Genomic DNA, 57,671 nt, shown 5'->3' on the forward strand with positions numbered 1-57,671 from the left:
CCAGCGATGGCGGGGTATCAGACAAACCGCCATCGCTGGCCTCGTAACCTCGGTGAGCTCCTACAGGACTGGGTTCAATCTGGCAGGCTGCCTATCAACCGCGATTCCGATCAACCGCAAAGCCTGCCCAGGTCTGACTGACCGGCATCAATTCCAGGCTATTGATATTCACGTGTGCCGGGGTGTTCATGATCCAGAAGATGGTCTCTGCGATGTCCTGCGGCTGGATCGCTTCCGCGCCTGCATAGGTCGCGTCGTATTTGCTCTGATCACCACCGAAGCGCACCAGCGAGAACTCGCTTTCGCACAGACCCGGCTCAAGGTTGGTGACGCGCACGCCGGTGCCGATCAGATCGTTACGCAGGTTGAGCGAGAACTGACCGACGAATGCTTTGGTGCCGCCGTAAACGTTGCCGCCCGGGTACGGATAGTTACCGGCCACCGAACCCACGTTAACGATACTGGCACCGCGACCGTGAGCGATCAGGCGCGAGAGCAGCAGGCGCGTGCTGTAGACCAGACCTTTAATGTTGGTGTCGATCATGGTGTCCCAGTCATCCAGGCTGCACTGGGGTGCTGGATCAATGCCCAGAGCCAGGCCGGCGTTGTTGATCAAACCCTGAATGGTCGCGAACTCGGCGGGCAGGCTTTCAATAGCTGCTTCCATGGCCGCGCGGTCACGCACGTCGAGCACCAGCGTGTGCACTTTGGTCTGCTTGGACAATTCGGCGCTGAGGGCATTGAGACGCTCTTCACGGCGACCGGTCAGCACAAGCGACCAGCCCGCTTGTGCGAAGCGGCGGGCACAGGCTTCGCCAAAACCTGAAGTAGCGCCAGTAATGAACACAGTGGAAGTCATTTCATTCTCCTGAAGTACCGCACTTGAGTGCAGCCCGGTTGATAACAATCGATAAACAAGGCCAGCAGAATGCCCGCCCAGACAGGTCACGAGCAAGTCTGTGGATAAAACATTGCATGCACTGTACAAAAAACAACCAGAAATCTCCGGGCCAGGCGTAGCATGGCTCAAACGGGGTTTTACCCACGTTATCCACAGCCAGGCCCACAATATCCGTGGGCAACTGTTTTTTGTGCAGGCCGCGGTTTACGGGGGCTGAAGGACCGCGACAAAGGTTTTTTGCTTGACGCCATCATCGCCTCGTGTAAAGCGCCTGAAACATAGGTAACGGGAAAATTCTCCGGCATTGCCTTCAGCCTATGTCCACTACCGGTTTGCGAACTATTTCCAACGCTTGCCCACAGACTTATCCACAGGGTGGAGGCGCAGAATAACTGTATGAAAAACCAGCCCCCAAGTCGTTGACAAAAGGGCCAGAAGCAGACTGAAAAATCGCTGATCAAAATTTAACCACTAGCCTGCAGGCCAAGTAGAACAAGGCCTGCAGCCAAATGCTCCCACGTTATTCACAGGCAGTTCCACAGTAAACCTGAACAAGTCAAAAGCGTGACAAAACAAGCATTTGCAGCGGCTTTATGTCGCGGTTTGGCGGCCCGTCAAAATTGTTTTCCACAATTGGCCAAGCACTGTTCTGCGAAGGACATCAGATCAACAGCAGGCCGTCAGATTTGACCTCGTTCAACACAAAAAACGTTCGCACCTGACGCACTCCGGGCAGCGCAATAATCTTCGTATTGTGCAGGTGATTGAATGCCGGCAGATCACGGACTCTGATCTTCATGAAGTAATCCACATCGCCCGCGACCAGCCAGCACTCCAGCACCTGCTGCAACTCACGGGCCGCCGCCTCGAAGGTTGCGAAGCTCTCAGGGGTCGACCGATCCAGGACCACGCCGATAAGCACAACAGTGCCTTGCTGCACTGCGTTGGGGTCGATCTGGGCACGCACGCTTTTGATGATGCCGTTTTCGTACAGGCGCTTGGTGTGGTTCCAGCATGCAGTAGTACTGAGCCCGACCTTCCTGGCGAGATCAGCATTGCTGATTCGTCCATCAATCTGCAACGCACGCAGGATCTTGCGCTCTTGCACCGTCATTTCCGGCGTTTGCAGCTGATCTTTCATCGTCCGCTGACCTCCCTTGGCACACTTGAAATAGACGGAGTGAGCAACGCTCATGCGCAAATCGTGCCGGGGCATGAACAAACACCCATCCAAGGGCGCAAATGATGAATGTTCATCCGCCGAGCCTTTTCAACAGGTACGACGTTCCGATCAGGAGGCCTAAATACGTAGGAAACCCCGTCAGACTTTGAGTAGTTTAGGACTGAGAAAACGTGCCTACTCAAGCCGCCAGGAGCGCTGTCATGCTTGGAATATCGGAGTCTGCAGTCTGGGTGAAAGCGCCCTCCCCGGAAGTCGGGGTGGTGATAGTCACGCGCGCCGGACTACCCGGTTACATCAGCGAACGCCTGCGCAGTGCGATAGATGATTGGGATCAGGTCGCCTACCTGCACGTCAAACAAGCTCATGAGTTTCTTGAGGACTGGCTTCGGGCAGAATCGACCCAGCCCGCACCAAACCTGGACACTCAGTGCCATGCCAGTCAACTGCTGCGCTCGGTATCCAAAGGTTGTTATTTACTGGATATAGAAGAAAGTCTCTCACCCCAACTCACGTGGCTGGGCTCTGTGTACGGCCACAAATTGCATGTGGTAAGGCTTGGGGAGTCGGAGTTATCAACAGCCGCGATGGATCAGCAGGTTGAAGAGATTCTGGCGAAGGTCAGCACGTTGGCAAAGAGCATTCTGGAGGAGCGGTTTATTGGGGTCTGATACCAGGCCCCCAAGCGCCACACACCTGCTGGCGCCTATCAAACAAATGCAATTTCCGAGTTGACACAAGTCCTGTAGGAGCTTACCGAGGTTACGAGGCGAGCGATGGCGGAGTGGCAGACAAACCGCCATCGCTGGCCTCGTAACCTCGGTGAGCTCCTACAGGTCAAGTATCGACCGCTACAGACTAATCAACCATTACGGAAGATGAAGCTGTAAGCACTCAACGCAGGCACACCACCCAAGTGGGCGTAGAGTACTTTCGAGCCTTCCGGGAATTCGCCGTTGCGGACCATTTCGATCATGCCGTGCATCGACTTGCCTTCATACACAGGGTCAGTCAGTACGCCTTCGGTTCGAGCGCACAGGCGGATTGCTTCAAGGGTACCTTCGTTCGGCAGACCATATTCCGGATAAGCGAAACGCGTATCGAGGATGACGTCCTCTTCGGTAATGTCCTGCCCCAGTTCCACGAGCTTCGCGGTGTTTTGTGCGATGCGCAGAACCTGCGCCTTGGTCTTTTCCGGCTTGGCTGACGCATCGATACCAATCACCCGGCGTGCGCGACCATCCGCAGCGAAGCCCACCAGCATGCCCGCGTGGGTGCTGCCGGTTACCGAGCAGACCACGATGTAGTCGAACTTGAAGCCCAGCTCTTTCTCCTGCTCGCGGACTTCTTCGGCGAAGCCAACAAAGCCCAGTCCGCCGTAAGGATGTTCGGAACAACCAGCAGGAATCGGGAAAGGCTTGCCGCCGCTTTCCTCAACGTCCGACATGGCTTTTTCCCAACTCGGACGAATGCCAATGTCGAATCCGGCCGCGTCCAGGCGCACATCAGCGCCCATGATTCGCGACATCTCGATGTTGCCGACCCGGTCATACACCGCATCGGAATAGTTGACCCAGTTCTCCTGAACCAGCACGCACTTCATGCCCAAGTGAGCCGCTACGGCAGCCACCTGGCGCGTCTGGTTGGATTGAATACCGCCGATGGACACCAGCGTGTCGCAGCCCTGCTCCAGCGCTTCTGGAATGAGGTACTCAAGCTTGCGGGTTTTGTTACCACCGAAGGCCAGACCGCTGTTGCAGTCTTCACGCTTGGCATACAGATCGACCTTGCCACCCAGGTGCGCACTGAGTCGCTTGAGAGGCGTGATGGGCGAAGGACCAAACGTCAAAGGGTAGCGCTTGAATTTGCTCAGATTCATAACAGGGCTCCTTGATATTGAGAGTATCCAGGCACGTTCTGCAGTGCTTGCGATGAACTCAATGTTAAGGAAACAAGCAAAAAAACGGGTTGCAAACTTAAGGCTATTTTCGGCTATTTATTAATCCGCTGGAGATTTAACTTAATTAAATTGTTAGGATTATCTTAATAACGCAATAAAAGATCACTACCAAAATGACTATCAGCGCAGACGCCAGCAGTACCGACCGAATTGACCGGGCCATCCTCAAAGCCCTGCAAAAAGACGCCTCGATCTCTAACGTCGCGCTGGCGGAAAAGGTCAAGCTCAGTGCCCCGGCTTGCTTGCGACGAGTCGAACGCCTGAAGCAGGCAGGGCTGATCAAGAAGATTGTGGCGGTGCTGGATTACGAAGCGCTGGATGCGGGGATGGTGGTGATCATTGGGGTAGTGCTGGATCGCTCGACGCCGGAGTCATTCTCGGCCTTCGAGACCGCTGCGCAGAAAATCTCGGGCTGTATGGAGCTGCATGTGGTGACGGGGGAATTCGACTACTTGATGATGCTGCGTACTCGCGACAGCCAGAGTTTCAACCGACTGCACGCCGAGCAGTTGCTGTATCTGCCCGGCGTGCGCCAGATTCGCTCGTTTATGGGGCTGCGTTCGGTGCTGTCTACGACGATGATTCCGTTGTAACGGGGGCTTGAGAGCCACCCCTGCTCCGCAGAAATACACCGGTGTCTATGGCTCCACACTGTCTCCCGGCAAACATAGGACCTGTAGGAGCCGCCGAAGGCTGCGATCGCGGTGTACCAGAAGAATTGCTTCGCAGCCTTCGGCAGCTCCTACAGGAATTGCATTTCAATCCAGTAGTTTGCATGTTGTTTGATGAGAGCAATCATCATCGCATCTGGTTAATGCCCGCCCAGATACGCATTACGCACCTCTTCATTCACCAGCAACTCCTGCCCTGTGCCGCTCAGGCGAATCTCGCCGTTGACCATCACATACGCCCGGTCCGACAGCTTCAGCGCGTGGTTGGCGTTTTGCTCGACGAGGAAGATGGTCATGCCGGTGGCCGCCAGTTCGCGCAGAGTGGCGAAGATCTGTTTGACGATGATGGGTGCCAGGCCCAGGCTCGGCTCATCGAGCAACAGCAACTTCGGGCGACTCATCAAGGCTCGTGCAATAGCGAGCATTTGCTGCTCGCCCCCGGACATGGTCATGGCCCGCTGATTACGTCGTTCCTTGAGACGCGGAAACAGTTCGAACATGCGCTGCATGTCTTCAGCCGAATGTTTATCGCCAATCGGGATGGTGCCCATCATCAGGTTCTCCTCGACTGACATGTCGGGGAAAACCCGGCGTCCTTCAGGCGATTGCGCGATGCCGTTGGACGCAATGTAGTGGGACGACTTCTGAGTGATGTCGGTGCCCTGATAAATAATCTGCCCGGCTGCCGCCCGTGGCTGCCCAAAAATCGACATCAGCAGCGTGGATTTGCCCGCACCGTTGGAGCCGATCAAGCTGACGGTCTCGCCTTCATTGATGTGCAACGAGACTTTTTTCAGGGCCTGAATCGGCCCGTAAAACACATCGATCTCTTTCATTTCGAGGATCGGCGTACTCATACCAGTTCCTCTTCATCAGCGCCCAGATACGCCGCGATCACTTTCGGATCGTTGCGAATCTGTTCAGGCCCACCGGTGGCAATCACGTTGCCATGGTCGAGCACCACAATATCGTCGGAAATACCCATGACCATGCCCATGTCGTGTTCGATCAACACAATCGTCATGTCATGCTCGTCACGCAGCAGGCGGATCATGCCGCTCAGCGCCTCGGTTTCCTGCGGGTTGAGGCCCGCTGCGGGTTCGTCCAGGCAAATCACCTGCGGCCGGGTGCACATAGCGCGGGCGATCTCCAGACGGCGTTGTTGACCGTAGGAAAGCTCACCCGCCAGGCGATTCGCACAATCAACCAGGTCGACCACTTCCAGCCAATAGAACGCCGTATTGATAGCGACTTCTTCAGCCTCGCGATAACCCTTGGTATTGAGGATGCCTGCCAACAGATTACGGTTGACCCACATGTGCTGAGCGACCAGCAGGTTTTCCAGTACCGACATTTCCTTGAACAGGCGAATGTTCTGGAACGTCCGCGCCAGCCCTGCCCGATTCACCAGATGCGTGCCGCCAAACATTTTGTAGTAGAGGCGACTGAGGAAGCTTTTCGGCGAGACAAAATCTGTGCCCTTGAACGGTTCACCCAGCAGCTTGATCACGTTGGTGGTCGTGCCGCGGGTGTGTAATTCAATGCGCCCGCCAGTGGCTTTATAGAAACCGGTCAGGCAGTTGAAGACCGTGGTTTTGCCCGCGCCGTTAGGGCCGATCAGGGCGAAAATCGAATTGCGTCGCACTTGAATGCTGACGTCGCTGAGCGCCTTGATGCCGCCGAAGTGCATCATCAGGTGCTCAACCGAAAGAACGATGTCGTTGCTCATGGCGCAACCCCCTTGCGTGGAGTAACCCCGGTACGTGAGACGCGAATCAGGCCGCGTGGTCGCCAGATCATCATCAGCACCATCAGGATCCCCAGCAGCAGTACCCGGTACTCGGCGAAGCTGCGCAGTAATTCAGGAGTGATCGTGAGCACAAACGCGGCAATCACCACGCCAATGGTCGACCCCATGCCGCCGAGCACGACAATGGCCAGAATCAAAGCCGATTCAATAAAGGTGAACGAAGTCGGGTTGATGAAGCTCTGCTGACTGGCGAAGAAAACACCTGCCAGCCCCGCAGTCGAGGCACCGATGGTGAAGGCAGAGAGCTTGACCAAAACATGATTCAGCCCCATGGAGCGACAAGCAATTTCGTCTTCCCGCAGCGCTTCCCATGCACGCCCGATTGGCATGCGGGTCAAGCGATGCTTGATGTACAGCACCGCCAGCACGACCAATACCAACACCGCGTAGATGAAGATGAATTTGAGATTGCCGTTGTACTCAAACCCGAAGTACTCATGGATAGGTATCCCGCCATCTTTGGCTCGACGACCAAACTCAAGCCCAAAGATCGTTGGAGAAGGCACCGCGACGCCATTAGGGCCACCGGTGAAGGAAAGCCAGTTGGTCAGGACCAGGCGAATGATCTCGCCAAAGCCCAAGGTCACGATAGCCAGGTAATCACCGTGCATGCGCAACACCGGGAACCCGAGTATGCAACCCGCCAACGCTGCCGCGATGGCTGCCAGCGGCAACGCTGACCAGAACCCCAGGCCCAGATACTGGTAGCCCAGCGCCAGACCATAAGCACCGATGGCGTAGAACGCCACATAACCCAGATCAAGCAGACCCGCCAGACCAACCACGATGTTCAGGCCCAGGCCCAATAACACGTAGATAAGCCCAAGGATGATGATCCCGAGAATGTAATTGTTGGCAAATACCGGAAAGATCACGGCAATCAGCGCCATTAGCGGAATCACCCAGATCAGCTTGCTGCGGTGATCAGGTGACTGCACGTGTACGCCGGAGCCGGCACTTTCAAAGCTTTCGCCAATGGCGATACCTTTAGGCGTTTGCAGCAACAAACTCAAGATGAAGCGCCCGACCATCACAATCGCTACCAGCCACGCCACGCGAGTCGGGTGAAGGTTGAAGCTGTAGCCGTCGAGTACGACGCCGACAACGGGTCCGAACACAACCAAAGCCAGCAAACCGGCAAATACTGCGTCGATCAGGCTTTTCTTGATACTGATGGGTTTTGTAGGAGCAGACATATTTATACCTTCGCCACGAGTGGGCGACCCAGCAGGCCTTGAGGACGGAAAATCAGGATCAGTACCAACAGGCCGAAACTGAACACGTCTTTGTAATCAGAATTGATCAGACCGGCGAATTGCGACTCCGCAACACCCAGGATCAACCCGCCCAGCATCGCCCCCGGCAGCGAACCGATGCCGCCCAGCACCGCAGCCGTGAACGCCTTGATACCAATGACGAAGCCCGCATAAAAGTCGAAAGTGCCGTAGTTCATGGTGATCAGCACACCGGCCAATGCGGCCATGGCTGCGCCGATGATGAACACGTAGGAAATCACCCGATCGGTATTGATGCCCAGAATGGATGCCATTTTGCGATCCTGTTGGGTCGCGCGGCACATCCGGCCCAGCTTGGTGTACTTGATGATGTAGGTCAGTACGCCCATGCCGACAAACGCAGCAATCAGGATGAATAACTTGGTGTAGGTGATCTGCACAAAGCCGCTGCCGACCTCAAAGCGCCAAGCGCCTTCGAGTAGTGTGGGCACACCTTGCTGTTTCGCTCCCTGACTGATTTGCGCATAGTTCTGCAGCACAAACGAAATGCCGATGGCGCTGATCAGGGGAGCAAGGCGTGTCGAGTTACGCAGTGGTTTGTAAGCCACACGCTCGATCACGAAGCCATAAACGCCGGTCACCACAATGGTGAAGATCAGCGTGCCGAGAATGAGGAAAGGGAAAGACTCCAGACCAAAAAATGAAAGGACGGCCAGGCCGATGGCGGCCAGGTACGCGGAGATCATATACACGTCGCCGTGGGCGAAGTTGATCATGCCGATGATGCCGTAGACCATCGTGTAACCGATGGCGATCAAACCGTAGACCGACCCGAGGGTCAGACCGTTGATCATTTGCTGCAGGAAAATACCGTCCATCACGCACGCTCACGAACTTGAAAGGCTGCTGATGCCGGCCTACGGTTCCCTTGTGAGGAGCAGCAGGCCGTCACCCAGTAGCTGACAGAAGAACTTCGGGGTTCGCGACCTTGCGCCCCCATTACCAAGACGCGCGAGTACCGTGAAGGCACACGCGCGGCTATGCGTTTTGCTTACTTCTGTTTTTCAAGCTGGTGGTATTTACCGTCTTTGTCCCACTGGTAAACCACGTAGTCGGAAACCTTGAGGTCACCTTTGGAATCCCAGGCTTTCTCGCCCATTACGGTTTTAACGGGGTGAGCTTTGAGCCACTTGCTGGCGTCTTCGCCCTTGTTGGATTTGGCGCCATTGAAGCCAGCGGCCAGGGCCTGAACCGAAGCGTAGGCATACAGGGTGTAGCCTTCGGGCTCGTAGCCGGACTTGCGGAACTCATCCACGACAGCCTTGCTGTCTGGCAGTACGCGTGGGTCAGCGCCGAAGGTCATGTACACGCCATCAACGTATTGCGCGCCGCCAGCGGTGGTAACCAGTTCGTCGGTCACGATGCCGTCATCGGACATGAACTTGACGTCTTTCAGACCTTGCTCACGCATCTGACGAACCAGAGGACCGGCTTCCGGGTGCAGGCCGCCGAAGTAGACGACGTCTGCGCCGACAGAGCGGATTTTGGTAACCAGGGCGCTGAAGTCTTTCTCGCCACGCGTCAGGCCTTCTTCAAGAACCGGCTTCACGCCGCGAGCGGTGAGCTGCTTGGCGGTCGCATCAGCCAGGCCTTTGCCGTAAGTGTCTTTGTCGTTGATGACGGCGATTTTCTTGCCTTTCAGGACATCGACAATGTAGTCGCCCGCCACGATACCTTGCTGGTCATCGCGACCGCACATGCGGAACATGGCGGTCAGGCCGCGCTCGGTAACAGTAGGGTTGGTTGAACCTGGAGTAATCGCGATGATGCCTGCTTCGTCATAAACTTCCGATGCCGGGATCGTCGAGGAGGAGCAGAAGTGACCAACAACGCCAGCAACTTTGTCTGAAGCCGCTTTGTTAGCGACCGCAACGGCTTGCTTAGGCTCGCAAGCATCGTCATAAGCGGTCAATACGATCTTTTCCCCGTTAACGCCACCAGCCTTGTTGATCGCGTCGGCAGCTGCTTGAGCGCCTTTCATGTATTGCTGACCAAACGATGCGTTGGCGCCAGTCATTGGCCCCGCGACGCCGATTTTTACATCAGCCTGAGCAAACGAAGACACGCCGAATGCAGTAGCGACTGCAAGTGCAAGAAAGCCTTTTCTGTAAAACGTCTGCGACATGAGTGGTGCTCCTGAGATTTTTTTGATTAGCACTGCAACTACGCAGTTGCTCTGAGCAAGTGGCGTGCCATTCGTTTTTTATTCTGATGAAACTCATGGATTTGTTGCGTTAGGCCCGGCTAGAGCCTTGCACTACGGCGCATGCAACCCTCTACATCAAGCAATGTGCAACCTTTGAATAAAAAGGTGCAACCACCGCCAAAATAGGTAGCAACCTACGCATCAAGCCACGTACAACCTTGCTGTAACAGCATGCGTCACCTAACTGCACACCGGCGGTGCGCTGGCGCTACGGGACGCACCAATTGAGGTTAGTGGAGGATATGAGCTACTGCGGAAAATCGCATCTCTTGGCTGCCCCTATCCTGTAGGAGCTCACCGAGATTACGAGGCCAGCGATGGCGATGTGTCAGAAATATCGCCATCGCTGGCCTCGTAATCTCGGTGAGCTCCTATAGGGATTGCGTTGTGCGAAGCCAGGCCTCAGTCGAACGTAATGCCCTGCGCCAGCGGCAGTTCCAGCGAGTAGTTCACGGTCGCTGTCTGGCGACGCATGTAGGCGCGCCACGAATCGGAGCCGGACTCACGACCGCCACCGGTTTCTTTCTCACCCCCGAATGCGCCGCCGATTTCAGCACCGCTCGGGCCGATGTTGACGTTGGCGATACCGCAATCGCTGCCCAGCGCCGACATGAACTGCTCAGCCTCGCGCACATCCGTGGTGAAAATGCACGACGACAGACCTTGCGGCACGGCGTTGTTCAAACGCAGCGCTTCGTTGAAATCTTCGTAGCCAACAACGTACAGAATCGGCGCAAAGGTTTCGTCGCGAACGACATCGCTCTGCTCTGGCATCTCAACGATGGCTGGAGACACGTAATAGGCATTGGGGAATTTATCTTCCAGCTGACGCTTGCCGCCAAACACCTTGCCGCCTTCGCTCGTTGCCTGCTCCAGCGCGTCCTGCATGGCCTGATAGCTGTGCTTGTCGATCAGCGGACCTATCAGATTGCCTTCCAGCGGGTGACCAATCCGGATTTTCTCGTAAGCGGTTTTCAGACGCGAAACGATCTCGGCCTTCACCGACTCATGGGCGATCAAACGACGCAGGCTTGTGCAGCGCTGTCCGGCAGTCCCTACAGCGCTGAACAGGATGGCGCGTACGGCGAGATCCAGGTCGGCTGTCGGGCTGAGAATCATGGCGTTGTTACCGCCCAGTTCGAGGATGCTGCGAGCGAAACGCGCGGCGACTTTTGGAGCCACTTCACGCCCCATTCGGGTGCTGCCCGTTGCACTGATCAGAGCCACACGCGGATCATCGACCAGCGCCTCACCCGCATCACGACCACCTATGACCACCTGTGCCAGATACTTCGGCGCATCGGCGAAGTTAGCCGCAACTTTGTCGAACAGCGCCTGACACGCCAGACCGGTCAACGGCGTTTTCTCCGACGGCTTCCATATCACCGAGTTGCCGCACACCAGCGCCAACGCGGTATTCCACGACCAGACCGCAACCGGGAAGTTGAACGCACTGATCACGCCAACCACGCCCAGCGGATGCCAGGTTTCACGCATGTGGTGGCCTGGACGCTCGGAGGCGATAGTCAAGCCGTACAACTGGCGAGACAGGCCGACGGCGAAGTCGCAGATATCGATCATTTCCTGCACTTCACCCAGACCTTCCTGAGTGATCTTGCCAGCCTCCCAGGAAACCAGCTCCCCCAGATCAGCCTTGTGCTTGCGCAGCGCTTCACCGAACAGGCGAATCAGCTCACCGCGACGCGGGGCCGGTACTTTGCGCCACGCCTGGAACGCAGCGTCGGCACGTGTGACCTGCTGCTCGACTTCGGCAGCACCTTCCCAACTCACTGCGCCAATTCGGCTGCCGTCGATGGGGGTGTGAACAGGCTGGTCGCCCTTCTGGTACAGCGCGGGGTCGACACCGAGGCGGGTTAGCAGGTCGGTAAGCATGTTCTCTCCTGATTTCGGGAATGCTGAAATAACGGTAAATCTTCAGGCTCTAGTAATAACTGGCCTTAACGCCATCAACAAACGACCATTAGGCGAGATATCATTCCTTTTATTCATGCTCGCAGTATCAAGATCGGAAAAGGCTAGAACATGCTCAACAGACGCCACCTGCCGTCCATCACAGCGTTGCAATGCTTCGAAGCGGTCACCCGGCATTTGAGCTTCACGCGCGCTGCCGAGGAACTGAACCTCACGCAAAGTGCGGTCAGCAAGCAAGTGGCGCAGCTTGAGGAATTAGTCCAGCACTTACTGTTCCGCCGCGTGCGTCGCCGTTTGCAGTTGACCCCGGCGGGCGCGCTGTATCTGGGCGAAGTGCGCAAGATTCTGAGCCAGATGGAGATGTCCACCCACTTCCTGCGCTCCTATGGCGGCGAGACCGAAGTGCTGCGGGTCTCTACACCCTCGACCTTCGGCGCACGCTGGCTGGTGCCGCGCTTGAAAGGCTGGCGTCTGCGCCACCCGCATATCCATCTGGATGTGGTCAACGAGCAGGAAAACGACGACCTGATTCAAAGCCGCTGCGATTTCACGTTTTACTTCGGCCAGGGCGCACGGCCGGGAGCGGAGAGTATTCGCTTGTTTGGGGAAGAACTGGTGCCCGTCTGCGCACCGAGCGCCCTACCCGCGACGCCGTTTACCGATCCGACGCAATTGGCCGATCTGGTCCTGCTGCAAAACGCCAATCGTCCGCAAGGCTGGCATGACTGGTTCGACAGTCAGGGCTATCACACCGAACACAGCTACCACGGGCCGCGCTTCGAAACGTTCTACATGTGCATTCGGGCTGCACAAGTCGGCTGCGGCGTCGCCTTGCTGCCGCGCTTTCTGGTGGAAGAAGAACTGGCCGACGGCAAGCTGGTCATCCCTTGGCAACACGCTTTGCCGAGCAGCGACGCGTACTACATGGCCTACCCGGAGCATGCGGCTGAAGTGCCGAAGATCAGGGATTTTGCCAAGTGGATGCTGGAGCAGTTGGGGGAAAAGTAAACGCAATCTCCGTAGGAGCGCACAAGCACCGCGAGGCCGCGATAGCGTTGTATCAAGCAGGACGCCATCGCGGCCTCGCGGTGCTCGTGCGCTCCTACAGAAAAGGTTCAGATATTCATTCCATATTTGAAGAGCCGCCCCGGTGTTCATGAGATTGCGCTGTCTCGCGGCAACCAGCACCCCACCAAATCCTGACGCCAGCATTACGGCTGCTTCCACCCACCAAATAGTTTTTTATGGCTGTGTGCTGCTCCGGCGTTGAACCTATATTCCAGCAACCTTGGGTAGAAGCTTTCGCGTCTGCATGTCGATCGCTCCGTAGTTTCCTGACTTGATCTCCTGACAGGTGACGCTATGGCGACAACTCATATTGCAGAGGCAAACTCCCAGACCTGGCTCAATGACAGGCATCTGACGGTTATCCTGCTCGTGCTGCCAGTGATGCTGATGACGCTGGCGATCCTGATCAACAACCACGGGATGTTCATCTACACGCTGGACGATCCCTACATTCACCTCGCGCTGGCCAAACAAATGTTCAGCGGCCATTACGGTATCAATCCAGGCGAGTTTTCGGCGCCGTCCTCAAGCATTCTCTGGCCATTCCTGCTCGCACCTTTTGCCGTTTTTGGTAGCGGGATGGTCTTCGCGCCGTTCTTCCTGAATGTGATTTTTGCGCTCCTGACTATCGGTCCGCTTATCAAGTTGCTCGACGGTTTGCACCCGATCAGCAAAGTTTTCATTCTCGGCGGTTTCTTCCTTGCCACTAATCTCTATGGTCTGATTTTCGCAGGGATGGAGCACACGCTGCAGGTCTATCTTGTGACCTTGATAGCCTGCGCGGTGGTGAAAAGGGAGTTTGGCCAGATAGCCATAACTCCCCTGACCGTCTACGTCGCGCTGATTTTATTGCCACTGGTGCGCTATGAAGGACTGGCCGTTTCGCTGCCTGTGCTGGCTTATCTGTTCTGGCATGGCGAACGACGCGCGACAGTCGTCAGCGCAGCCCTCATCGGTGCGCTGGTCATCGCGTTCTCACTGTTTCTCAGTCATCTGGGGCTGGGCTATATACCTTCTTCCGTGCAGGCAAAAACCGGTACTGGGCTGGCCGCACTGTTCTTCAACGTCACCAATCAGCTCGACGCCTATGGCTGGGTCTTGCTCGCCCAGTTGTTCGTGTGCGTGCTGTTCTTCGACAGAAAGCCGCTGATTCTTATGCTGCTTACAGTGGCCGCACTGCACACGCTGTTTGGTCGGTCCGGGCAAGGCCGTTATGAAGCCTATTGGCTAACCTTTGTTGGCGTGTTCGTGATTTACGCCTGTGTCACGCGCATGAGTGAGCGTTACATGACTGCGCTGTTCGCCATGCTACCGGTTGCCTTTGCGATTCCCGTGTACACGACGCTGCGGGTGCCTCTTTCCTCGGCAGCGATTTATAACCAGCAGTATTCCAGCGCAGAGATTGTCCGGGCATTGGGCGAACCGGTTGCCGTCAATGACTTGGGCCTGGTGGCACTCAATGGCAATCAATACATCCTGGATTTGTGGGGACTGGGCAGCATCCAGGCGCTGCACTATCGGAAGACGCGCAACGACGTTGACTGGATGACAACCCTGATGGACGAGAAACACGTGCATTACGCGTTTGTTTACAACGAGTGGTTCCCCGAAAGGCCGAAGAACTGGATTGAAGTGGCAGAGATGCGCCTGACCATCCCTCGCGCCTCGGCCGCAGCATCCAGCGTTTTTTACTACGCCACGGACGAAGAATCAGCGAAAAAGCTCAAGGCCGTAATGGAGCGATTTCGTGATGAAACACCCAACGGGAAATTCACTCTGAGTTTTCCGGTGGTTGCGGCGGCGCGCTGAGACCGCATTTACAGATCGCACTTCCATTCAGGTACTTCGGATTCCTGATGCTGCCGCGCGACGAACGATGGATCTGTAGGAGCGCACGAGCACCGCGAGGCCGCGATAGCGTACTCCCTGATACACCGCCATCGCGGCCTCGCGGTGCTCGTGCGCTCCTACAGGTCAGCTAGCCATTTCATGCTTGATAAGGGCTGTCGAAGGCTGCGAAATCAATACATCTGAAACACATCAATCGCGGCCTTCGGCAGTTCCACGAACTCCCCCGCCAAAGAAAACTGCCCCTATTCCGCCTCGGCTGGCATTATGTCGGGCATTATCAACAACAAGCTCAATGAGCGCTCGATGGCTCTGCCACGGGACGCCCGTGACCACTTGATTCATTTTTGTTTGGCCGCGTCTGGCGGCCGGTCCTGCTGGAGCGACCCAATGAGCGAAAGCGCTTTCTCCAATCGCATCGTGCAAAACCTGCTCGACACCGATCTGTACAAACTGAGCATGATGCAGGCGGTATTGCACAACTACCCCAACGTCGACGTTGAGTGGGAGTTCCGCTGCCGTAATGGTGAGGAATTGCGCCCTTACCTGGGTGAAATCCAGCAACAAATCCAGAAACTGTGCGAACTGTCACTGGCGGCTCCGGAGCTGAACTTCCTGGAACGCATCAACTTCATGAAGCCAGACTTCCTGAGGTTTCTTGGCTTGTTCCGCTTCAACACCCGCTACGTCAAAACCACTATTGAAAATGATGAGCTGTGCATTCGCCTGCAGGGGCCATGGCTGCATGTGATCCTCTTCGAGGTACCCGTGCTCGCGATCGTCAGCGAGGTGCGCAACCGCCATCGTCATCCTGAGATTCTGCTCAGCCAGGCGCGAGATCAGCTTTATCGCAAGTTCGACTGGCTCGCCGCCAACGCTGATGCTGACGAATTGGCCCAACTCAAGGTCGCGGACTTCGGCACCCGTCGGCGTTTTTCCTACCGCGTTCAGGAAGAAGTCGTCGACGTGCTCAAGCGTGACTTCCCTGGCCAGTTCGTCGGCACCAGTAATGTGCAACTGGCACGCAAGTTTGACCTGAAACCGTTGGGCACCATGGCCCACGAATGGATCATGGCTCATCAACAGCTCGGGCCGCGCCTGATCGACAGTCAGAGCGCCGCGCTTGACTGTTGGGTGCATGAATACCGGGGTTTGCTGGGGATTGCCCTGACAGACTGCATCACCACCGATGCCTTCCTGCGGGACTTCGATCTGTATTTCGCCAAACTCTTCGACGGTCTGCGCCATGACTCCGGCGATCCGGTGAAGTGGGCCGAAAAATGCATCTCGCACTATCAGAAGCTGGGCATTGACCCTATGAGCAAGACGCTGGTGTTCTCTGACGGCCTGACTTTACCCAAGGCGTTGGAAATATTTCGTGCGTTGCGCGGTCGCATCAATGTCAGTTTCGGAATAGGCACTAACCTGACCGCAGACATACCGGGCGTTGAACCCATGAGTATCGTCCTGAAAATGACCGCCTGCGCCGGACAGCCCGTCGCGAAAATTTCCGACGAGCCCGGCAAGACGCAATGCAAGGACCCCAATTTCGTCTCGTACCTGCGACATGTGTTCAAAGTGGCGGATTAATCCGCAAACAGAATCCGTCGCCTCCATCCTTACCAAGGAGTGAATCATGCAAGCCGTACAGCTCCAGATTGCTGAGCAGCTCAAGGTCCAACCACCTTTCGCCGACGAAAACGCACTTCAGGCCGAGGTCGCCCGGCGTATCGTTTTCATTCAGGACTGCCTGACCAACGCCCGACTCAAAACCCTTGTATTGGGCATCAGCGGCGGGGTGGACTCATTGACCGCGGGGTTGCTGGCTCAGCGCGCCGTTGAAGAACTGCGGTCCACAACCGGTGACGAAAGCTACCAATTTATCGCTGTACGCTTGCCTTACCTCGTCCAGCATGACGAACACGAAGCTCAGGCGTCGGTGGACTTCATCAATCCGGACATACGCCACACGGTGAACATCGGCGGCGCGGTAAAAGCGATGGCGAGCGAGATCAAGGCGTTCGAAGGTCAGCATGCCAGCGCTGTGGATTTCGTACTCGGCAACACCAAAGCGCGCATGCGCATGGTCGCGCAGTACACCATCGCTGGCGCTCATCAGGGCCTGGTGATCGGGACCGATCATGCAGCGGAAGCCGTGATGGGATTCTTCACCAAATTTGGCGACGGCGCTTGTGACCTCGCACCACTGAGCGGGCTGGTAAAAAACCAGGTTCGCGCTATTGCCCGCCACTTCGGTGCGCCGGAGTCGCTGGTTGAGAAAGTGCCGACAGCAGACCTGGAAGACCTGATGCCAGGCAAGCCGGACGAAGCGTCACACGGCGTGACTTACGCTGAGATCGACGCCTTCCTGCATGGTGAGCCAGTGCGTGAAGAAGCGTTCAAGATCATTTGCGACACCTACGCCAAAACCCAGCACAAGCGGGAATTGCCGTACGCGCCTTGATGCGGGCGAGGCCCCTGCAGGAGTGAACTTGTTCGCGAGGCGTGTTACCTGACACACCGCCTCGCAAACAAGTTATCAAACAACATGCAATCCAGTGGACTGAAATGCATTTTCTGTAGGAGCTGCCGAAGGCTGCGAAGCATTTCTCCTGATACTCCGCGATCGCAGCCTTCGGCAGCTCCTATAGGTCCAATCCTTGCCGCAAGACAGCGCGGCACCATGGACCGGGGTGCTCTTGAGGGAACGCTTACTTCAGCGTCACAGTGCCCTTCATCATGCTGATGTGGCCTGGGAACGAGCAGAAGAAGCCATACTTTTCAGCCGGATCCAGCTTCGACACATCGAAGGTCACCGAATCCGTCTCGCCAGCGCCAATCACTTTGGTGTGCGCGATGATGCGAGCGTCGCCTTCTTTCAGGTACTGCTTGTCGATACCTGCACCCAGGCCATCAGTAGCGATAGCCTGCATGTCTGCTTCTTTGCTCAGCACCCAGTTATGGCCCATGACGTTCTTTGGCAGGCTGCCGGAATGCGTGAGGTTGACCGTGAAGGTCTTGCAGCTTTTATCGATTTCAACGGCCTTGGTCTTGAAGGACATCTGATCGGTGGAGTCGACAGTCGTACTGCACTCTGCCGCCAGCAAATGCCCGCTGGCCAATGTCAGCAGGGATACAGCAACAAGCTTGCGAATCATGGGGAATCTCCAAGGCTGGGTATTTTGTTAATTACAGCAAGACTGCCTGATAAGTCGCCAGGTTCCAATGACCTGCGTCAACAAGGCTCAGTGGCAATCAGCTATCGGAGCCATCGAAACAATCTACGAGCGCTATGTCGGTCGCCCGCGCAAGATGCCTCATCGCCACTTTTCAGGAAGATCATCATGCAGCTCAACAGTCTTTTCCGTAGTTTGCTCGCGGCTTACGCTTGCGGTGCCACCGGCAGCTATGCAGAGGAATCAAACCGGGTTTAATGACGACTTAAAGACGAAAAGCCGCACTTGGGAATTAAGGCTTTGGACCGGAGGACATACAACGCCGTGTGCCCGACGCCTTTCTCAGGCAGAATGACGCCATTAATCGCCTTAAAAGAGGATCGCCCATGGCTAAACCTAACTACTCCTTCGCGAAACGTCAGCGAGATCTGGCTAAAGAGCAGAAGAAAGAGGAAAAGCTACAGCGCAAAAATGCTGCCCTGGCCGAAACCAGTACTGAAGGCGAGACCGAGGCATCTGACGCGACCGATGAAGCTGCGCCAGTGGAACAGACCAGCACTGACGACAAGCCAGCTAGCTGAAATACTTTCTTGTTGGCGAAGCGGCGTGTCAGTTCCACCGCGTCGCCAACACGTTAGCTCCTACCGGTGGATAGCCATCGACACCTCACCCTTCGATCGGCATCACCGTCACCCGCACTTCAGGGTCGTGACTGCCACCGCCAAGAATCACGCCGCGTAATGGCGATACATCTGAAAAATCCCGTCCCCATGCCAGACTGATGTGCTCCAGCGCCGGCTGCACGTTATTGGTTGGATCGAAGTCTACCCACCCCAGCACCGGACAAAACACCGACACCCACGCATGGGAAGCATCCGCGCCGATCAGTCTCGGCTGGCCAGGTGGTGGCTGAGTCAGCAAATAACCACTGATGTATCGTGCCGACAAGCCACGTGAGCGCAAGCAGGCCAGCATCAAGTGGGCAAAGTCCTGGCAGACGCCACGGCGTGTTTCCAACACTTCAACCAAGGGTGTTGCGACCTGTGTGGCTTCGCCGTCAAACGTGAACTCGGTGAAGATCTTCTCCATCAATGCCTGTACGCACCACATCAGCGGCTGACTCGGCACGAAGCAATCCGCCGAGAACTCGATGAACGATTGCTTCAAATGCACATAGGGCGACTCGAAACGATAGCGACAGGCTTCCATGATGTCCGCCGACATCGGCCGAGCGTTGTAGGTCATGATGCTGCGCGTCATTTCCCACGCGGGCGAATGATTGAAGTTAAGCGGCGCACGCTCAAGGACTTCGACCTGCAGGCGCGCATTGACCTCCAACTCATCATGAGGCCGCTCAAAAGCCAGACGCGTCAGCGGGTTGCCGAACACGTCGAACTCATCACGGCGAATCGTCGGAATCGGGCTGACCAGCAACTGCTGCTCAGTACAGCGCTGCCAGGGATTGGGTCGCGGCCACAGGTGTGCCAACTGCTGGGCCAGCGAAACCGGGCTGTCGTATTTGTAATGCGTGTCGTGAAAAATCTGGTAACGGGCGCTCATCAGACAGACACCGTACGTTGGCTGATATCGTCGACGTGGGCAAAGTGACGCAAAGCCAATCGATCCGAAACTTGTGCGCTGGCATCGCCAATGCTTTGCAACATGTCTGCAAGGCCCTCTAATACCGCCTTGATACTGCTGTCACCAAACAAGGGGTTCTCCAGACAACCCAGGTCGAAACTCGACAGGCGTCGAACCAGCGTCCCCAGGCTCGCATCGCGAGGCGCGCCGAACTCTTCGTTCAGACGATTCAGCGACTTGGATACCAGTTTGAGCTGGAACAGCACAGCGTGAGGGTTCTGATCATCGAGCAACAGCAAGTCCAGCACCGGAATCAACTGCGGTACGGCCAGGTATCGCGAGCGGTAGGTAATGCTGCTGTTGCCCAGTTCGAGTAGCCATTCCAGACCAGCCTGATCGGTCACGGCAGCGCTGCGCAGGAACGCCGCCAGGCTATTGCTGAGAAACTTCAGACGCTCGATACGCCGACCGATCATCAAAAAGCGCCAGCCTTCGTCCCGGGTCATGTCATCCAGAGCAAACCCGGATAACGCTGCCAGCGACATGACCAGTCGGTTGAGGAAGTCCAACAGTTCGCCAAAATCCGGATCCTTGCTGTCCAGGCTAGTGGCTTCGCGCTGTAATTCGACCAGCGCCTGCCAGTTCTCCCGAGACAGCTTGCCGCGTACTTGCGAGGCTGCCCACTGCAAGCGCTGCAGGTTAGCGCGCAGGCTGAACGGCCACTCTTCGCCGAGAAGAGCCGCAAGCAGCCGCTCAGGCAACGTACCGCCCTCCTCCTCTTGAGGCAGCAGGTTCAGACGCTCACCCAGCGCCACGGCGGCCTCAAGCGCTTCAGGATCGTCGCCATCCACATAACGGGTCAGCATGATGCGCAGCAAACGCGCACTGTTATCGCAACGCTCGCAATAACGGCCAAACCAGAACAGGTTTTCTACTACGCGAGAGGGCAAATACGGGTCACGGCGGATCAAGTCATGCACGCCCAATGTGCGCTGGCTTTTCCAGGGCTCACCGGTTTGCGAAAGTTCGCCCAGCACCCATGTGTCTTTACTGGCACCGCCGCGCTGCATCGAGACCACGTCGGCATCGGCTTCAGCAGCAACGCGAGTCAATCCGCCCGGCAAGACTCGGTAGCCTTCAGAACTGGCCACGGCATAAACACGCATGCCAATGGCACGAGGCTGTAATTGTTCGCCATCGGCCTGCCAGATCGGCGCGTGAGACAGCTGCGCCAATTCCTGAGCTACATAAGCGTAGGGCCTGGCCTGCATGCGCAGTGCGAGGGCTTCGCGCTGGGCTTTGTTCAAATCTCGACCGAATACCGGCGAGAAACTCTGGGAAGGGAAAGCGGGTTTGATCAACAAATCCGGCAGCTTCTCTAACGCCTGAGCCAATACGGGCGGCTCACCACACCACCAGGTCGCAACGGACGGCAGGATCAAGTCTTCGCCAAACAGGTGCTGGCAAATCTTCGGTAAAAATCCCAGCAGACCCGGTGACTCCAGCACGCCGCTGCCCAACGCATTGGCAACCAGCACTTTGCCCTGACGCACCGCTTCCAGCAGGCCCGGCACGCCGAGCGCGGAATCGGTGCGCAGCTCCAGCGGATCGCAGAAGTCATCATCCAGACGACGCATGATGGCGTGCACTCGACGCAGACCGCTGAGGGTCTTCAGATACACCGCTGCATCACGAACCGTGAGGTCGCCGCCTTCAACCAGTGGATAACCCAGCTGGCGCGCCAGATACAGATGCTCGAAATAGCTTTCGTTGAAGCGGCCCGGCGTCAACAACACGATTAACGGTGTTTCGTTATTGGCTGGCGCCTGGCGTGCCAGGGTTTCCTGCAACGCGCGGAAAAAACCGGACAGGTGCTGAACCTGCAAGTCCCGATAGGTTTCCGGAAAAGCACGGGACACGATCTGACGGTTCTCCAGAGCGTAACCCGCACCGGACGGCGCTTGCGTACGATCTGCCGTCACCCACCAGCGGCCATCAGGGGTGCGTGCCAGATCCACCGCGTACATGTGCAGGAACGCACCCTCCGGCGGGGTGATACCTTGGCAAGGCCAGAGGAAGTTGTTGTGACCGAACACCAGTTCGGCGGGCAGCAGGCCTTTTGCGATAAGCGTTTGCGGGCCATACAGATCAGCCAATACCGCGTTGAGCACTTTCGCCCGTTGCGCAATACCGGCGGCAACCTGTTGCCATTCTTCGGCGGGAATCAGGTGCGGCAGAAGGTCCAGCTCCCACGGCCGGTCAGCGCCCTTGGGATCGGCATAGACGTTGTACGTCACGCCATTTTCCTGAATTTGCCGGGCCAACAGCGCCTGCCGCTGAATCAATTGCGCGGGAGTGCTGCGCTGAAGGTGCTCATACATGCGCTGCCAATGGGGGCGAACAGCGCCATCGGCATCAAGCATTTCGTGATAGGTACCCGCGAACAACGGATATTGGTCAAGCAAGTCGCGCATGGAAAGCTCGGCAGAGACTAAAAATTTCAGAGTAGCGCAGTCGGATGTCAGCTGATGGTTAGCTGCTTGCGACTGACGGAATCTCTTATACAAAACCGGATTCCCTGTAGGAGCGCACGAGCACCGCGAGGCCGCGATGACGGTGTATCAGGCAGACCAACATCGCTGCCTCGTGGTGCTCGTGAGCGCCTATAAGGTTCGTACTTCCTGAACGATGCCGGTTTGTTATCTATGCAAACGCATATCCAGCGTCATCGGCAGTTCATCGTTGATGCTCAGCAAAGGCACTTCCAGTTTGCCGGGGGTGTGACCGATCCTGAAGAACCGTGCCAGACGACGGCTTTCCGCTTCGTTGGCGTTGACCGGCAGGGTCTCGTAGTTGCGACCGCCAGGATGCGCGACATGATACTCGCAGCCGCCCAGAGAACGCTGCATCCAGGTATCGACAAGGTCGAATACCAGCGGCGCATGTACTGGAATAGTCGGTTGCAGGCAGTTGGCAGGCTGCCAGGCGCGATAACGCACACCGGCGACAAACTCGCCAACTCGTCCGGTGGGCTGCAAAGGTATCGCAATGCCATTACAGGTCAATACATACCGTTTCGGCGGCAAGCCATTAATCTTGACCTGCAGGCGCTCCAGAGAGGAGTCCACGTAACGCACCGCACCACCGGCCGAACCTTCCTCACCCAGCACATGCCAAGGCTCTAGCGCCTGACGCAATTCCAGCTCGATGCCACTGACCGCGTAATCACCAACTTTAGGGAAGCGGAACTCCAGATGCGCCGCGAACCACTCGGCACGTACCGGATAACCAGCACCGTTCAACTCTTCGATAACGTCCGCAAAGTCTTGCTCAATGAAGTGCGGCAACATGAAGCGGTCATGCAGCTCTGTGCCCCAACGAGCCAGCTTGGCTGGCGCATACGGCTCGCGCCAGAACCGCGCAACCAATGCACGCAGCAACAACTGCTGAGCCAGACTCATCCGCGCATGGGGCGGCATTTCGAAGGCGCGCAGCTCCAACAGGCCCAGTCGGCCAGTAGCGCCGTCAGGGGAATAGAGCTTGTCGATACAGAACTCAGCCCGGTGAGTATTGCCAGTGACGTCGATCAGCAAATTACGCAGCAACCGGTCAACGACCCAGGGCGCAACTTCTTCGCCGGGTTTGGGCATTTGCGCAAACGCAATTTCCAGCTCGTACAGAGAGTCGTTACGCGCCTCATCAACCCGCGGAGCCTGTGAAGTCGGGCCAATGAACAGCCCGGAAAACAGATACGACAGCGATGGATGGTTATGCCAGTAACTGAGCAGGCTGCGCAGCACGTCAGGACGGCGCAGGAAAGGTGAATCACCCGGCGTCGCGCCCCCCAGAACAAAGTGGTTGCCACCGCCGGTGCCGGTATGACGGCCATCGATCATGAATTTCTCGGTGGTCAGCCGCGTCAGACGCGCCTGCTCGTAGAGAAATTCGGTGCGCTCTACCAGTTCATCCCAGGACGCGGACGGCTGCACGTTAACTTCGATAACACCCGGATCAGGCGTGATACGGAAATTCGCCAGACGCGGATCGCTCGGCGGCTCGTAGCCTTCGAGCAAGACCGGGCAGTTAAGCTCTTCAGCGCTGGCCTCAATGGCCGCCACCAACTCCAGATAATGCTCAAGCTTTTCCAGCGGTGGCATGAACAGGTACAAACGCCCTTCCCGCGCTTCGGCACATAAGGCCGTGCGGGTCAGCCAGTCAGCCGACTCGTCGATCTTCGGCATACGCTCAGCATTGGCGTCTGGCTGCTCGGTGAGCCCGGTGAGTTGCGCCTGAACTTGCCCGTCATCTGGCAGCTCGGGGAAATCCTGATTGAAGTCGGTGGGGTGAATGAACGGATATTCCGCCGCTTTGACCCAAGGTTGCGATGCCAGCGGCAAGCGATAGCCCAGCGCCGAATCACCGGGCACCAAGCGGCAATGGGTGTCCCGCAGATACCAGCGACCGCTCTGCCAGCGATCACCATCAACGGAGCGCGCCAGAGGAAGGACTTGACCGATAACCTTGTCCAGACCTTGAGCGAACACTTTGCGCAGCCGTGCACGCTCAAGTTCGTCACTGAGGCGTGAGTCTTCGGCGCTGACGTTGGCAGGCAGTGCGCCCTCACGCCACAGGTAATAGAAATTGTCTTCGTAGGCCGGGAACACAAAACGCGTAGGCACTTTCAGTCGTTCGGCCACGCTGGCCAAAAACCTTCCCGCCAGCTCACCTGTCGCGCCGTAGTTTTCGGTTTCTTCAGCGATCAACGCATTGTTGTGCCAGACCGGCTGCCCGTCTTGGCGCCAGAAGCAGTTAAGCGACCAACGCGGCAGTTGCTCGCCCGGATACCACTTGCCCTGACCAAAATGCACGATACCCAGCGGCGCATAGTGCTTGCGCATGCGCTGGAACAGCTCGGCCGACAAGGCACGCTTTTTCGGCCCCAGTGCAGCAGTGTTCCACTCGGCACCGTCGCGATCATCAATGGAGACGAAGGTTGGTTCGCCGCCCATCGTCAGGCGCACATCGTTGTCAGTCAGATCGCGATCGATCTGATGGCCCAGCGCTTGAATCTCGGCCCATTGTTCTTCGGTGTAAGGTTTGGTGACGCGAGGTGCTTCCCAGATACGCTCCACCGACATTTCATGGCTGAACTCGGTTTCGCAAGGCTCGACCAAGCCACTGATCGGCGCCGCCGATGACGGTTCAGGACTACAAGCCAAGGGGATGTGCCCCTCACCTGCGAACAAACCGGAAGTGGCGTCAAGACCCACCCAACCTGCGCCGGGCAGATAAACCTCACACCAGGCGTGCAGGTCGGTGAAATCGACATCCGTGCCCGAAGGCCCGTCGAGGGCTTCAACATCGGCCTTGAGCTGAATCAGGTAGCCGGACACGAAACGCGCAGCCATGCCCAAGTGACGCAGCAACTGCACCAGCAGCCACGCCGAGTCTCGGCATGAGCCGGACGCGTTTTCCAGCGTGAATTCCGGGGTTTGTACACCGGGCTCCATGCGGATCAGGTAATCGATGTCCTGACTCAGGCGCTGGTTGAGCCCCACCAGAAAGTCGATGGCTGGCAACGGGGTGCGGTCGATGCTGGCCAGATAGTCAGCAAACTTCGGCGTCAGTGGCAGTTTTTCAAGATACGGCGCCAGCTCGCGCTGCTCTTCGCTGGCATAGTAGAACGGGATCTTCTCGGCATAGGGCTCAAGGAAGAAGTCGAACGGATTGAAGACCGCCATTTCGGCGACCAGATCGACTTCAACACGCAGCTCATTGGTCTTTTCCGGGAAGACCAGCCGCGCCAGATAATTGCCCTGGGGATCCTGCTGCCAGTTGATGAAGTGGTTTTCCGGCAGGACTTTCAGTGAATACGACAGCACTCGGGTACGGCTGTGAGCCGCCGGACGCAAACGAACAATTTGCGGACCTAGCTCAACCGCTCTCTCGTAGCGGTAATGCGTGACATGGTGCAAGGCAATATGAATCGACACGGCGTGCCTCCTGCGAGCCTGGACGGTATCGGAACCGCGCAAGACTTATGCCATCCGGGCAAATACGGCGGTTCCTCGGTGGCGAGGCAGAACCAGGCACTATTAAAGCGCCCACTGTGCCCCGCGGTGCAAGCGTTGCACAGAAATAAGGCGTGGGGAGGGGAAATTTTTCGGAGCTAGATTGCCCTGAGCCACTGAGACTGATTGACTTGCAGCAAACGCAGCCCTTGTAGGAGCCAACTTGTTGGCTCCTACAAGGATGTGCGCTTTAGTCCACACCTCTTTCGCAGCCTTCGGCAGCTGCTACAGAAAAGCTGGTAAGCGGGTTTAGCGCGGAACTACAGGCTTACGCTTTGGCGGCTTGGGACCTTTGCCTTTCGCAGCATCCATACGCTCTTTGGCAGCCTGCCTGTTACGCGCCTCGGCGGCAGCCTTGGCTTGCTCGCGTTTGTCCCAAGGTTTGCTGCCGTCGCTGGCGCGAGGTGGCAAGCCGGTGTGCTGGGTGAGGATCCGTGTGGTTCCCTTGGCTACCTTATGGCTACCGGCGGGGGTCGAGTTTTTACGTCGGGCGCTCTGGTAACTGTCGGTTGCAGGCTGATGTTGCGGGATCAACTGATCCTTGCCCGAGCCAATCAAGTCGGCGCGACCCATACGGATCAACGCTTCGCGCAACATTGGCCAGCCTTTCGGGTCGTGATAGCGAAGGAACGCCTTGTGCAGACGACGCTGCTCTTCGCTTTTCACGATGGTCACCGCATCGCTCTTGTAGGTGACCTTGCGCAGCGGGTTTTTGCCCGAGTGATACATGGCGGTCGCCGAGGCCATAGGCGACGGATAGAAAGCCTGCACCTGATCAGCACGGAAACCGTTACCCTTGAGCCACAGCGCCAGATTCATCATGTCTTCATCGGTGGTACCCGGGTGGGCTGCGATGAAGTAAGGAATCAGGTACTGCTCCTTGCCTGCTTCCTTCGAATACTTCTCGAACATGCGCTTGAATTTCTCATAGCTACCAATGCCCGGTTTCATCATCTGGTTGAGCGGACCTTCCTCGGTGTGTTCCGGGGCGATCTTCAGGTAACCACCCACGTGGTGAGTCACCAACTCTTTAACGTACTCCGGCGACTCGACCGCGAGGTCATAGCGCAGGCCGGAAGCGATCAGAATTTTCTTCACGCCCGGCAAAGCACGAGCGCTGCGATACAGCTGAATCAGCGACGAATGGTCAGTATTCAGGTTCGGGCAGATACCAGGGAATACGCACGACGGCTTGCGGCAAGCGGACTCGATTTCCGGGCTCTTGCAGGCAATGCGGTACATGTTCGCAGTCGGGCCGCCAAGGTCGGAAATGACCCCGGTGAACCCTGGAACCTTGTCACGAATTTCTTCGATCTCGCGAATGATCGACTCTTCAGAGCGGTTCTGAATGATCCGGCCTTCGTGCTCGGTGATCGAGCAGAAGGTACAGCCGCCGAAACAGCCACGCATGATGTTCACAGAGAAACGAATCATGTCGTAGGCAGGAATCTTTTCCTTGCCGTACGCAGGATGCGGGACACGTGCGTACGGCATGCCGAACACGTAGTCCATTTCTTCAGTGGTCATCGGAATCGGAGGCGGATTGAACCAGACGTCCACTTCGCCATGCTTCTGCACCAGCGCACGAGCGTTACCCGGGTTTGTTTCAAGGTGCAGTACGCGGTTGGCGTGAGCGTAGAGAACGGCATCGCCACGTACTTTTTCCACGGACGGCAAACGGATAACCGTTTTGTCGCGGGTCATGCGTGGGCTGGCCAGAATCTGTACGACCTTGGCCTCGTTCGGGTCTTCAACCGGGCCTTTTTCCTGCTCGATGGCGCAGGCCTGGGTGTCCTGGGTGTTCACATACGGGTTGATGATCTTGTCGATCTTGCCTGGACGGTCGATACGGGTGGAGTCCACTTCGTACCAGTCTTTAGGCGTATCACGGCGAATGAACGCGGTGCCGCGCACATCGGTGATGTCTTCAATCTTGTGGCCGTAGGACAGACGCTGAGCAACTTCGACGATTGCCCGCTCGGCGTTGCCGTACAGCAGAATATCGGCGCAGGCGTCGATCAGAATCGAGTTACGGACTTTGTCCTGCCAGTAATCGTAATGTGCAATACGACGCAGCGAAGCTTCGATGCCGCCCAGCACGATAGGCACATGCTTGTAGGCTTCCTTGCAACGCTGGCTATAAACGAGACTGGCGCGATCCGGACGCTTGCCCGCCATGCCGCCTGGGGTATAGGCGTCATCGGAGCGGATTTTCTTGTCCGCGGTGTAGCGGTTGATCATCGAGTCCATGTTGCCGGCAGCGACACCGAAGAACAGGTTCGGCTCACCGAGCTTCATGAAGTCGTCTTTGGACTGCCAGTTAGGCTGGGCAATGATCCCGACGCGGAAGCCCTGAGACTCCAACAGCCGGCCAATGATTGCCATGCCAAACGACGGGTGATCGACGTACGCATCACCGGTGACGATGATGATGTCGCAGGAATCCCAGCCAAGCTGATCCATTTCTTCCCGGCTCATGGGCAGGAAAGGCGCAGGCCCGAAACATTCGGCCCAGTACTTCGGATAGTCAAATAACGGCTTGGCTGCTTGCATGTCGGAACCTACGTTTGCACGTTGGAAAAATCGCGGGCGCGGAATATAGCACAAATTTTGATCAAGTCCGACGGTAGTGGTCGGAATTGAGTGACAGGTGTGGCGACCCAATAGGGCTTAACCGTAACCGTAGGACCGGCTTTAGCCGGGAGGGCGCTGGTAATCCGATAATTTTCCTTAGCCAGAAATACCGCTCTCCCGGCTAAAGCCGGTCCTACGGGCGGTCGTCAGACACATCCCACACATCACTCATCTTCGAAGTTGTAACTGCCCGGCGCGAGGTTTTCAAAGCGGGTGTATTTGCCGATGAACGCCAGCCGCGTTGTACCGATTGGACCGTTACGCTGCTTACCGATGATGATCTCAGCAATGCCTTTATGCTCAGTCTCCGGGTGATACACCTCGTCCCGGTAAACGAACATGATGACGTCGGCGTCCTGCTCGATCGCTCCGGATTCCCGCAAGTCGGAGTTGATCGGGCGCTTGTTCGGACGTTGCTCCAGGGAGCGGTTGAGCTGCGACAGAGCAACGACCGGGCAGTTGAATTCCTTGGCGAGGGCTTTCAACGAGCGGGAAATCTCGGAAATCTCGTTGGTCCGGTTGTCACCACCGGAACCCGGAATCTGCATCAGCTGCAGGTAGTCGATCATGATCAGGGCGATATCACCGTGCTCACGCACCAGACGCCGGGTCCGGGCACGCATCTCCGAGGGGCTGATGCCCGCGGTATCGTCGATGAACAACTTGCGTTCGTTGAGCAGGTTGACCGCAGACGTCAGACGCGGCCAGTCGTCATCTTCCAGGCGACCGGCACGGACCTTGGTCTGATCGATACGCCCCAGCGAAGACAGCATACGCATGATCAGCGATTCACCTGGCATCTCCAGCGAGTAAACCAGTACCGCCTTGTCGCTGCGCAATACGGCGTTTTCCACCAGGTTCATGGCAAACGTGGTTTTACCCATGGACGGACGACCCGCGACGATGATCAAGTCGGCCGGTTGCAGGCCGCTGGTCTTCTCGTCCAGGTCGGTATAACCGGTGGAAAGTCCGGTAATAGCGTTATCAGTGTTGAATAGCGTATCAATACGATCGATGGCCATCGTAAGTAGATCGGTCACAGCGACTGGACCGCCCGTTTTCGGACGCGCTTCAGCGATCTGGAAGATCTGCCGTTCGGCCTCATCGAGAATCTCTTCGGCGTTACGCCCTTCCGGGTTGAACGCGCTGTCAGCAATTTCGGTGCTGATGCTGATCAACTGCCGCAAGGTCGCCCGCTCCCGGACGATTTGCGCGTAGGCCTTGATGTTAGCCACCGACGGGATGTTTTTTGCCAACTCACTGAGGTAGCCCAGACCGCCCACTTGCGAAGTCTGACCTTCCTTTTCCAGCTGTTCGGCCAGGGTTACCACGTCGATCGGCTGGTTCTGATCAGCCAGACGTGCGATGGCGCGGAAGATCAGGCGATGGTCATGTCGATAGAAGTCACCGTCCGACACCTGATCGAGCACGCGTTCCCAGGCGTTGTTGTCCAGCATCAGACCGCCGAGTACTGCCTGTTCGGCCTCGATGGAATGCGGCGGCACCTTCAGGGCAGCAGTTTGCAGATCATATTGCTCGGGGGCGGAGATATCGTTCATGTCGACTCGAAATCAGGGATGGTAAAAACCATCGGTACAGAAAGACAAAGGGCACGACCTGTAAACAGGATCGTGCCCGATGTTAACCCTCTGACGAACAAGTCGCCAGACGATTACGTACTGCTTAAGCAGCCACCACGACAACGCGAACGGTTGCTTCTACGTCGCTGTGCAGGTGCACGGCTACGTCGAATTCGCCAACGTTACGGATGGTGCCGTTCGGCAGACGAACTTCGCTTTTTGCAACTTCAACGCCAGAGGCGGTCAGTGCATCAGCGATGTCGTGAGTGCCGATCGAACCGAACAGCTTGCCTTCGTCACCAGCGGTGGCAGTGATAGTCACTTCCAGCTCAGCCAGTTGGGCAGCGCGAGTTTCGGCAGAAGCTTTTTTGTCTGCAGCCAGTTTTTCCAGCTCGGCACGACGCTCTTCGAACGCAGCAATGTTAGCAGCGGTCGCAGCGGTAGCTTTGCCGTAAGGCAGCAGGTAGTTACGACCGTAACCGGCCTTAACATTTACTTTGTCGCCCAGGTTGCCCAGGTTAGCGACTTTTTCCAGAAGGATCAGTTGCATGTGAAAATCCTCTTAACTTTTAACCTTCACCGTTCGCGCTATCGGAGTCTTTCGATCCCAGACGACCGCGAAAATCAATCAGGCTGTCGACAATGGCAATAACCACAAGCAACGGACCTATCAGGTGCATGAATGGCACCAGCGTGACGTACATCCCCACCAACCAGAAATTGGCCAGTTTTTTTTGCGCCACCAGCCCATGAATCAAGGCTAGCCCGGCGAAGGCCAACGGTACGCTCAGCAACGGCAACAGAACCAACATTTGTACGCCAAGCATCGGCCCTACAAACATCGCTGCCAGCAGCGATAACGCCAGCCCTTTAGGGATTCTGATCTGACGAAATTCGCGACCAAAACCACCGGGGTTGTACAACAGCGCCTGCCAATAGCGCCCAAGAATCAGGCACAACACACTGAAAACCTGCAACGTAACCGCTATTGAACCGATGATCAGAGGCGGAATCAGTGAAGCGAAGGTAACTCGCTGGTCTGCCGAGAGTTTCTCGTAGACCTCACCGAAAGCCTGAGGCATGAGTTTCTCGAACTCCTGACTCAAACTGTCAACCATGGAGCTGAACACCGTTCCAAGGCTCACTGCACACAACAACCCGACTACCACGCTGACCAGCAGCACGCGATTCCAGGTGTGGCCTGCGCGTAAAACCAGCGCCAGACCACAAGCCCCCAGCAACACTAACAGTGCACTGGGATCCTTCTGGAAGTACCAGCAAACCAACGCTGAAAGCACTCCCACACCAATGACGCCAATGGCGTCCGAACCGCGCCGCAGTAGCACAAGACTAGCTGCGGCGGCACTCACACAGTACAACAGCGGCAATGCCGCAAATCCGGCCACAACCAGCATGGCCTGCAAACGTCCCCGCATGATGAATTCAGCCAAGGCGCGCATGCATTAGATCCCTTACTACTTTGTCGACTGCCCGGTCTCAGCGGCCGTGGCTGTCGGTGTAGGCCAGCAGGGCCAGGAAGCGGGCACGCTTGATAGCGGTGGCCAGCTGACGCTGATAACGTGCTTTGGTACCAGTGATACGGCTTGGAACGATTTTGCCGGTCTCGGATACGTATGCTTTCAGAGTGTTGAGATCTTTGTAATCGATCTCTTTCACGTCTTCAGCGGTGAAGCGGCAGAATTTACGACGACGGAAGAAACGTGCCATGTGATTGGCTCCTTAAAAGGTCCGTGGATTACTCGTCAGCGTTATCGCTGTTGTCGCTGTCATCACCATCAACGCCATCGGCGCTGTCGGAGTGCTCAGGACGGTCGCGACGCTCACGGCGCTCACTGCGGTTTTCTTCAGCCTTGAGCATCTCGGACTGGCCAGTTACGGCTTCGTCACGACGGATGACCAGGTTACGGATCACTGCATCGTTGTAGCGGAAGTTGTCTTCCAGCTCGGCCAGAGCCTTGCCAGTGCACTCAACGTTCAGCATCACGTAGTGAGCCTTGTGAACATTGTTGATTGCGTAAGCCAGTTGACGACGGCCCCAATCTTCCAGACGGTGGATTTTGCCGCCGTCTTCTTCGATCAGCTTGGTGTAACGCTCTACCATGCCGCCGACTTGCTCGCTTTGATCCGGGTGGACCAAAAAGATGATTTCGTAATGACGCATGAATGCTCCTTACGGGTTGTAGCCTGCCGCCAATAAGCGGTCAGACAAGGAGTGAATGACACTGTTAGTCTTGCTCAGGGACAGGCACATGAGCGCCTGCCGTGACAGCAAGGGGCGCAATTGTAGAGAAGGGGATGCAGAGGTGCAAGGCAATTGGTGAATATTTGAACAATTGCAGTAAAGCCTCTGCGGGAGCTGTCGCAGGCTGTGAAGATCCGAAGGACCGTCGTCGCGATTGAAGGCCAATCGCAGCCTGCGTCAGCTCCTACAGGGATATTACTTCTTGGTGCCGGCCGCTTTCACATTACGCTGACGCAACGCTTCAAACAGGCAAACACCGGTTGCAACCGATACGTTGAGGCTGCTGACGCTGCCTGCCATCGGCAGACGCACCAGGTAATCGCAATGTTCACGGGTCAGGCGACGCATGCCCTTACCTTCGGCACCCATGATCAGAATGGTCGGACCGGTGAGGTCTTGCTGATACAACTCCTGCTCAGCCTCCCCCGCCGTACCGACAACCCAAAGGCCACGCTGCTGAAGCTTTTCCAGAGTGCGTGCCAGGTTCGTCACAGCAACCAACGGGATGACTTCAGCCGCACCGCAAGCCACTTTACGCACTGCAGGCGTCAGAGTTGCGGACTTGTCCTTGGGGACAACCACTGCCAGCGCTCCGGCAGCATCGGCAGTGCGCAGGCAAGCGCCAAGGTTGTGCGGGTCGGTTACACCGTCGAGCACCAGAATCAGCGGAGCGCCTTCGGTACGATCCAGTAGTTCATCGAGCATTGCCTCGCCCCAGACCTGACTAGGGCTGACTTCAGCAACAACACCCTGATGCACGCCATCGACCCACGCATCCATTTCACGACGCTCGGCCTGGCCGATCGAAACGCGATTCTCACCGGCCAGCGCAACCAGCACTTGAACACGAGGATCGCTACGTCCCTCGGCCAGCCAGATTTGCTTGACCCGCTTTGGGTGGTGACGCAACAACGCTTCTACAGCATGCACGCCGTAGATTTTTTCCAACGAACTCATGACTTGGCCTTAGGCTTGCGCGCCCCGCCGCTTTTCGCGGCTGGGGCCGAACCCGCTTTCGGCGGGCCTTTACGGTGTTTACTGGGTTTAGCAGGTCTGTCCGATGATGGCGCAGAACCGGCTTTACCGGACTTTCCCGACAATGCCTTGCTACCACCCTTCGCTTCAGCCAGCAGAGCCTGTTTCAATTCTCGACTTTTACGCACTTCAGCGTTTTTCGCTGCTGCATCACTAGGCCGATAGGCTTCAGGCTCCGCGCTGGCCTTGGCTTTAGCCTTGGCCGGACGCTTGCTCGGCGCACGCTCTGGAGCGGCGGCTTTTTCGACAGGCTGCGGTTCGGCGCCACGACGTTTGCGACCAATCGGTGCACTGATGGTTTTTTCGGCCATCTCGAAGTCGATCTTGCGCTCATCGAGATCCACACGCATAACGCGCACTTCAACCGTGTCGCCCAAGCGGAAGCTACGACCGGTGCGCTCGCCCGCCAGGCGGTGATGCACAGGATCGAAGTGGTAGTAGTCGCCCGGCAATGCAGTGACGTGCACCAGACCTTCGACGTAGATATCAGTCAGTTCAACGAACAGACCAAAGCCGGTTACGGCGGTGATCACACCCGGGAAGGACTCGCCAACGCGGTCTTTCATGAACTCACACTTGAGCCAGTTCACCACGTCGCGGGTGGCTTCATCGGCACGGCGCTCGCTCATTGAGCATTGTTCGCCCAACTGCTCGAGGATCGCCTCGTCGTACGGGTAGATACGCGCTTTCGGAATCGTCGCCCCGCCAGCACGACGCACATGCGGCGTGTCCTGCTTGGAGCGAATCACGCTGCGGATTGCACGGTGAGTCAGCAAGTCAGGATAACGACGAATCGGCGAGGTGAAGTGGGTATACGCTTCGTAATTCAGACCGAAGTGGCCGTTATTGTCAGAGCTGTACACCGCCTGACTCAACGAACGCAGCATTACCGTCTGGATCAGGTGATAGTCCGGACGATCACGTACAGTTTCCAGCAACGCCTGATAATCCTTCGGCGTCGGACCGTCTTTACCTTTGTGCAGGGATAGACCCAGCTCACCCAGGAACGCCCGGAGTTTTTCCAGACGCTCAGGCGGAGGACCATCGTGCACGCGGTAAAGCGCAGGAATCTCGTGCTTCTTGAGGAACTCGGCAGTGGCCACGTTAGCGGCCAGCATGCATTCTTCAATCAGCTTGTGAGCATCGTTGCGAGTGGTCGGACGAATTTCCGCGATCTTGCGCTCGGTCCCGAAGATGATGCGGGTTTCTTGCGTTTCAAAATCGATAGCGCCGCGAGTATGACGAGCGCCCAACAGCACCTTGTAAAGCGCATAGAGCTGTTTAAGGTGCGGCAACACTTCCGGGTATTCGCCCCGCAACTGGCGGGCGTCGCTGCTTTTAGGCTGTTCCAGCATTGTGCTGACCTTGTTGTAGGTCAGACGTGCGTGAGAATGGATCACCGCTTCGTAGAACACGTAGTCAGTCATCTCGCCAGACTTGGAGATGGTCATCTCACAAACCATGGCCAGACGATCAACGTGCGGGTTCAACGAACACAGGCCGTTGGAAAGCTGCTCAGGAAGCATCGGCACAACGCGCTCGGGGAAGTACACCGAGTTGCCACGCACTTGCGACTCAGCATCCAGTGCCGAGCCGATCTTCACGTAGCTCGATACGTCAGCGATGGCTACGTAGAGCTTCCAGCCGCCCGAGAACAAACGCAATTTGCCGGGTTTGGCTTCGCAATAAACCGCGTCGTCGAAGTCGCGAGCATCTTCACCGTCGATGGTAACGAACGGCAGATGACGCAAGTCGACGCGATTTTCTTTGTCTTTTTCTTCAACTTCCGGCTTGAGCTTGGCGGCTTCTTTCAGCACGGCCTCAGGCCAGACGTGAGGAATATCATAGGTGCGCAACGCGACATCGATTTCCATGCCGGGCGCCATGTAGTTGCCAACGACTTCGACGATATCGCCCTGAGGCTGGAAGCGCGGAGTCGGCCAGTGGGTGATTTTCACCTCGACGAACTGACCGATCTTCGCGTTGTTATTACGCCCCGGAGTGACCAGCACTTCCTGCTGGATTTTTGGATTGTCTGGAATGACAAAACCAATACCGCTCTCTTCGAAGTAACGACCGACCACCGTTTCATGGGCGCGAGAAATCACTTCGACGATAACGCCTTCACGACGACCGCGACGGTCCAGGCCGGAAACGCGCGCCAGAGCACGGTCACCATCGAACACCAGACGCATCTGGGCCGGACTCATGAACAGGTCATCGCTGCCATCGTCAGGTACCAGGAAGCCGAAACCGTCACGATGCCCGGAGATACGTCCCAGGATGAGGTCCAGCTTGTCCACCGGGGCATAAGTGCCACGACGGGTGTAGATCAATTGCGCGTCGCGTTCCATGGCTCGCAAACGGCGGCGCAGGGCTTCGAACTGATCTTCAGTTGTCAGGCCAAATTCTTCCACCAGTTGCTCACGGCTCGCCGGCGAACCGCGCTCGGAGAGGTGAGCCAGAATCAATTCACGGCTGGGGATAGGGTTTTCGTATTTTTCCGCTTCACGAGCGGCCTCGGGATCGAGGGACTGCCAATCGGCCATTAGATAGTTTTCACCTTGTCTATATGCGGGCTAGTTTGGCATACACCTATTGAAACGGGAAATTTCAGACTCCAACAGCGCCTGAAAAACCTGTGACAAGACGCAAAAGAGCCCCGGAATACGCCGCCTGCGAAATTTTTCAGATTTTTTTCGCCACGGGGGTTTACAGTGTAAAAAGCGCTCCGTATAGTGCGCGCCATCGACAGGCAGACGCTTGTCGGTACTGCCCAGATGGTGAAATTGGTAGACACGCCAGCTTCAGGTGCTGGTGACCGCAAGGTCGTGGAAGTTCGAGTCTTCTTCTGGGCACCAATTTCGAGTAGCAGATTGTAAAATCTACTGACTCCCACAAAAACCCGCGAAAGCGGGTTTTTGCATTTCAGATTTTTGTTTTCTATTTTTATTCCCAGAAGCTGGAAAGCATTTATTAAAACCAAAACAGGGGTTTACAGATCAAAACCTGCTCCGTATAGTGCGCTCCATCAACGGCGTGCAACGCTGCTGATGCTGCCCAGATGGTGAAATTGGTAGACACGCCAGCTTCAGGTGCTGGTGACCGCAAGGTCGTGGAAGTTCGAGTCTTCTTCTGGGCACCAATTCAAACAAAACCGAGCCATGTGCTCGGTTTTGTGCTTTCTGGGGTTTGGATTGCAGCCGGACCCGTGGGAGCAGAGCAGGCTCTGCTCCCACAAAAATCCCCCAGCGCCCTGCAATTAAGCCCGGAACTGCCCCAGGCTCGCCTTCAACTGTGCCGCCAGACCATCCAGCACTTTGCCGCTCGCAGTGGTTTCCTCAACGACCTGCGCCGCACGTTGTGCCTGAGCATGTATGACCTCCACTCGCCCCCGCACGGCGTGAGCACCTTCGGCCTGATGAACTGCCGCCTTGGTCGCCAGACCAATCGCCGCGTGTACCTGCTCAACAGAATCTTGAACCGATTGCTGCAATTTAGCGCTATTGCGCAGCACCGCCAGACCTTCATTGGCCTGACGCCCCGCCAGTCCAATCGCCGCCACAGCCTCTTTCGCCCCCGATTGCAAGGCGCCGATGTGCGCCTGAATATCTCCGGTAGAGCTTTGCGTCTTGCTCGCCAGCGCACGAACTTCGTCCGCCACTACAGCAAAACCTCGACCCGTCTCCCCTGCCCGCGCAGCTTCAATGGCTGCGTTCAGTGCCAACAGATTAGTCTGCTCGGCAATGCCGTGAATCACTTCAAGTACCACTTCGATCTGCTCGCTCTGCTGAGCCAGCCGCTCGATGACTTTCGAACCGGTTTCGACCTGGCCCGCCAGCGCCTCGATCAAGCCGCCCACCTGGTTTGAAGTGCGCGTGTTTTCATCAGTTGCCTGACGGATGTCCACCACCTGCCGCAAAGCTGCCTGCATGGCATGGCTTTCGGACTGAGCTTCTTCAGCCATATGCTCAAGGGCCTGAAGGCTGGCGGCCACTTCGTCGCGCTGCAGCTCTGCAGCAGCACCGGCACCCGCGTTACGCTGGCTCATCGCATTGATTTCAACGCCCGTGCGCTGCGCCACATCTCCTGCCTCGCGGACGATCGGCTGAAGCTTGGCGACAAAACGGTTGACGGCTGCCGCCATGTCACCAATTTCGTCATTACTGTCGAGCTTCACTCGCTTGGTCAGATCACCCTCGCCCGCCGCCAGATCATCCAGCGCTGCAATCAACAACAGCAGCTTGTTGACCACCCTGCGTCCCAGCACCACAGCCAGAACCAGGAGTACGCCCAGCCCGACTAGCGCAAGGCCCATGCCGATCCGCCACCGCAGCGTTTGAGCCGCTTCCTGCACAGCCGACGTGGTATTGGCCGACATGGCAGAAGCAGCGTTTTGCACGGAATCCAGACGCGAGCGCAGTGCTGCCGAGCTGTCCTTCGATGCGCCCGCCAGACTTTCGGAAACCAACTGCCCACCACTGGTGATCAGCGTCGCAAAACGCTTGTCCAGAGCCACGAGATTTTCTTCGACGGTGGCCGTGGAAACTCCCATGCGCACCTTGCCGATCTCAACACCATTCGGGCTGATGGAGGCCTCGACGTAGTAAACCGAGCTGTCTGTTTTCGCAGCGTTCAGCACCTTATCCATCGCCCGCTCGCCTTCACCCTTGGCAAGCAGCGCCTGGATCAGGGGATTTTCGCGATTCAGGTATCGAGTCAGGTGCTCGCCAGCCGCATCGTCATAGATCACGAACAACACATTAGGATTGCGCTGCGCACGACGAGCAAATTCGGACAGTGTAGGGGTGTCGTTATCCCACATGGCGCGGGGTGCCACAGCGGCCAACAGTTCGGCCATATCGGTGGCTGAATCCTTGAGGTCTTTTTCCAGCGTGGCACGCAGTTGAGCCTGCTCATCCTTCAGGCGGGCGGCAAGGCCGACGCTCAAGCGCTGGCTGGTACTGGTCGCCAGATTGTCGAGGCTTGAAGTGACTTCGCGACTTGCCTGCTCGAGCTCGGAGGACAAGTGTTGCGAATCTACACCCAGGCGACTCGCAAGATCGGCTTCAAGCGCAGTAACAGTGCTCCTGGTAAGAGCGACCGCAACCAGCACCTGCACCAAAAGAGCGATACCCAGGGCAATGAACACAGGGCGCAGCAAGCGGCTGCGCAAGAGAGAAAGGACAGCTGACACGGGGAATCCCTCCACCATCGGCGCCATTAAAATGATGGCACCTTTTCTGACGCTTATTACAGCAATCGCCGTGCCGTTCCTGCGGCCACGGTAAAACCAGAAAAAACAAAGGGCCGCATATGCGACCCTTTGTTTTTATACCAACGACTTATCAGCCAAACGGGTGACGCAGAACGATAGTTTCGTTGCGATCAGGACCTGTCGAGATAATGTCGATTGGCGCGCCGACCAGCTCTTCCAGACGCTTGATGTAAGCGCGAGCGTTAGCTGGCAGCTCTTCAAGAGTCTTGGCGCCCAGAGTCGATTCAGTCCAGCCCGGCACTTGCTCGTACACAGGCTTGAGGCCAAGGTAGCTGTCAGCATCGGTTGGTGCTTCGATGACTGCGCCCTGCTCGTTCTCGTAACCGACGCAGATATTGATGGTTTCGAGGCCATCAAGCACGTCAAGCTTGGTCAGGCAGATGCCGGAGATGCTGTTGATTTCGATAGCACGACGCAGGATCACGGCATCGAACCAGCCACAGCGACGAGCACGGCCAGTGGTCGCACCAAATTCGTGCCCACGCTTGGCCAGGAACGCACCAACATCGTCAAACAGCTCAGTCGGGAACGGACCCGAACCCACACGCGTGGTGTAAGCCTTGGTAATACCCAGGATGTAATCCAGGTACATCGGACCAAAACCCGAACCGGTGGCAATGCCGCCAGCCGTGGTGTTGGAGCTGGTGACGTACGGGTAGGTACCGTGGTCGATGTCCAGCAGCGAACCTTGAGCGCCTTCGAACATGATGTCTTTGCCGTCGCGACGCATTTCGTGCAGCGCGGCAGTGACGTCGAGCATCAGTGGCTTGAGCAGTTCGGCGTATTCCATGCACTCGTCGAGAGTCTTCTGGAAGTCGATGGCTGGCTCTTTGTAGTAATTGACCAGCACAAAGTTGTGATAGTCGAGCAACTCGCCCAGCTTGGCGGCGAAACGCTCGCGATGGAACAGGTCGCCGATGCGCAGACCGCGACGTGCAACCTTGTCTTCGTAAGCCGGACCGATGCCACGACCGGTGGTGCCGATCTTGAACTCGCCACGCGCCTTTTCACGCGCCTGATCCAGCGCAACGTGATACGACAGGATCAGCGGGCAGGACGGGCTGATGCGCAGACGCTCGCGCACCGGAATGCCTTTCTCTTCCAGCTTGATGATTTCACGCATGAGCGCATCAGGAGCAACCACCACACCGTTACCGATCAGGCATTGCACGCCTTCACGCAACACACCGGACGGGATCAGGTGCAAGACGGTTTTTTCGCCGTCGATCACCAGAGTGTGACCAGCGTTGTGGCCACCCTGGTAACGCACTACAGCGGTAGCATGTTCGGTCAGCAGATCAACGATCTTGCCTTTGCCCTCATCACCCCATTGGGTGCCCAGGACTACGACATTCTTACCCATAACACTTGTCCTCATTCACGCAAACTTGGTGTCGGCGGCCGCCGACAGGAAAACTCAAGAAGCCAGCGGCACGACTTGCCAACGCTCGCCATGCTGAATCAATTGCCGATCACAATCGGCATCACGCGCTGCAGCCACCAGTTGCCCAGGCAACGCCTGCACAACACGCTGACCCTCACTGCGCAACTGACAAACCTGCTGCCAGAGTGCTGCATCCGTACTGTCCGGCATCCAGATACCGCCGGAAGGCAATTCGATTTCCGCACGGCCCAATGTCACCAAAGTCTTCAGGTCCGTGGAAAAACCGGTGGCCGGGCGAGCCCGACCGAAATCCGCACCGATGTCATCATAGCGACCGCCCTGAGCAATGGACTGACCCACGCCTGGAACGAACACTGCGAACACGACACCCGTGTGATAGTGATAACCGCGCAACTCACCCAGATCGAAATACAGCGGGAGCTCAGGGAATCGCGCCGCAAGGCGCTCGGCAACGGTCAGCAGATCGTCAAGGGCAGCCAACACCGGCGCAGGCGCATTGGCCAGACGATCACGGGCCGCAGCCAGCACTTCACGACCGCCACACAAGTCAACCAGCGCACGCAGCATCGACGCCAGATCGGCAGGCAGATTGGCCGTCAGCTCGATCACTTCGTCGATGGCTTTGCGCTGCAGGGCATCAAACAACAGTTGCTCAACTTCACCGGACAAACCAGCAGCACGAGCCAGACCACGGTAGATACCGACATGCCCCAGGTCCATGTGCACATCAGGCACATCGGCCAGTTGTAGCATGGCGAGCATCAGGCTGATGACTTCAACGTCGCTGCTCGGGCTTGCATCGCCGTACAACTCGGCGCCCAGTTGAATCGGGCTACGCGAAGAAGACAGAGCCCGCGGCTGCGCATGCAGCACGCTACCGGCATAGCACAGACGGCTCGGGCCTTCACGACGCAGGGTATGCGCATCAATGCGCGCCACTTGCGGTGTGATGTCGGCACGAAAGCCCATTTGCCGGCCCGACTGCGGGTCAATCACTTTGAAGGTGCGCAGATCCAGATCCGAGCCCGCGCCAGTGAGCAAAGATTCAAGGTATTCGATATGAGGGGTGACTACGAATTCATAGCCCCAGCTCTGGAACAGATCCAACACCTGACGGCGCGCTACTTCTATGCGCGCCGCTTCAGGTGGCAGTACTTCTTCGATGCCATCTGGTAGCAGCCAGCGGTCAACCGTTGCCATTACGCCTTTCCCCTATGATCCGGGCGGCCCGCGCCGAAGCGAGCCTTGAGTAAAGCAGAGAGTGGTCAGGTGCTGCGCCCATTCCTGCGGGCACGGCGAGCGCCCGAGAATGGCTCTTTCAGACCACTGTCCTCGAAAATCTTGCCACTGCTGTGGCCAATCAATCGTGCAGACGCAAAAAAGCCGGGAATTTCCCGGCTGCCGCATCATACACACGTTTTACCGCATGATCACCCCGCCGAACGGTTTTGCCGCCCGGCGGGTGGATTACGGCTTTCAGATCACGGCTTGGATTTTTCCAGGTAGCGGAAGAAATCGCTGCTCGGATCCAGAACCATCACGTCGCTCTTGTTCGCGAAGCTTTCACGGTAGGCGCGCAGGCTACGGTAGAACGCGTAGAACTCCTGATCCTGACCGTATGCCTTGGAGTAGATCGCGGAAGCTTGTGCATCACCATCACCACGGGCCTCTTCAGACTCGCGATAGGCTTCAGCCAGCAACACACGACGCTGACGATCAGCGTCGGCACGGATGCCTTCAGCCAGCTCGTTACCCTTGGCGCGATGCTCACGCGCTTCACGTTCACGCTCGGTACTCATCCGCTCGAAGACGCTGCGGTTCACTTCTTTGGGCAGGTCGATAGCCTTGACCCGAACATCGATAACCTCGATACCCAGTTCCTTGCTTGCCATTGCGTTCAGCGAAGCGGTTATGTCAGCCATCAGCGCGTCACGCTCGCCCGACACAGCTTCGTGCAGGGTGCGCTTACCGAACTGGTCACGCAGACCGGATTCAAGACGACGCGACAGACGCTCATCAGCGATTTGCTTGAGGCCCGACGTCGCGGTGTAGAACACTTCCGCGTCCTTCACACGCCACTTGGCGTAGGCATCAACCATGACCGCTTTCTTTTCCAGCGTCAGGAAGCGTTGGGTCGGTGCATCCAGAGTCAGCAGGCGGCCGTCGAACTTGCGCACCTGATTGACGTAAGGAATCTTCACGTGCAGACCCGGCTGAATATTAGGTTCAACCACGCGACCAAATTGCAACATTACGGCACGTTCAGTCTGGGACACGATAAACAGGCTGTTCCAGGCAACTACCGCCAGCACTACAGCAACAATCAGGGCGATCAGCGATTTATTGCTCATCAGCGAGTCTCCCTTGTACGCGGCTGCTGAATCTCTGCGGCGCGTGCGCCTGCATCAGCTCCGACTGCGGCGGCACCGTTAGTCGGGGCAGCGCTGTTACCGCTACGGCCATTTTCGATCATCTTGTCCAGTGGCAGATAAAGCAGGTTGTTCCCGCCCTTTTCGCCCGTTACGAGGACCTTGCTCGTATTGGTGAACAACTCTTGCATGGTGTCCAGGTACAGACGCTCACGCGTGACCTCCGGAGCCTTGCGATACTCGGCAACCAGTTTGGTAAAGCGATCAGCTTCACCCTTGGCGCGCGAGATCACTTCGTCGCGATAACCGTTGGCATCTTCGATGATGCGTTGAGCCTGACCACGCGCTTCCGGAATCACACCGTTAGCGTAGGTTTCAGCCTGGTTGCGCGAACGTTGCTCGTCTTCACGGGCACGGATCACGTCATCGAACGCTTCCTGAACCTCACGAGGCGCGGCAGCACTCTGCACGTTCACCTGAGTGACGGTGATACCGGTGCGATAGGTATCGAGGAAGCGTTGCAGACGCTCCTTGATTTCACTCGCCATCAGCTCACGACCTTCAGTCAGCACCTGGTCCATGGCCGTGGAACCCACGACATGACGCAAAGCACTTTCAGTGGCGTGTTGCAGACTGACTTCCGGCTGATCAACGTTCAGCACGAAATCACGCAGGTTGGAGATTTTGTACTGCACGGTCAGCGGCACTTCGACGATGTTTTCGTCTTCAGTCAGCATCTGGCCCTGTTTGCTGTAGGCACGTTCGCGAGTCACGTTTTCCATGTACTTGCGATCAAACGGCGGGAAATAGATATTCAGACCCGAACCTACGGTTTCGTGGTACTGACCGAAGCGCAGCACAACGGCTTGCTCCTGCTCGTCCACGACGTAAATGGCGCTGTACAGCCAGATCGCGACCAGCACGACCAGACCAATGCCCAGCAAGCCGAAACCGCCACCCTTGCCAGGGTTGCCGTTACCGCCACCGTCACCACCACTGCGTTTCTTACCACCACCGAACAACCCATTCAGGCTTTCCTGCAGCTTTCGGAAGGCCTCGTCGAGATCCGGTGGCCCCTTGCGGTCGTCGCCCTTGCGCTTACCACCCCAAGGATCCTGATTATTCGAGTTGCCACCCGGCTCATTCCAAGCCATAGCGCTCTCCATCTGATAAAGCAAAGACGCGCCCGCGGCGCGCCGACCAATGCTACAGAATGCCCGAGAAAGCCGTACAACGGCTTTCTCACGCTTTTATTGCAAAGTGTGTTGCTCGATGAATTCCAGCGGCTGCAGTCCTTCGCGACTCACCAGACGATTGAACTCAACGCGCGGTAAACGTACTGCCAACAAGCTACTGCCTTGCTCGTCATATTCTTCGCTCTGCACCGCACCCAACTCGAAGAACTGGGCGCGCAACCGGGCGAAATCCTGAGACAGATGCAGGGTGCCGACGAACAGATCGTCACCGAGCAACTCGGCAACAGCCTGCTTTAGCAGGTCCAGCCCGCGACCATCACGCGCTGAAACCCAGACACGTTGCGGCTTGCCATCGGCATCGCGTTGTATCTGCGGCTCTACGCCTTCAAGCAGGTCGAGTTTGTTATAGACCTCGAGTATCGGCAAGCCCTCGGCACCGATCTCGCCGAGTACCGCCATAACCTGCTCGATCTGCTCCATTCGCTCAGGCTCGTGAGAGTCGATGACATGCAGCAGCAAATCAGAGTTGCTGGACTCTTCGAGCGTAGCGCGAAAGGCCTCGACCAGCTTGTGTGGCAGGTGACGAATGAAGCCCACGGTGTCGGCCAGCACGATAGGCCCCAGGTCATCGAGCTGCAGACGGCGCAGGGTCGGGTCGAGCGTGGCGAAGAGCTGATCCGCAGCAAACACATCGGAATCGGTCACAGCATTGAACAATGTCGATTTGCCGGCGTTGGTATAACCCACCAGTGAAACCGAAGGGATATCGGCGCGCTTACGCCCGCGACGGGCTTGCTCACGCTGACTGCGGACCTTTTCAAGACGGCCTTTGATCTGTCGCAGACGAACCCGCAACAGGCGCCGATCCGTTTCCAGCTGGGTTTCACCAGGACCACGCAGGCCAATACCACCGCCCTGGCGCTCAAGGTGAGTCCAGCCGCGAACCAGCCGCGTGCTCATGTGCTCGAGCTGTGCCAGCTCGACCTGCAACTTGCCTTCATGAGTACGCGCACGTTGCGCGAAGATGTCGAGGATCAACCCCGTGCGATCAAGGACGCGACACTCGAAAACTCGTTCGAGGTTACGTTCCTGACTGGGTGTCAGCACGTGATTGAAGATGACGATATCGATTTTTTCGGCTTTGACCTGGTCGCGAAGCTCCTCGACCTTGCCACTGCCAATCAGATATTTGGCCGATGGCCGATGACGCGGCACGTTGACGAACGCGACGGTATCGGCGCCAGCCGATATGGCCAACTCCCGAAACTCCTGCGGATCTTCGCGCGCCTCAGGGTCCTGACCATCCAGGTGAACGAGTATTGCGCGTTCACCACCACTGTGGCGCTCAAAGAACAAAGCAGACTCCTATCAGGCGTTACCTGGCTCAGCGTCGCCCTGCTCACCTTCGGTTGCGCTAGGCAGACGAATCGGGCGAACCGGAACAACGGTAGAGATTGCGTGCTTGTAGACCATTTGGCTGACAGTGTTCTTCAGCAAAATAACGAACTGGTCAAAGGACTCGATGGTGCCTTGCAGCTTGATGCCGTTGACGAGATAGATCGAAACCCCAACCTTCTCTTTACGCAGGGTGTTCAGGTAAGGGTCTTGTAGCGAATGCCCTTTTGACATGTGCCGCACTCCTTTAAGGATCAATAATAATTCGAATTCAATTGGCTTGAACCGCCACCCCCCAAGGATAGACGGCTATTGCAAGGACTCAGCTCAATATGGAGACCGACCCCAGGTATTTCAAGGCGCGTGGCAAATTGTCGCTGGCCAGGCTGTCCAACCAGTGTAAATCGTCCCAGCTACGTAGCCAGGTAAACTGTCGTTTGGCCAGTTGGCGAGTGGCAATAATGCCCCGCTCCTGCATTTCAGCCCATGTCAGCTTTCCATCCAGATGATCCCAGACCTGGCGATAACCGACGGCTCTTATCGATGGCAGACCCGCGTGCAGGTCGCCTCTTGAGCGTAACGCCAGAACTTCGTCCAGGAATCCCTGGTCCAGCATTGTTGAAAACCTTGATGCGATACGGCCATGCAACACCTTGCGATCTGCCGGAGCAATGGCCAGGTTGGCGACAGTATAGGGCAATTGCGGTCTACCAGAAGCCGCAGAATCAGTAGTTTGCGCAGTTTGTTGTTCTCTATGTGCTGTCATGCTCAGCCCGCTGACCCGATAAACCTCCAACGCACGTATCAATCGCTGCGGGTCATTGGGGTGGATGCGCGCCGCAGACACCGGATCCACTGCTGCCAACTGGTCATGCAATGACTGCCAGCCGTGGGTTGCAGCCTGTGCTTCCAGCTCCGCGCGAACACCTGCATCAGCGGCCGGCATATCCGCCAACCCGTCCAGTAGAGCCTTGAAATACAACATAGTGCCGCCGACCAGCAGCGGAATTTTTCCGCGAGCGGTAATTTCCGCCATCGCAGCCAGCGCATCACTGCGAAAATCGGCTGCAGAATAGCTTTCGGCTGGATCAAGAATGTCCACCAGACGATGAGGAAACTCGGCCAGTTGCGCTTTGGAAGGCTTGGCGGTGCCGATGTCCATGCCGCGATAGACGAGCGCCGAATCGACGCTGATCAGTTCGCAAGGCAGGACTTTGCAGATTTCCATGGCCAGATCGGTCTTACCCGAAGCCGTCGGCCCCATCAGAAAGATGGCCGGAGGTAGAGCGCTCATTCAACGACCGCGCAGGAAGAGTTTGTCCAGATCATCCAGCCCCATTTGGGTCCAGGTAGGTCGGCCATGGTTGCATTGACCGCTGCGCTCGGTGTTTTCCATGTCGCGCAGCAGACCGTTCATTTCCGGGATCGCCAGACGGCGGTTGGCCCGAATCGCACCGTGGCAAGCCATGGTGCCCAGCAATTCGTTCATGTGAGCCTGAACCCGGTCACTGGTGCCGTACTCCATCAGATCCGCCAGCACGTCGCTGACCAGACGATTGGCCTCGGCCTGTTTCAACAAGGCCGGAATCTGTCGGATCGCCAGACTTTCAGGGCCAAGGCGCTGCAACTCGAAGCCCAGACGCTGGAATGTCTCGATGTGCTCTTCGGCGCAATCGGCTTCACGCTGGCTGACCGCGATCGACTCAGGCACCAATAAAGGCTGACCGCTCAAGCCTTCACTGGCCATCGCAATCTTCAGCCGCTCGTACATGATCCGCTCGTGCGCAGCATGCATGTCTACCAGCACCAACCCGTGAGCGTTTTCCGCCAGAATATAAATGCCCTTGAGTTGCGCCAAGGCATAACCCAACGGGGGAATGTCGCCCTGAGTTTCTGGCAACGAAACGGCAGGCGTACCGGGCAACGGCGCATAAAACTCGCGATAAGCGCTTTGCGCTTCGGCGGCGGGTAAGGTCGCTGTGGGGCGTGGCGTGTACTGATATTGATAACCAGCGCCCGCGCCTGAACCGGCTGGCGGCGCATAAGGTTGAGCCTGAGGCTGCTCCAGCAGATTATTGGCCAGACGCATTTCACCCTGCGGCCCGAACTCACCGGCTTGCGGGCCAGTGGGTCGCTCGACGGCAGTGACTGGCGCAGCGCCCGCAAGCTGATCTTCGGGACGCACATCGCCCAGCGCCCGATGCAACGTGCCATACAGGAAGTCATGCACCATGCGCCCATCACGGAAGCGGACTTCGTGTTTGGTCGGATGCACGTTGACGTCAACGACGGCGGGATCAACCTCGAAAAACAGCACGAAGGTCGGATGACGGCCATTGAACAACACGTCGCGATAAGCCTGGCGCACCGCATGCGCTACCAGCTTGTCGCGCACTGCCCGGCCGTTCACAAAGAAATACTGCAAGTCTGCCTGGCTACGAGAAAAGGTCGGCAACCCGACCCAGCCCCAAAGATGCAAGCCATTGCGCTCAATCTCGATGGGCAGCGCCTGCTCCAGAAAACCAGGGCCGCAAATGGCCGAAACGCGTCTGGCGCGAGCCGTGTCGTCGTTGGCTTCATGCAGACTGAGGATCGTCTTACCGTTGTGCCGCAAATGGAACGCCACGTCGAAACGTGCCAGTGCCATGCGTTTGATCACTTCCTGGAGGTGATCGAATTCGGTTTTTTCCGCCTTGAGAAACTTGCGTCGCGCCGGGGTATTGAAGAACAGGTCGCGGACTTCAACCGAGGTGCCCACCGGATGCGCAGCAGGCTGGACTCGGGAGGCCATGTCGCGCCCTTCGGTTTCGACTTGCCAGGCTTGATCGGCATCACGCGTTCGGGAGGTCAGGGTCAATCGCGCCACAGAGCTGATCGACGCCAGCGCTTCGCCGCGAAAACCAAGGCTCATGACCCGCTCAAGGTCTTCCAGCTCGCGGATCTTGCTGGTGGCATGACGAGCCAGGGCTAAAGGCAGGTCATCAGAGGAAATCCCGCTGCCGTCGTCTCGAACCCGCAGCAGCTTGATGCCTGCCTGTTCAACATCGACATCAATACGCTTGGCGCCTGAGTCCAGGCTGTTTTCCAGCAATTCCTTGATGACCGATGCTGGCCGCTCGACCACTTCGCCCGCTGCAATCTGGTTGGCCAGCCGCGGGCTGAGCAATTCGATGCGCGCAGCGTTTAGAGCTGCTGCGCTGGCGGGGGCCTGAACGTCAGGCTCAACACTGTCGAGAAGAAGATCGGTCATGGTTGAGTCGCCACCTCGGAGCTAGGGATTTTCAGGTCCTGCCCGACACGCAACTCATCCGTCTTCAGATTATTGGCACTGCGCAACGCAGCAGGGCTCATGTCGTAACGGGCGGCAAGCATCGAAAGGCTTTCACCCGAACGCACCACATGGTTACGCGGCCCTTGGGCAAGTTTGCCGTTATCACGCAGCCAGGAGATATAAGTGCCTTGCGGTGGATTCTGCTGGAAGAACTGCTTCACGCCAGAGTTGATTGAACGCGCCAGTGCCTGCTGGTGCGAGGCAGCGCTGAGCTTGGCGGCTTCGGCGTTGTTGGAGATAAAGCCGGTTTCAACCAGAATCGACGGGATATCAGGCGATTTGAGCACCATGAAGCCTGCCTGCTCCACACGGGATTTGTGCAGCGACGTCACGCGACCAATATTGGTCAGGACTTTCTGCCCGACATTGAGGCTCGATGACAACGAAGCAGTCATGGACAAGTCCAGCAATACCCCCGCCAGCATCCGGTCCTTGTCATCCAGGCTTACCGCGCCAGCACCACCGATCAAGTCGGAACGGTTTTCGCTATCAGCCAGCCAACGCGCCGTCTCAGACGTAGCGCCGCGCTCAGACAGGGCGAATACCGAGGCGCCAAACGCCGCTCGCGACGGCGCAGCGTCAGCGTGAATCGACACGAACAGGTCCGCGCCTTTGGCCCTGGCAATTTCGGTGCGTTTACGCAACGGGATGAAGTAGTCACCGGTTCGGGTCAGCTCGGCGCGGTAGCCTTTTTCAGCATTGATCTGACGTTGCAGCTCTTTGGCGATGGCCAGTACCAGATTCTTTTCTTTCTGCCCGCTACTGCCGGACGCACCCGGATCCTCTCCACCGTGACCGGCATCAATCACGATCACAATGTCACGCTTGCCGTTAGGCACGGGCGTCAGTTTGATTTCGGGTTTGGCCGGACTGACCGGTACGGCAGGCGCGGTGTTCGCGGCCGTATCGGGAATGGTCGGACTCGGATTGGCATCACCCGGCTCATCGAACAGGTCAACGACAAGGCGGTTGCCGTATTGCTGGTTCGGGGCCAGGGTGAAGCTCTTGGGGGTCACGGCCTTTTTCAAGTCGATGACCACGCGCAAATCCGTAGCGGTCCGCTGAGCGGAACGCATGCTGGTAATGGGCGTATTGGCCATGGGCACATTCAGCGGACCACCGAGGGTCGCACCGTTGATATCGATAACCAGTCGGTCAGGAGAAGTCAGGGTGAAAACGCTGTGCTGGACGGGTCCGGACAGGTCAAAAACCAGTCGTGTGTTATCCGGTGCACGCCATAGGCGGACACTTTTTACCTGTGTTGCGGCCAGCGCATCAACAGCCAGGGCTGTCAAAAGCAGACCCACTACAGTAACCAGCGCGCGAATGCGCATACCTAACCCCATTTCTATTTGAATTCCAACGCCAAAGCGGCACACCAGGTTTCGCCACGCGAGCCCGTCGGGCTCAAAGTCAGTGCTCGACCTTGCGCATGCGGCCTAATGGTAATGGTCAGGTCAGGCTTTGGCAAAAAGCCTGCACCGAGCTGGGGCCACTCGATCAAACAAAGTGCATCGCCTTCCAGGTAATCGCGGATGCCCAGGTACTCAAGCTCTTCGGGGTCGACCAGTCGATACAGGTCGAAGTGGAATACGCGAACCGAGCCAATTTCATAGGGTTCGACCAAGGTGAAGGTCGGACTCTTGACCGCGCCCTCATGCCCGAGGCCACGGATGATGCCTCGTGAAAGCGTGGTTTTACCTGCGCCCAGATCCCCTTCCAGAAAAATAACGCCGCCCCCTTGAGTCACCTGGGCAATACGTTCACCAAAGCTGGTCATGGCCTCTTCACCGACCAAATGCAGCGTTAACTCAGACACGGTTGCTGCTCCTCCAATAACTGACGAATGGCTGGAATCAAATCACTGGCCGCCAACCCACGGCCCGCTTCGCCGACCCGCTGTCCGGCGCTGGCATGCAGCCAGACCGCCAGACACGCCGCATCGAACGGTTTCATTTTTTGCGCCATCAGCGCGCCAATCAGCCCGGCGAGGACATCGCCCAGACCCGCAGTCGCCATGGCTGGATGGCCGCGATCACACAGCATTAATTGCCCATCGACGTCAGCGATCAGGCTGCCGCTGCCCTTCAGTACACAAACCGCCTGGTATTTATCGGCCAGTGCTCGCGCGGCAGCAGGGCGGTCAGCCTGGACTTGTTTAGTGGTCATCCCCAGCAGGCGCGCAGCCTCGCCAGGATGCGGGGTAATAACGCTGCCCTCGGGAAGTGAAACAAAACCTTGCGCCAACTGATTAAGGGCATCGGCGTCCCACACTTGCGGACGTTGAGCATTGGCCGCCGCTGACAGCAGGCTGCGGCCCCAGGCGGCTTGCCCCATGCCAGGGCCGACCACCAGAACACTGGCGGGCTCAATCAACGCCATCAACTGGTTAGCCGAACGGATCGCCGCGCTCATCACTTCGGGCATGCGAGTCAGCGCAGCAGGAATGTGTTCGGCTCGGGTCGCCAACGTGACCATGCCCGCGCCACAGCGCAAAGCACTTTCGGCGCTCAGCAGACAGGCCCCGCCGAAACCGTGATCGCCGCCAATCACCAGCACCCGACCATACAGGCCTTTATGAGCAGTGCGAGGGCGTGAAGCCAGATGCGGCAGATTGAAGGTATCAAGGCGAATCGCGCTGCGAGTGGCCTGAGCGACAATGGCCGGATCAGCCTGCAAGTCGTCGAATACCAGCTCGCCCACCAGGTCCGGCGCATCACCGGTCAGCAGGCCCAGCTTCAAGCCTATATAGGTCACGGTCAGATCGGCCCGCACCGCGACACCCAGAATACGTCCGGTATCGGCGCTCAGCCCGGAGGGAATATCCACCGCCACGACCGGCAAGCCACTGGCATTGATCGACTCGATTGCCGCGGCGTACGGCTGGCGAACGTCACCGTTCAAGCCAGTCCCCAACAGCGCATCCAGCACAATACCGCGCAACGGCTGATCAGCCCACGATTGAACATTCAGACCAGCAGCGACTGCCGCGCGGTAAGCGTCAGCGGCATCGCCAGCCAGCGCGGCGGGATCGGCCACGCTGAACACCTGAACATTCCAGCCCGCTTTGCGCGCCAGAGCGGCGATCAGATAACCGTCGCCCGCGTTGTTGCCACGACCGGCCAGCAAGCTCAATTCCCGCGCTTCGGGCCAGTGTCGACGCAGCGCACGCCACGTCGCATGGGCGGCCCGTTGCATCAATTCACCGCCGCAAGTACCCGCAGCAATGAGCTGTGCGTCCAGTTCGCGGACCTGCGCGGCACTGTACAGCGCGTCGGGTAATTGGGGATTCGTGTCGACCATGCGTCTCTTGGCTCCGATGTCTGGCAGAATTATACGCACCTCCACCCGGTTTCTCCTTGCGCATGCCCGTTATTACTGTTGATTCGCCCAATACTGTTGACCTCGTCACCCTTGCTCAATCGATCAAGGAGTGGGGCCGCGAGCTGGGTTTTCAGCAAGTCGGGATTGCCGGGCTCGATCTCGCCGAACATGAGCAACACCTTGAGCGCTGGCTTGAGGCGGGCTATCACGGCGAGATGGACTATATGGCAGCGCATGGCAGCAAACGTTCGCATCCTGAAGAGCTGGTACCCGGCACCTTGCGGGTAGTGTCGTTGCGCATGGATTACCTGCCGGGTGACACCGAGATGACTCAGCGCCTGACTGAGCCGGAAAAAGCCTACGTGTCCCGCTACGCTCTGGGTCGCGATTATCACAAGTTGATCCGCAAACGTGTTCAGCAACTGGCCGAGCGCATCCAGCAAGCCATCGGCCCGTTCGGCTATCGCGCCTTCGTTGACAGCGCCCCGGTGCTGGAAAAAGCCATTGCCGAAAAGGCCGGGATTGGCTGGATCGGCAAGAACACGCTGGTGCTCAATCGCAAGGCTGGCAGTTTCTTCTTCCTGAGTGAGCTATTCGTCGACCTGCCGTTGCCGGTGGACGCTCCCCATGCCACCGAACATTGCGGCCGCTGCACTGCGTGCCTGGACATTTGCCCCACCGCTGCCTTCGTTGGGCCTTATGTGCTGGATGCCAGACGCTGCATTTCTTATCTGACCATTGAATTGAAAACCGCCATCCCCGAGGAGCTCAGGCCGCTCATCGGCAACCGGGTGTTCGGTTGCGATGACTGCCAGATCGTTTGCCCATGGAATCGCTTCGCCCGCCCTACCGACCAAAGTGATTTCCAGCCACGCCATAATCTGGATAACGCGGGTCTGGCCGAGCTGTTCATGTGGGACGAGGATAAATTCCTCAGCAATACCGAAGGGTCACCGCTACGCCGTGCGGGTTACGAACGTTGGTTGCGCAATCTGGCCGTGGGGTTGGGTAATGCGCCGTCGACGATCCCCGTGCTTGAGGCGCTTGAGGCGAGACGTGAATATCCGTCGGAGTTGGTGAGGGAGCATGTGGAGTGGGCTTTGCGGCAGCACCAACACCGCGGTTAATGGCTGGAGCGAACTTGTTCGCGAGAAAATTATTTCAACCGATGAATTCGTACCGCCTGACAGAAATCCTCGCGAACAAGTTCGCTCCTACCGGTTAGTGCTCATCACCCTTGTAGACAAACTTGGGCATGTTCCAGTTAAACCGGATAGCCAATAGCCGCAGCAGCAAGCCGCCAAACAGGGTAATCAGGATGCTCTGCTCTTCAGGCAACTGCAGATGCTGACATAGCAGAAAACACCAGGCCGCGAGGAACGAGACGCTGGCGTATAGCTCGCGACGGAATACCAGAGGGATGTCGTTGCAGAAGATATCCCGCAGGATGCCGCCAAATACTCCGGTGATAACCCCGCACACTGACGCCACCAGCAAGCCCGTCCCGGCTTCCAGTGCGGTCATCGTGCCGATCAGGGTGAAAGCCACCAGACCAAGCGCGTCGAGTACCAGAAACAGCGAGCGCAGATGGCGCATCAACGGTGCGATGAAGATGGTCAGCAAGGCTGCGACACTGGTCAGGATCAGGTATTCCGGGTGCTTGACCCACGTCAGCGGGTAATGGCCCAGTAACACATCACGCACCGAACCGCCGCCAAGGGCTGTGACGCAGGCGATCAACACCACCCCAAACCAGTCCATGCCCCGCCGGCCAGCAGACAGCGCGCCGGTCATGGCTTCAGCGGTAATAGCGATCAGATAAAGCATCAGCAACATGGCGGCAGTCCCTGCGACGAAGCCGCGCAGTTTAGGGCAAGCACCAAAAGAGGGCAAAGAGCGAAATTACCGATCACAACCAATTTCTGTAGGAGCTGCCGAAGGCTGCGAAACCGTCGCATCTGACACGCCGCAATCGCAGCCTTCGGCAGCTCCTACAGGAATGATGGATGCATTAGCCTTTAATGAAATGCTCGCGATAGAACCGCAGCTCGGCGATCGACTCGCGGATGTCATCCAGCGCCAGATGGGTGCTGCCCTTCTGGAACTTCAGCTCAGGCGACCAACGGGCAGCCAGCTCTTTGAGCGTGGAAACGTCCAGATTGCGGTAGTGGAAGTAGTGTTCCAGGGTCGGCATGTGCCGATAAAGGAAGCGACGATCCTGGCAAATACTGTTGCCGCAGATCGGTGAGCTGCGCTCCGGGACCCATTGCTTGATGAACTCAAGGGTCTGAGCTTCGGCTTCAGCCATGCTGATCGTGCTCTCGCGAACCCGCTGGGTAAGGCCCGAGCCGCCGTGCTGACGGGTATTCCACTCGTCCATTCTGGCCAGGGTTTCATCACTCTGGTGCACCGCGATGACCGGACCTTCAGCCAGGGTGTTGAGCTGGCTGTCAGTAATGATCGTGGCCATTTCAATGATGACGTCGGTGTCTGGGTCCAGACCGGTCATTTCCAGATCGATCCAGATCAGGTTCTGCTTGTTCTGCATATTTGGCTCCTCAGCGTAGGCGCGCAGTTTAGCTCACCCCGCCGTGCTAGACTCCCCCGCGTTTACTTATCAGCTGCTTTATCACTCGGAACACCCATGGCCAAACGCCAACTCAATCGTCGTCAAAACTGGCGCATCGAAAAAATTCAAGGCGAGCGCGCTGCCCGCGCCGCCAAACGCGAATCCCAAACGCTGGAAACACTTGAGGGCGGCGACCTTGGCCCCGAGCAAACGGGGTTGGTGATCGCTCACTTCGGCGTACAAGTCGAAGTCGAAGCGCAGGACGGCGATCAGGCGGGTCAGGTTTTCCGCTGCCACCTGCGCGCCAATCTGCCTGCACTGGTTACCGGTGATCGCGTCGTCTGGCGCGCTGGCAACCAGGGCATCGGCGTTATCGTCGCGCAACTGCCGCGCACCACGGAGCTGTGCCGCCCTGATAGCCGCGGGCAACTCAAGCCGGTTGCCGCCAACGTCGATCTGATCGTCATTGTGTTTGCACCAATGCCTGAGCCTCACGCCAACCTGATCGACCGTTATCTGGTGGCCGCAGAGCATGCGGGCATTCGTCCGCTACTGCTGCTGAACAAGTTCGACCTGATCAACGAGCAGAACGCCCCGGCGCTTAACGCGCTGCTGGAGGTCTACCGGACACTGGGTTATCCGGTACTTGAAGTCTCTGCGCACCACGGCGATGGGATGCAACAACTGCAAGCTCAACTGGACGGGCATATCAGCGTATTTGTCGGTCAGTCAGGCGTGGGTAAGTCATCTCTGGTCAACAGCTTGTTGCCAGAGGTCGAAACTCGCGTAGGCCCACTGTCCGAGCTTTCTGGGCAAGGGACGCACACCACGACTACGGCGCGGCTGTTCCACTTCCCTCGTGGCGGCGACCTGATCGACTCTCCGGGTATTCGTGAGTTTGGCCTGGGCCATGTAAGCCGTGCGGATGTAGAGGCGGGCTTCATCGAGTTCAACGAACTGATCGGCACCTGCCGCTTCCGCGACTGCAAACATGACCGCGAACCCGGCTGTGCTTTGTTGATCGCCCTGGAAGAAGGCCGCGTGCAACAGCAGCGCATGAACAGCTATCGCTCGATCATCGCCAGCTTGCCGGAAAGCAGTTATTGAAGAAGCGACCCCTCACCTTGTAGGGGCTGCCGCAGGCTGCGAAACGGGGACTGTCTGACAGGCGCTTTCGCAGCCCTCGGCAGCTCCTACAGGTTTAGCGGCGCACAAAAAAGCCCGGATTCTTTCGAGATCCGGGCTTTTTGTTTTTCCGCTGAACGCTAGTTCTTCGTTTCATCCAGCTTCAAGGTGCCGTCTTCGAACAGGTTGAGCTTCTGACGCAGTTCACGCGGCTGGGCGTAGGGCTGCGGATCAGCCGGCTGTATGTTCGACGCCCCAGGCGCTGCGCCCGGAGCAGGCGCTGCAGGATGTGAATCACCGGCACCGCTGTTCTGACTGCCTTCCATGCGCTGCAACGCCTTCTTGGTCATGACCACGATGTCGATGCGGCGGTTGACCGGGTTCAGCGGCTGATTACGGTCATATAGCAGCGATGAGGCATAGCCGACCACGCGAGCCACCTGACCTTCAGGGTAAGTACCCGCAACCAGGGCGCGGCGAGCAGCATTCGCACGGTTGGCCGAAAGCTCCCAGTTACCAAACTCGCCATTGCCCGTGTAAGGCTTGGCGTCGGTATGGCCACTCACGCTGATCTTGTTCGGCACCGCTTTAATGGTGTCGGCCATGGCCAGCAGAATGTCCTCGAAATACGGCTTGAGCCGCGAACTGCCCGAGTCGAACATCGGACGGTTATCCGCGTCGGTAATCTGGATCCGCAGGCCATCCTGAGTAATCTCGAAATGGATCTGGTCCTTGAATTTCTGCAGTTCAGGGTTCTCGTTAACCTTGTTCTGCAATTCCTGCAGCAGCAGCTCCAGACGCTCTTGCTCAACCTCCTCCGCCTTGGCTTCCGCCGTTTCGGCCTCGATTGGAACAGTATCCGGCGTCGGGGTGTTCTTGATTTCCGGGTTCAGGGTCTGGTCGGGTGACATTTCCGGCGAGCCACCCAGATCAATCACATAGGGCGAACCACTTTCCGAAAACCCGACCGGGTCCTTGAAGTACCCGGCGATAGCGACCAGTTGCTCCGGCGTAGCCGAAGACAGCAGCCACAGCACCAGAAAGAAAGCCATCATAGCGGTCGCAAAGTCGGCGAACGCGATTTTCCATGCGCCGCCGTGGTGCCCGCCCTCGTAGCGCTTGACGCGCTTGATGATTATTGGCTGATTATTTTCCATGACTCAGCGACCGCGAACCGCTTGCTCCAGCTCACTGAAGCTGGGCCGATGCGCGGGATAGAGAACCTTGCGACCGAACTCCACAGCCAGCGAAGGCGGCATACCGGAAGCCGAAGCCACCAATGAAGCTTTGATGGCTTCATAAACGTTTAGCTCTTCCTTGGCATCATGGGCCAGAGAAGTGGCCAGTGGGCCGAAGAAGCCATAGGCCGCGATAATACCGAAGAAGGTACCCACCAATGCAGCACCTACGTGGTTACCGATGGCTGCCTTGTCGCCGTCACCCAGGGAAGCCATGGTAATCACGATACCCAGTACCGCTGCGACAATACCGAACCCGGGCATGCCGTCAGCGATACCCGTCACGGCATGGGAAGGATGGCCAAGTTCTTCCTTGATGCTTTGCAGCTCCATATCGAACAGCCCTTCCAGCTCGTGGGGAGCCATGTTGCCGGACGACATGATGCGCAGGTAGTCACAAATGTAGGCGGTCATGCGTTCGTCTTTCAGAACGCCTGGGTACTTGGCAAAAATAGGACTGGCCGCTGCGTCTTCGATGTCCCCTTCAATCGCCATCATGCCTTCGCGACGACTCTTGTTGAGAATCTCGTAAACCAGGCCCAGCACTTCAAGATAGAAGGCATGCGTAAAGCGAGTACCAAACATCTTCAGCGACTTCTTGACCACGTGCATGGTCATGTAGCCAGGGTTGGCCTGCATGAATGCACCAAAGGCAGCACCGCCAATGATCACGACCTCAAACGGCTGCCACAACGCAGCGATTTTGCCGTGTGAAAGGACGTAGCCGCCGAGCACGCTCGCGAAAACGACGATGATGCCGATAATTTTAGCCATAGGTAGAAAGTACTTACTGAGTCGGGTTCAGGGACGTGTTCGGAAGTTCTTGAAACTCTTCTTCTACTTATCGGCATATGTGGGCCAGACTATAGCCTGAAAAATAGAAAAGCCAGTTGGCCGTTGAACGGGAGCCCGCAAACACGGGTCTCACCCAATGATTTCGCAGTGTCCACTGCCTAAATTTCAGTCGCACGGGCCTTGATGCATGCCGCCAGAAAAGTCTTCACAGCTTCCCGTCCCGAACACACTCGATGCGTGGCTCAAACAATTGGACGGCATTGCATTGCCGGTTCCTCTGGCCAGCCACAGTAAAGTGCGCAGCGCACTGAACGACAGTCGCCGCTCGCTGCGGGACATCGCCGACATGATGCAGGACAGCCCGGCGCTGGTACTGAGCGTGATGCGTGAAGCCAATCATAAAAGCACTGGCTTGACCGAGCCGGCGGAAAGTCT

Annotated in this window: 47 protein-coding genes and 2 tRNA genes (1 of these 49 only partly in view); 12 read left to right on the plus strand and 37 right to left on the minus strand. The window is 57.4% G+C overall.

The window, feature by feature from the left end; genetic code table 11:
• Positions 1 to 94: 94 nt before the first annotated feature.
• Positions 95 to 859, minus strand: a complete 765-nt coding sequence (locus AUC60_RS16790; protein WP_087269792.1) for an SDR family oxidoreductase — start codon at positions 857 to 859, stop codon at positions 95 to 97.
• A gap of 703 nt (positions 860 to 1,562) precedes the next feature.
• Positions 1,563 to 2,042 carry an Lrp/AsnC family transcriptional regulator gene (locus AUC60_RS16795; protein WP_087269795.1) on the minus strand — a complete coding sequence of 160 codons (480 nt, stop codon included), beginning with the start codon at positions 2,040 to 2,042 and terminating at the stop codon, positions 1,563 to 1,565.
• A 242-nt stretch (positions 2,043 to 2,284) separates the two neighbouring features.
• On the opposite strand from AUC60_RS16795, the gene AUC60_RS16800 reads away from it, so the two are divergent.
• Positions 2,285 to 2,752, plus strand: a complete 468-nt coding sequence (locus AUC60_RS16800; protein WP_087269798.1) for a transketolase — start codon at positions 2,285 to 2,287, stop codon at positions 2,750 to 2,752.
• Positions 2,753 to 2,943: 191 nt separating this feature from the next.
• Here the strand turns inward: AUC60_RS16800 and AUC60_RS16805 are convergent, their stop codons facing one another.
• A complete protein-coding gene (locus AUC60_RS16805; RefSeq protein ID WP_087269801.1) occupies positions 2,944 to 3,960 on the minus strand; it encodes a 1-aminocyclopropane-1-carboxylate deaminase in 1,017 nt (338 codons plus the stop codon).
• 194 nt (positions 3,961 to 4,154) lie between these two features.
• Here AUC60_RS16805 and AUC60_RS16810 point away from each other — a divergent pair, with 194 nt between their 5' ends.
• Positions 4,155 to 4,634 (plus strand): Lrp/AsnC family transcriptional regulator, encoded by a 480-nt coding sequence (locus tag AUC60_RS16810; RefSeq protein ID WP_087269804.1) that lies wholly within the window; start codon positions 4,155 to 4,157, stop codon positions 4,632 to 4,634.
• 218 nt (positions 4,635 to 4,852) lie between these two features.
• On the opposite strand, the gene AUC60_RS16815 is transcribed toward AUC60_RS16810, so the two are convergent.
• The 6 genes from AUC60_RS16815 to amaB form a co-directional block, all read right to left on the minus strand.
• Positions 4,853 to 5,569 carry an ABC transporter ATP-binding protein gene (locus AUC60_RS16815; RefSeq protein WP_087269807.1) on the minus strand — a complete coding sequence of 239 codons (717 nt, stop codon included), beginning with the start codon at positions 5,567 to 5,569 and terminating at the stop codon, positions 4,853 to 4,855.
• The gene (locus AUC60_RS16820) at positions 5,566 to 6,441 is read right to left on the minus strand and encodes an ABC transporter ATP-binding protein (protein ID WP_087269810.1); all 876 of its coding nucleotides are present in this window, start codon (positions 6,439 to 6,441) and stop codon (positions 5,566 to 5,568) included. Before AUC60_RS16820 ends, AUC60_RS16815 begins: the two co-directional genes overlap by 4 nt.
• Positions 6,438 to 7,718 carry a high-affinity branched-chain amino acid ABC transporter permease LivM gene (gene livM, locus AUC60_RS16825; protein ID WP_087269813.1) on the minus strand — a complete coding sequence of 427 codons (1,281 nt, stop codon included), beginning with the start codon at positions 7,716 to 7,718 and terminating at the stop codon, positions 6,438 to 6,440. The genes AUC60_RS16820 and livM overlap by 4 nt, the downstream gene beginning before the upstream one ends.
• Before the next feature lie 2 nt (positions 7,719 to 7,720).
• Positions 7,721 to 8,635, minus strand: a complete 915-nt coding sequence (locus AUC60_RS16830; protein WP_087269816.1) for an ABC transporter permease subunit — start codon at positions 8,633 to 8,635, stop codon at positions 7,721 to 7,723.
• A 173-nt stretch (positions 8,636 to 8,808) separates the two neighbouring features.
• Entirely contained in the window at positions 8,809 to 9,942 is a 1,134-nt protein-coding gene (locus tag AUC60_RS16835; RefSeq protein WP_087269819.1) for a branched-chain amino acid ABC transporter substrate-binding protein, read from the minus strand.
• Between the two features lie 483 nt (positions 9,943 to 10,425).
• Positions 10,426 to 11,916 (minus strand): L-piperidine-6-carboxylate dehydrogenase, encoded by a 1,491-nt coding sequence (amaB, locus tag AUC60_RS16840; protein WP_087269822.1) that lies wholly within the window; start codon positions 11,914 to 11,916, stop codon positions 10,426 to 10,428.
• 150 nt (positions 11,917 to 12,066) lie between these two features.
• Here amaB and AUC60_RS16845 point away from each other — a divergent pair, with 150 nt between their 5' ends.
• From AUC60_RS16845 to nadE, 4 genes are all read left to right on the plus strand, one after another.
• Positions 12,067 to 12,963 (plus strand): LysR family transcriptional regulator, encoded by an 897-nt coding sequence (locus tag AUC60_RS16845; RefSeq protein WP_087269825.1) that lies wholly within the window; start codon positions 12,067 to 12,069, stop codon positions 12,961 to 12,963.
• Between the two features lie 354 nt (positions 12,964 to 13,317).
• Entirely contained in the window at positions 13,318 to 14,832 is a 1,515-nt protein-coding gene (locus tag AUC60_RS16850; RefSeq protein ID WP_087269828.1) for a hypothetical protein, read from the plus strand.
• Between the two features lie 429 nt (positions 14,833 to 15,261).
• Entirely contained in the window at positions 15,262 to 16,461 is a 1,200-nt protein-coding gene (pncB, locus tag AUC60_RS16855) for a nicotinate phosphoribosyltransferase (RefSeq protein ID WP_087270025.1), read from the plus strand.
• Positions 16,462 to 16,507: 46 nt separating this feature from the next.
• Positions 16,508 to 17,335: an ammonia-dependent NAD(+) synthetase gene (gene nadE / locus AUC60_RS16860; RefSeq protein ID WP_087269831.1), complete on the plus strand. Its 828-nt coding sequence runs from the start codon at positions 16,508 to 16,510 to the stop codon at positions 17,333 to 17,335.
• Positions 17,336 to 17,582: 247 nt separating this feature from the next.
• On the opposite strand, the gene azu is transcribed toward nadE, so the two are convergent.
• Positions 17,583 to 18,029, minus strand: coding sequence for an azurin (gene azu / locus AUC60_RS16865; protein WP_087269834.1), 447 nt, complete (start codon positions 18,027 to 18,029; stop codon positions 17,583 to 17,585).
• Positions 18,030 to 18,433: 404 nt separating this feature from the next.
• Here azu and AUC60_RS16870 point away from each other — a divergent pair, with 404 nt between their 5' ends.
• Positions 18,434 to 18,628: a hypothetical protein gene (locus AUC60_RS16870; RefSeq protein ID WP_087269837.1), complete on the plus strand. Its 195-nt coding sequence runs from the start codon at positions 18,434 to 18,436 to the stop codon at positions 18,626 to 18,628.
• An 85-nt stretch (positions 18,629 to 18,713) separates the two neighbouring features.
• Here the strand turns inward: AUC60_RS16870 and AUC60_RS16875 are convergent, their stop codons facing one another.
• The 11 genes from AUC60_RS16875 to rnr form a co-directional block, all read right to left on the minus strand.
• Positions 18,714 to 19,607 carry a transglutaminase family protein gene (locus tag AUC60_RS16875; RefSeq protein ID WP_087269840.1) on the minus strand — a complete coding sequence of 298 codons (894 nt, stop codon included), beginning with the start codon at positions 19,605 to 19,607 and terminating at the stop codon, positions 18,714 to 18,716.
• The gene (locus AUC60_RS16880) at positions 19,607 to 22,102 is read right to left on the minus strand and encodes a circularly permuted type 2 ATP-grasp protein (RefSeq protein ID WP_087269842.1); all 2,496 of its coding nucleotides are present in this window, start codon (positions 22,100 to 22,102) and stop codon (positions 19,607 to 19,609) included. Before AUC60_RS16880 ends, AUC60_RS16875 begins: the two co-directional genes overlap by 1 nt.
• A 225-nt stretch (positions 22,103 to 22,327) precedes the next feature.
• On the minus strand, positions 22,328 to 25,621 hold the full coding sequence (locus AUC60_RS16885) for a transglutaminase family protein (RefSeq protein ID WP_087269845.1): 3,294 nt from the start codon (positions 25,619 to 25,621) through the stop codon (positions 22,328 to 22,330).
• A 327-nt stretch (positions 25,622 to 25,948) separates the two neighbouring features.
• Entirely contained in the window at positions 25,949 to 28,252 is a 2,304-nt protein-coding gene (locus tag AUC60_RS16890; protein ID WP_087269848.1) for a YgiQ family radical SAM protein, read from the minus strand.
• Positions 28,253 to 28,497: 245 nt separating this feature from the next.
• Entirely contained in the window at positions 28,498 to 29,892 is a 1,395-nt protein-coding gene (dnaB, locus tag AUC60_RS16895) for a replicative DNA helicase (RefSeq protein ID WP_087269851.1), read from the minus strand.
• A 124-nt stretch (positions 29,893 to 30,016) separates the two neighbouring features.
• Complete coding sequence (gene rplI / locus AUC60_RS16900; RefSeq protein ID WP_020293665.1) at positions 30,017 to 30,463, minus strand: 50S ribosomal protein L9; 447 nt, start codon at positions 30,461 to 30,463, stop codon at positions 30,017 to 30,019.
• Between the two features lie 19 nt (positions 30,464 to 30,482).
• The gene (locus AUC60_RS16905) at positions 30,483 to 31,373 is read right to left on the minus strand and encodes a hypothetical protein (protein WP_087269854.1); all 891 of its coding nucleotides are present in this window, start codon (positions 31,371 to 31,373) and stop codon (positions 30,483 to 30,485) included.
• Between the two features lie 37 nt (positions 31,374 to 31,410).
• Positions 31,411 to 31,641 (minus strand): 30S ribosomal protein S18, encoded by a 231-nt coding sequence (rpsR, locus tag AUC60_RS16910; protein WP_002551829.1) that lies wholly within the window; start codon positions 31,639 to 31,641, stop codon positions 31,411 to 31,413.
• 28 nt (positions 31,642 to 31,669) lie between these two features.
• Positions 31,670 to 32,095, minus strand: coding sequence for a 30S ribosomal protein S6 (gene rpsF / locus AUC60_RS16915; RefSeq protein ID WP_027900435.1), 426 nt, complete (start codon positions 32,093 to 32,095; stop codon positions 31,670 to 31,672).
• A 276-nt stretch (positions 32,096 to 32,371) separates the two neighbouring features.
• A complete protein-coding gene (gene rlmB / locus AUC60_RS16920; protein ID WP_087269858.1) occupies positions 32,372 to 33,133 on the minus strand; it encodes a 23S rRNA (guanosine(2251)-2'-O)-methyltransferase RlmB in 762 nt (253 codons plus the stop codon).
• Complete coding sequence (gene rnr, locus AUC60_RS16925) at positions 33,130 to 35,760, minus strand: ribonuclease R (protein ID WP_087269861.1); 2,631 nt, start codon at positions 35,758 to 35,760, stop codon at positions 33,130 to 33,132. The genes rlmB and rnr overlap by 4 nt, the downstream gene beginning before the upstream one ends.
• Before the next feature lie 225 nt (positions 35,761 to 35,985).
• Between rnr and AUC60_RS16930 the strand changes: the two genes are divergently transcribed.
• A tRNA-Leu gene (locus tag AUC60_RS16930) sits at positions 35,986 to 36,072 on the plus strand.
• A 197-nt stretch (positions 36,073 to 36,269) separates the two neighbouring features.
• Positions 36,270 to 36,356 (plus strand) — tRNA-Leu (locus tag AUC60_RS16935).
• A 117-nt stretch (positions 36,357 to 36,473) separates the two neighbouring features.
• Here the strand turns inward: AUC60_RS16935 and AUC60_RS16940 are convergent.
• The 12 genes from AUC60_RS16940 to AUC60_RS16995 form a co-directional block, all read right to left on the minus strand.
• Positions 36,474 to 38,408: a methyl-accepting chemotaxis protein gene (locus tag AUC60_RS16940; RefSeq protein WP_087270027.1), complete on the minus strand. Its 1,935-nt coding sequence runs from the start codon at positions 38,406 to 38,408 to the stop codon at positions 36,474 to 36,476.
• 151 nt (positions 38,409 to 38,559) lie between these two features.
• Positions 38,560 to 39,852 carry an adenylosuccinate synthase gene (locus AUC60_RS16945; protein WP_087269865.1) on the minus strand — a complete coding sequence of 431 codons (1,293 nt, stop codon included), beginning with the start codon at positions 39,850 to 39,852 and terminating at the stop codon, positions 38,560 to 38,562.
• Positions 39,853 to 39,906: 54 nt separating this feature from the next.
• Positions 39,907 to 41,094, minus strand: a complete 1,188-nt coding sequence (locus AUC60_RS16950; RefSeq protein ID WP_087269868.1) for an ATP phosphoribosyltransferase regulatory subunit — start codon at positions 41,092 to 41,094, stop codon at positions 39,907 to 39,909.
• 281 nt (positions 41,095 to 41,375) lie between these two features.
• Entirely contained in the window at positions 41,376 to 42,245 is an 870-nt protein-coding gene (hflC, locus tag AUC60_RS16955) for a protease modulator HflC (protein ID WP_087269871.1), read from the minus strand.
• Positions 42,245 to 43,417, minus strand: coding sequence for an FtsH protease activity modulator HflK (hflK, locus tag AUC60_RS16960; protein ID WP_087269874.1), 1,173 nt, complete (start codon positions 43,415 to 43,417; stop codon positions 42,245 to 42,247). Before hflK ends, hflC begins: the two co-directional genes overlap by 1 nt.
• Before the next feature lie 96 nt (positions 43,418 to 43,513).
• A complete protein-coding gene (hflX, locus tag AUC60_RS16965; RefSeq protein ID WP_087269877.1) occupies positions 43,514 to 44,815 on the minus strand; it encodes a ribosome rescue GTPase HflX in 1,302 nt (433 codons plus the stop codon).
• Between the two features lie 12 nt (positions 44,816 to 44,827).
• On the minus strand, positions 44,828 to 45,088 hold the full coding sequence (hfq, locus tag AUC60_RS16970) for an RNA chaperone Hfq (RefSeq protein ID WP_027900444.1): 261 nt from the start codon (positions 45,086 to 45,088) through the stop codon (positions 44,828 to 44,830).
• Positions 45,089 to 45,176: 88 nt separating this feature from the next.
• Positions 45,177 to 46,148: a tRNA (adenosine(37)-N6)-dimethylallyltransferase MiaA gene (miaA, locus tag AUC60_RS16975; protein ID WP_087269880.1), complete on the minus strand. Its 972-nt coding sequence runs from the start codon at positions 46,146 to 46,148 to the stop codon at positions 45,177 to 45,179.
• On the minus strand, positions 46,149 to 48,104 hold the full coding sequence (gene mutL, locus AUC60_RS16980; RefSeq protein ID WP_087269883.1) for a DNA mismatch repair endonuclease MutL: 1,956 nt from the start codon (positions 48,102 to 48,104) through the stop codon (positions 46,149 to 46,151). It abuts the gene before it with no gap.
• Complete coding sequence (locus tag AUC60_RS16985) at positions 48,101 to 49,519, minus strand: N-acetylmuramoyl-L-alanine amidase (RefSeq protein ID WP_087270031.1); 1,419 nt, start codon at positions 49,517 to 49,519, stop codon at positions 48,101 to 48,103. The genes mutL and AUC60_RS16985 overlap by 4 nt, the downstream gene beginning before the upstream one ends.
• A 14-nt stretch (positions 49,520 to 49,533) precedes the next feature.
• Positions 49,534 to 50,004, minus strand: coding sequence for a tRNA (adenosine(37)-N6)-threonylcarbamoyltransferase complex ATPase subunit type 1 TsaE (gene tsaE / locus AUC60_RS16990; protein ID WP_158099129.1), 471 nt, complete (start codon positions 50,002 to 50,004; stop codon positions 49,534 to 49,536).
• The gene (locus tag AUC60_RS16995) at positions 49,992 to 51,488 is read right to left on the minus strand and encodes an NAD(P)H-hydrate dehydratase (protein WP_087270037.1); all 1,497 of its coding nucleotides are present in this window, start codon (positions 51,486 to 51,488) and stop codon (positions 49,992 to 49,994) included. The genes tsaE and AUC60_RS16995 overlap by 13 nt, the downstream gene beginning before the upstream one ends.
• A 62-nt stretch (positions 51,489 to 51,550) precedes the next feature.
• Here AUC60_RS16995 and queG point away from each other — a divergent pair, with 62 nt between their 5' ends.
• Positions 51,551 to 52,636, plus strand: coding sequence for a tRNA epoxyqueuosine(34) reductase QueG (queG, locus tag AUC60_RS17000; protein WP_087269885.1), 1,086 nt, complete (start codon positions 51,551 to 51,553; stop codon positions 52,634 to 52,636).
• Positions 52,637 to 52,730: 94 nt separating this feature from the next.
• Here queG and AUC60_RS17005 read toward each other — a convergent pair whose 3' ends face one another.
• Together AUC60_RS17005 and orn are read right to left on the minus strand one after the other, a co-directional pair.
• The gene (locus tag AUC60_RS17005) at positions 52,731 to 53,345 is read right to left on the minus strand and encodes a trimeric intracellular cation channel family protein (protein WP_087269888.1); all 615 of its coding nucleotides are present in this window, start codon (positions 53,343 to 53,345) and stop codon (positions 52,731 to 52,733) included.
• Positions 53,346 to 53,520: 175 nt separating this feature from the next.
• Positions 53,521 to 54,057: an oligoribonuclease gene (orn, locus tag AUC60_RS17010; RefSeq protein ID WP_087269890.1), complete on the minus strand. Its 537-nt coding sequence runs from the start codon at positions 54,055 to 54,057 to the stop codon at positions 53,521 to 53,523.
• Positions 54,058 to 54,153: 96 nt separating this feature from the next.
• Between orn and rsgA the strand changes: the two genes are divergently transcribed.
• Positions 54,154 to 55,185, plus strand: coding sequence for a small ribosomal subunit biogenesis GTPase RsgA (gene rsgA, locus AUC60_RS17015; RefSeq protein ID WP_087269894.1), 1,032 nt, complete (start codon positions 54,154 to 54,156; stop codon positions 55,183 to 55,185).
• A gap of 158 nt (positions 55,186 to 55,343) precedes the next feature.
• Here rsgA and motB read toward each other — a convergent pair whose 3' ends face one another.
• Entirely contained in the window at positions 55,344 to 56,360 is a 1,017-nt protein-coding gene (gene motB / locus AUC60_RS17020; RefSeq protein WP_087269897.1) for a flagellar motor protein MotB, read from the minus strand.
• Between the two features lie 3 nt (positions 56,361 to 56,363).
• Positions 56,364 to 57,215: a flagellar motor stator protein MotA gene (motA, locus tag AUC60_RS17025; protein ID WP_087269900.1), complete on the minus strand. Its 852-nt coding sequence runs from the start codon at positions 57,213 to 57,215 to the stop codon at positions 56,364 to 56,366.
• 208 nt (positions 57,216 to 57,423) lie between these two features.
• Between motA and AUC60_RS17030 the strand changes: the two genes are divergently transcribed.
• A protein-coding gene (locus AUC60_RS17030; protein WP_087269903.1) for an HDOD domain-containing protein crosses the window boundary here: on the plus strand, positions 57,424 to 57,671 show its start. The gene runs 1,288 nt beyond the window's last position; only the first 248 of its 1,536 coding nucleotides appear in the window; it begins with the start codon at positions 57,424 to 57,426; the stop codon falls past the right edge of the window.

Source organism: Pseudomonas caspiana (assembly GCF_002158995.1).
GTDB classification, from domain to species: Bacteria; Pseudomonadota; Gammaproteobacteria; order Pseudomonadales; family Pseudomonadaceae; genus Aquipseudomonas; species Aquipseudomonas caspiana.

Excerpts from the sequence above, each read along its gene's own strand:
- queG (WP_087269885.1), top strand. The coding sequence starts at position 51,551 with ATGCCCGTTATTACTGTTGATTCGCCCAATACTGTTGACCTCGTCACC.
- rplI (WP_020293665.1), bottom strand. The coding sequence starts at position 30,463 with ATGCAACTGATCCTTCTGGAAAAAGTCGCTAACCTGGGCAACCTGGGC.
- AUC60_RS17005 (WP_087269888.1), bottom strand. The coding sequence starts at position 53,345 with ATGTTGCTGATGCTTTATCTGATCGCTATTACCGCTGAAGCCATGACC.
- AUC60_RS16890 (WP_087269848.1), bottom strand. The coding sequence starts at position 28,252 with ATGCAAGCAGCCAAGCCGTTATTTGACTATCCGAAGTACTGGGCCGAA.
- AUC60_RS16850 (WP_087269828.1), top strand. The coding sequence starts at position 13,318 with ATGGCGACAACTCATATTGCAGAGGCAAACTCCCAGACCTGGCTCAAT.
- nadE (WP_087269831.1), top strand. The coding sequence starts at position 16,508 with ATGCAAGCCGTACAGCTCCAGATTGCTGAGCAGCTCAAGGTCCAACCA.
- AUC60_RS16790 (WP_087269792.1), bottom strand. The coding sequence starts at position 859 with ATGACTTCCACTGTGTTCATTACTGGCGCTACTTCAGGTTTTGGCGAA.
- AUC60_RS16810 (WP_087269804.1), top strand. The coding sequence starts at position 4,155 with ATGACTATCAGCGCAGACGCCAGCAGTACCGACCGAATTGACCGGGCC.
- livM (WP_087269813.1), bottom strand. The coding sequence starts at position 7,718 with ATGTCTGCTCCTACAAAACCCATCAGTATCAAGAAAAGCCTGATCGAC.
- AUC60_RS16795 (WP_087269795.1), bottom strand. The coding sequence starts at position 2,042 with ATGAAAGATCAGCTGCAAACGCCGGAAATGACGGTGCAAGAGCGCAAG.
- AUC60_RS16870 (WP_087269837.1), top strand. The coding sequence starts at position 18,434 with ATGGCTAAACCTAACTACTCCTTCGCGAAACGTCAGCGAGATCTGGCT.
- rpsR (WP_002551829.1), bottom strand. The coding sequence starts at position 31,641 with ATGGCACGTTTCTTCCGTCGTCGTAAATTCTGCCGCTTCACCGCTGAA.
- AUC60_RS16830 (WP_087269816.1), bottom strand. The coding sequence starts at position 8,635 with ATGGACGGTATTTTCCTGCAGCAAATGATCAACGGTCTGACCCTCGGG.
- AUC60_RS16805 (WP_087269801.1), bottom strand. The coding sequence starts at position 3,960 with ATGAATCTGAGCAAATTCAAGCGCTACCCTTTGACGTTTGGTCCTTCG.
- rsgA (WP_087269894.1), top strand. The coding sequence starts at position 54,154 with ATGGCCAAACGCCAACTCAATCGTCGTCAAAACTGGCGCATCGAAAAA.
- AUC60_RS16905 (WP_087269854.1), bottom strand. The coding sequence starts at position 31,373 with ATGCGCGCCTTGGCTGAATTCATCATGCGGGGACGTTTGCAGGCCATG.
- rpsF (WP_027900435.1), bottom strand. The coding sequence starts at position 32,095 with ATGCGTCATTACGAAATCATCTTTTTGGTCCACCCGGATCAAAGCGAG.
- miaA (WP_087269880.1), bottom strand. The coding sequence starts at position 46,148 with ATGAGCGCTCTACCTCCGGCCATCTTTCTGATGGGGCCGACGGCTTCG.
- AUC60_RS16880 (WP_087269842.1), bottom strand. The coding sequence starts at position 22,102 with ATGCGCGACTTGCTTGACCAATATCCGTTGTTCGCGGGTACCTATCAC.
- mutL (WP_087269883.1), bottom strand. The coding sequence starts at position 48,104 with ATGACCGATCTTCTTCTCGACAGTGTTGAGCCTGACGTTCAGGCCCCC.
- AUC60_RS16950 (WP_087269868.1), bottom strand. The coding sequence starts at position 41,094 with ATGGCAACGGTTGACCGCTGGCTGCTACCAGATGGCATCGAAGAAGTA.
- AUC60_RS16820 (WP_087269810.1), bottom strand. The coding sequence starts at position 6,441 with ATGAGCAACGACATCGTTCTTTCGGTTGAGCACCTGATGATGCACTTC.
- amaB (WP_087269822.1), bottom strand. The coding sequence starts at position 11,916 with ATGCTTACCGACCTGCTAACCCGCCTCGGTGTCGACCCCGCGCTGTAC.
- hflK (WP_087269874.1), bottom strand. The coding sequence starts at position 43,417 with ATGGCTTGGAATGAGCCGGGTGGCAACTCGAATAATCAGGATCCTTGG.
- rlmB (WP_087269858.1), bottom strand. The coding sequence starts at position 33,133 with ATGAGTTCGTTGGAAAAAATCTACGGCGTGCATGCTGTAGAAGCGTTG.
- motA (WP_087269900.1), bottom strand. The coding sequence starts at position 57,215 with ATGGCTAAAATTATCGGCATCATCGTCGTTTTCGCGAGCGTGCTCGGC.
- AUC60_RS16835 (WP_087269819.1), bottom strand. The coding sequence starts at position 9,942 with ATGTCGCAGACGTTTTACAGAAAAGGCTTTCTTGCACTTGCAGTCGCT.
- AUC60_RS16800 (WP_087269798.1), top strand. The coding sequence starts at position 2,285 with ATGCTTGGAATATCGGAGTCTGCAGTCTGGGTGAAAGCGCCCTCCCCG.
- dnaB (WP_087269851.1), bottom strand. The coding sequence starts at position 29,892 with ATGAACGATATCTCCGCCCCCGAGCAATATGATCTGCAAACTGCTGCC.
- pncB (WP_087270025.1), top strand. The coding sequence starts at position 15,262 with ATGAGCGAAAGCGCTTTCTCCAATCGCATCGTGCAAAACCTGCTCGAC.
- hfq (WP_027900444.1), bottom strand. The coding sequence starts at position 45,088 with ATGTCAAAAGGGCATTCGCTACAAGACCCTTACCTGAACACCCTGCGT.
- rnr (WP_087269861.1), bottom strand. The coding sequence starts at position 35,760 with ATGGCCGATTGGCAGTCCCTCGATCCCGAGGCCGCTCGTGAAGCGGAA.
- orn (WP_087269890.1), bottom strand. The coding sequence starts at position 54,057 with ATGCAGAACAAGCAGAACCTGATCTGGATCGATCTGGAAATGACCGGT.
- motB (WP_087269897.1), bottom strand. The coding sequence starts at position 56,360 with ATGGAAAATAATCAGCCAATAATCATCAAGCGCGTCAAGCGCTACGAG.
- AUC60_RS16845 (WP_087269825.1), top strand. The coding sequence starts at position 12,067 with ATGCTCAACAGACGCCACCTGCCGTCCATCACAGCGTTGCAATGCTTC.
- AUC60_RS16875 (WP_087269840.1), bottom strand. The coding sequence starts at position 19,607 with ATGAGCGCCCGTTACCAGATTTTTCACGACACGCATTACAAATACGAC.
- azu (WP_087269834.1), bottom strand. The coding sequence starts at position 18,029 with ATGATTCGCAAGCTTGTTGCTGTATCCCTGCTGACATTGGCCAGCGGG.
- AUC60_RS16945 (WP_087269865.1), bottom strand. The coding sequence starts at position 39,852 with ATGGGTAAGAATGTCGTAGTCCTGGGCACCCAATGGGGTGATGAGGGC.
- AUC60_RS16815 (WP_087269807.1), bottom strand. The coding sequence starts at position 5,569 with ATGAGTACGCCGATCCTCGAAATGAAAGAGATCGATGTGTTTTACGGG.
- AUC60_RS16985 (WP_087270031.1), bottom strand. The coding sequence starts at position 49,519 with ATGCGCATTCGCGCGCTGGTTACTGTAGTGGGTCTGCTTTTGACAGCC.
- hflC (WP_087269871.1), bottom strand. The coding sequence starts at position 42,245 with ATGAGCAATAAATCGCTGATCGCCCTGATTGTTGCTGTAGTGCTGGCG.
- AUC60_RS16995 (WP_087270037.1), bottom strand. The coding sequence starts at position 51,488 with ATGGTCGACACGAATCCCCAATTACCCGACGCGCTGTACAGTGCCGCG.